This window comes from Citrobacter sp. Igbk 14 (assembly GCF_028069825.1).
Taxonomy (GTDB): domain Bacteria; phylum Pseudomonadota; class Gammaproteobacteria; order Enterobacterales; family Enterobacteriaceae; genus Citrobacter.
This window is the reverse complement of record NZ_JANEWM010000028.1, coordinates 1-56,313: the sequence shown is the minus strand read 5'-3', so window position 1 is coordinate 56,313 and position 56,313 is coordinate 1. Positions and strand designations below refer to the sequence as shown.

Below are 56,313 nucleotides of genomic sequence, written 5' to 3'. Positions count from 1 at the left end.
GACAAATAATGAACAAAAAATAAATCTGATTCGGCTGAATCGAGTAAGGAAAATAGAATTTATAAAAGGAGTCAATAATTTCCAAATTCTATGGCGCACAAAACAACAAATATTATTTTTATCAACTGCTGTTTATTTAGCCGTTATAATTACGCAAGGTGATTACAACGGCCAAATTAATGTGAAAAATTACATCAGACGTGTTTTCCGTAGTGCAAGATAGTCCAGTAAGCCACCAAATACGACGCCACAGATGGCGACCGCGACTGAGACTTCAAGCAGCCCAGCCAGGAAAGAGAAGTTGGTGTAATCCAGTGCGTTCATGGTAAGCAGCAACAGCCAAACAGCCAGCAAACAGCAGCCCGTCACTAACGTCATCAAAGCCAGATTGTACGCCCCACGGAACTCTGTGCGTGGAATAAAACTCTCATTTTGCCAGCTATGTTCCAGCGTCTGGCGACAAACCAGCAGCAGCAGGAGTCCAGGGATCGCGGCAAACACGGAAAACAGATAAAACGTTGGCCAACCGTGAGCCTCGACGAACCAACCTGCCACTGGGCCCACATAGACGCGACCAACAGCCGAAAGGGCTGAGAGTAGGGCAAACTGGGTTGCGGAGAACGATTTATTACACAGCGTCATTAATAAGGCGACAAACGCCGCAGTACCCATCCCGCCGCACAGGTTTTCGAAGAAGACCGCTGCTGCCATACTGAACATGTGCTTGTCGGTAATAGAAAGCAGCCAGTATCCGGCGTTCGATACGGCCTGCAGAATGCCGAAAATGAGTAACGCGCGAAACAGCGAAAGACGCTGCATCAGGATCCCACCGTACAGCGCACCGACTATTGTCGCCAGCAGCCCCAGCGTTTTATTGACGACGCCGACTTCACCGGCATCAAATCCGACGCCGCGGATTAAAAACGTTGTGGTCAGGCTCATGGCGAAGGCATCCCCGAGCTTATACAGCACAATAAGCAGCAGGATCAGCCAGGCGTTGTTACGACCAAAAAAGTCACGCAGTGGCGCAGCAACCGCTTGTTCCAGTGTTTTAGGCACCGGAATGGTGTCAGTGGGTTCGGGCGCCAACAGGGTGGCGATAATACAGGGAATCAGTAGTGCCGCCATCAGCCAGTACATACCTTGCCAGCCGAGCCAGCGGTCAGCCATCCACAGCGCCAGACCACCGGAAACCAGCATCCCCAGGCGGTAACCCAGTACGCTGATTGCTGCACCGGTACCACGTTCTTCTGCCGGTAAAACGTCTGTTTTCCAGGCGTCAAAAACAATATCCTGCGACGCCGAACAAAATGCGATCACCACTGCGAGTGCCGCCATCCAGCGTAACTGCGTTCCAGGTTCCAGAAAACCCATCGCGGCGATGGAAATAAGAAGCAACACCTGGGTCGTCAACAGCCAACCGCGACGACGACCTAAAAACGGTGGGGTGTAGCGGTCCATCACCGGGGACCAGAGAAACTTAAATACGTAGGCCTGGCCGACCAGAGAAAAGAAACCGATAGTTTTCAGATCGATATTTTCGACCGTCATCCACGCCTGAAGCGTACCGGAGGTCAGGGCGAGCGGTAAACCGGAAGCAAAACCTAACATCAGCAGAATCGCTGATTTTGGTTGCTGAAAAATACGTAAATAGTGATTGGACATGGGCATTAAAAGCTGACCCGGCGAAATACCGGGTCAGGGGGCTTAAATTAGCGAGCGTTCTGCTTGATGAAATCGTGAACGCTGGTGTCCTGGGACATATCAGCGATGGTGTCGGTCAAGACGCTGTTAACGGCATCAGCAATATTTTTGTTAGAGGCCTGGAATGCGCCTTCAACAGAGTAGCTTGCACGGTAGTTTTTGGTCATCTTGTTGCCGTTGGCAGCCGTTGCAATAATGGCGATATCTGCTTTGGTTGCGATGTTATAGCGCACGCTACCTTGCGACACATCAGCGTACAGCTGGCTTACGATGATTTGCAGGTTAACTGCACCGTTTGGACCCACCATATAACCGCGTGCAGTCATCTGCTTTTCCAGCACTTCTTGCAGCAGGAAGCGCAGATCGCGAGACGCAGTCAGAGTAACCAGTTGATTGTCGCGGGTCACTTTTGCCAGCGCCTGATCCTGACGCTGGTCGGCGCCATTGATACTGACAGTCACTCCCATCAGACTCGGATCCTGCTGTGGCAGGGTAATTTTTGGCGATACGTTGATGGTAGTGGGCGGAGTTGCGCAGCCAGCCAACATAAACAGCGCGACTAAAGGGAAGAGGATTTTTTTAAACATGCCAGGGCTCTCAGCGAATCTAAATTGTATGGTTAGAGAAAATTCCCGCCATCATAACATCGCCAACGATGAGGGGAAGTGGGTAACGCATGTAAATTCATCATGTTGTCCGTTTGATGATGTTGTAGAGACCATAAATGGCCTTTTTGCAATAACGCGAACACAAGAATCAGTGAACTTCATTCGTTTGGGTGAGAAAATCAGACAAGCGCTAATTTTTTGTTGCTAAGGTGTAATGAAAACGGTAAAAGCGGCTAGTATTTAAAGGGATGGGTGACATCTCAGCGTTGTCGGAGGAAAAATTTCATGATGATTCGTGAGCAAATAGAAGAAAAATTAAGGGCAGCGTTCCAACCCGTGTTCCTCGAAGTTGTGGATGAAAGCTATCGTCACAATGTCCCGGCAGGTTCTGAAAGCCACTTTAAGGTTGTGCTGGTCAGCGATCGCTTTACAGGTGAACGTTTTCTTAATCGTCATCGGATGATTTACAGCACGTTAACGGCGGAGCTTTCCACAACCGTACATGCTCTTGCCCTGCATACCTACACCATTAAGGAGTGGGAAGCGTTGCAGGACACCATTTTTGCATCGCCTCCGTGTCGTGGGGCGGGAAGCATCGCCTAAAAAACGGATTTGCAACAACCGGCGCTTTTCCAGTATGTTGCTACAGATTATGTGAAAACGGCCTGCGGGCCGTTTTGTTTTGTCTGAATTCTGAGTAGGTCGTCCAGTATTCAGACAAAAATTAGCCGGGAATTGTGAAAAAAGCCGCAGCAACGCGCGATAACCGTTCTCGACTCATAAAAGTGATGCCGCTATAATGCGCGTCTTATTTTTCGGAATGTCTTCGGGATGATTCTGACGACAGGGAATGTGATTGATTATGAGAACATCCCAGTTCCGCGAAGCCAACAACCTGTGCTTGCGGAGAAGAGTTGACCGAGCACTGTGATTTTTTGAGGTAACAAGATGCAAGTTTCAGTTGAAACCACTCAAGGCCTTGGCCGCCGTGTAACGATTACTATCGCTGCTGACAGCATCGAGACCGCTGTGAAAAGCGAGCTGGTCAACGTAGCGAAGAAAGTGCGTATTGACGGTTTCCGCAAAGGAAAAGTACCGATGAATGTCGTTGCTCAGCGTTATGGCGCTTCTGTTCGCCAGGACGTTCTGGGTGACCTGATGAGCCGTAACTTCGTTGATGCCATCATCAAAGAAAAAATTAATCCGGCTGGCGCACCGAACTACGTTCCGGGCGAATACAAACTGGGTGAAGATTTCACTTACGCGGTAGAGTTCGAAGTTTACCCGGAAGTTGAACTGACCGGTCTGGACGCAATCGAAGTTGAAAAACCGGTTGTTGAAGTTACCGATGCTGACGTTGACGTTATGCTGGATACCCTGCGTAAGCAGCAGGCTACCTGGAAAGACAAAGACGGCGCTGCTGATGCAGAAGACCGTGTAACCATCGACTTTACCGGTTCTGTAGACGGCGAAGAGTTCGAAGGCGGCAAAGCGTCTGACTTCGTACTGGCGATGGGCCAGGGTCGTATGATCCCAGGCTTTGAAGAAGGCGTTAAAGGCCACAAAGCTGGCGAAGAGTTCACCATCGACGTGACCTTCCCGGAAGAGTACCACGCTGAAAACCTGAAAGGTAAAGCCGCTAAATTCGTTATCAACCTGAAGAAAGTTGAAGAACGTGAACTGCCGGAACTGACCGAAGAATTCATCAAACGTTTTGGCGTTGAAGATGGTTCCGTAGCGGGTCTGCGCGCTGAAGTGCGTAAAAACATGGAACGTGAGCTGAAAGGCGCTGTACGTAACCGCGTTAAGTCTCAGGCGATCGAAGGTCTGGTTAAAGCCAACGACATCGACGTTCCTGCAGCACTGATCGACAGCGAAATCGACGTTCTGCGTCGTCAGGCTGCACAGCGTTTCGGTGGCAACGAGAAGCAAGCTCTGGAACTGCCGCGTGAACTGTTCGAAGAACAGGCTAAGCGTCGCGTAGTTGTTGGTCTGCTGCTGGGCGAAGTGATTCGTACCAACGAACTGAAAGCTGATGAAGATCGCGTAAAAGGCCTGATCGAAGAAATGGCTTCTGCTTACGAAGATCCGAAAGAAGTTGTTGAGTTCTACAGCAAAAACAAAGAGCTGATGGACAACATGCGTAACGTCGCTCTGGAAGAACAGGCTGTTGAAGCGGTTCTGGCGAAAGCTAAAGTGACTGAAAAAGCCACTACTTTCAACGAACTGATGAACCAGCAGGCGTAATTCGTTGCTTTTATAGCACGAAATTCGCACATAAACCCGTCACCTTCTGGTGGCGGGTTTTTTTTTGTCACGCATTTTGCATGGGAAGGGTGCGAAAACAGCGTTTCAGTGTTAGCGTTACAACAAAAGATTGTTATGCTTGAATTATGGCGATGTCGTACCCATTACAGAGGGACTAGCTGATAATCCGTCCATAAGGTTACAATCAGCACAGCAGGTTTTTTCAAATTTTATCCAGGAGACGGAAATGTCATACAGCGGCGAACGAGATAACTTTGCACCCCATATGGCGCTGGTGCCGATGGTCATTGAACAGACCTCGCGTGGTGAGCGCTCTTTTGATATCTATTCTCGTCTACTTAAGGAACGCGTCATTTTTCTGACCGGCCAGGTCGAAGACCATATGGCTAACCTGATTGTGGCGCAGATGCTGTTCCTGGAAGCAGAAAACCCGGAAAAAGATATCTACCTGTATATTAACTCCCCTGGTGGCGTGATTACTGCAGGGATGTCTATCTATGACACCATGCAGTTTATTAAGCCGGACGTTAGCACCATTTGTATGGGCCAGGCGGCCTCAATGGGCGCGTTTCTGCTAACTGCCGGGGCGAAAGGTAAACGTTTTTGCCTGCCTAATTCTCGCGTCATGATCCACCAGCCTCTGGGCGGTTACCAGGGTCAGGCAACGGATATTGAAATTCATGCCCGTGAAATCTTGAAGGTAAAAGGGCGCATGAACGAACTTATGGCGCATCATACGGGTCAATCTCTTGAGCAGATTGAACGTGATACCGAGCGCGATCGCTTCCTCTCCGCTTCTGAAGCGGTGGAGTACGGTCTGGTCGACTCGATTTTGACCCATCGTAATTAATGCCCAGGGCGCAGGTGTGCCGCTATAATTACCTGGAGCGGCACAACGCTGACTAGCGTCTTGCGCCTGAGAATGGCATTTGCGTCGTCGTGTGCGGCACAAAGAACAAAGAAGAGGTTTTGACCCATGACAGATAAACGCAAAGATGGCTCGGGCAAATTGTTGTACTGCTCTTTTTGCGGCAAAAGCCAGCATGAAGTGCGTAAGCTGATTGCCGGACCATCCGTGTATATCTGCGACGAATGTGTTGATTTATGTAACGACATCATTCGCGAAGAGATTAAGGAAGTAGCACCGCACCGTGAACGCAGTGCGCTGCCGACGCCACATGAAATTCGCAACCACCTGGACGATTACGTTATTGGCCAGGAACAGGCGAAGAAAGTGCTGGCGGTCGCGGTATACAACCATTACAAACGTCTGCGCAACGGCGACACCAGCAATGGCGTCGAGTTGGGCAAAAGTAACATCCTGCTGATTGGTCCTACGGGTTCTGGTAAAACGCTGTTGGCTGAAACGCTGGCGCGTCTGCTGGACGTTCCGTTCACAATGGCCGATGCCACCACCCTGACCGAAGCCGGTTATGTGGGTGAAGATGTTGAAAATATTATTCAGAAGCTGTTGCAGAAGTGCGATTACGACGTGCAGAAAGCGCAGCGCGGTATTGTCTATATCGATGAGATCGACAAGATTTCGCGTAAATCAGACAATCCGTCTATTACCCGTGACGTTTCCGGTGAAGGCGTGCAGCAGGCGCTGTTGAAATTGATCGAAGGAACAGTTGCCGCTGTTCCGCCACAGGGTGGACGCAAACATCCGCAGCAGGAGTTCTTGCAGGTTGATACCTCCAAGATTCTGTTTATCTGTGGTGGTGCGTTTGCCGGTCTGGATAAGGTGATTGCTAACCGTGTTGAAACCGGCTCCGGCATTGGTTTTGGCGCGACGGTAAAAGCCCAGTCCGATAAGGCCAGCGAAGGTGAATTGTTGTCGCAGGTTGAACCAGAAGATCTGATCAAATTTGGTCTGATCCCTGAGTTCATCGGCCGTCTGCCCGTTGTGGCAACGCTGAGCGAACTGAGTGAAGAAGCGCTGATCCAGATCCTAAAAGAACCGAAAAACGCCCTGACTAAGCAGTATCAGGCGCTGTTCAATCTTGAAGGTGTGGATCTGGAATTCCGCGAGGAAGCGCTGGATGCTATCGCCAAGAAAGCGATGATTCGTAAAACCGGTGCGCGTGGTCTGCGTTCTATCGTGGAAGCCGCGTTGCTCGACACCATGTACGATCTTCCTTCTATGGAAGACGTTGAAAAAGTGGTGATCGACGAGTCTGTGATTGGCGGTCAGAGCAAGCCGTTGCTGATTTACGGTAAGCCGGAAGCGCAGCAGGCATCTGGCGAATAATTCATCAATTCATACAGACGTTTAACCAAAAAGGGGGGATTTTATCTCCCCTTTTATTTTTCCGTAAACATGGCGTTGAATGTGTGGGAAACATCCCCATATACTGACATACATGTTAAAGGTGGTGTGAAGCACAGTCGTACCACCTGATTACCTGGCGGAAACTAAACTAAGAGAGAGCTCTATGAATCCTGAGCGTTCTGAACGCATTGAAATCCCCGTATTGCCGTTGCGCGATGTGGTGGTTTATCCGCACATGGTCATACCCTTATTTGTAGGGCGGGAAAAATCTATCCGTTGTCTTGAAGCGGCTATGGACCATGATAAAAAAATCATGCTGGTCGCGCAGAAAGAAGCTTCAACGGATGAGCCGGGTGTAAACGATCTTTTCACCGTCGGGACCGTGGCCTCTATTTTGCAGATGCTGAAACTGCCTGACGGCACCGTAAAAGTGCTGGTCGAGGGGTTACAGCGCGCGCGTATTTCTGCGTTGTCAGACAACGGCGAGCATTTCTCTGCGAAAGCGGAGTACCTTGATTCGCCTGCTATTGATGAGCGCGAACAGGAAGTGCTGGTACGTACAGCTATCAGCCAGTTCGAAGGCTATATCAAGCTAAACAAAAAAATCCCACCAGAGGTGCTGACGTCGCTTAACAGCATTGACGATCCCGCGCGTCTGGCGGACACCATCGCTGCCCATATGCCGCTGAAGCTGGCGGATAAGCAGTCCGTGCTGGAGATGTCCGACGTGAATGAACGTCTGGAATATCTGATGGCAATGATGGAATCCGAAATCGATCTGCTGCAGGTTGAAAAACGTATTCGCAACCGCGTGAAAAAGCAGATGGAGAAGTCTCAGCGTGAGTACTATCTGAACGAGCAAATGAAAGCGATTCAGAAAGAGCTCGGCGAGATGGACGATGCGCCGGATGAAAACGAAGCGCTGAAACGCAAGATCGACGCGGCGAAGATGCCGAAAGAGGCAAAAGAGAAAGCGGAAGCAGAGCTGCAGAAGCTGAAAATGATGTCTCCGATGTCGGCGGAAGCAACGGTCGTGCGTGGCTACATCGACTGGATGGTACAGGTTCCGTGGAATGCGCGTAGCAAGGTCAAAAAAGACCTGCGTCAGGCGCAGGAAATCCTCGATACCGACCATTATGGTCTGGAGCGTGTGAAAGATCGTATTCTTGAGTATCTTGCGGTCCAGAGCCGTGTGAACAAAATCAAGGGACCGATCCTGTGTCTGGTTGGACCGCCGGGGGTGGGTAAAACCTCTCTGGGTCAGTCCATCGCGAAGGCGACAGGGCGTAAATACATCCGTATGGCGCTTGGCGGCGTGCGTGATGAGGCTGAAATTCGTGGTCACCGCCGAACCTATATCGGTTCGATGCCGGGCAAACTGATCCAGAAAATGGCCAAAGTGGGCGTGAAAAACCCGCTGTTCCTGCTTGATGAGATCGACAAAATGTCTTCTGACATGCGTGGCGATCCGGCATCAGCACTGCTTGAGGTGCTGGATCCAGAGCAGAACGTGGCGTTCAGCGATCACTACCTGGAAGTGGACTACGACCTCAGCGACGTCATGTTCGTTGCGACGTCGAACTCCATGAACATTCCGGCACCGTTGCTGGATCGTATGGAAGTGATTCGTCTGTCTGGCTATACCGAAGACGAGAAGCTTAATATAGCTAAGCGTCATCTGTTGCCAAAACAGATTGAGCGTAATGCGCTGAAAAAAGGCGAGCTGACGGTTGATGATAGCGCCATTGTGGGCATCATTCGTTACTACACCCGTGAAGCGGGCGTGCGTAGTCTGGAGCGTGAAATCTCCAAACTGTGCCGTAAAGCGGTTAAGCAATTGTTGCTCGATAAGTCACTGAAACACATCGAGATCAATGGTGATAACCTGCATGACTACCTGGGTGTGCAGCGCTTTGACTATGGCCGTGCGGATAACGAAAACCGCGTTGGTCAGGTCACGGGGCTGGCATGGACAGAAGTGGGCGGCGATCTGCTGACCATTGAAACCGCCTGTGTTCCTGGTAAAGGCAAGCTGACTTACACCGGATCGCTCGGCGAAGTGATGCAGGAATCCATTCAGGCCGCACTGACCGTGGTGCGTGCGCGTGCGGAAAAACTGGGTATTAACCCGGACTTTTACGAAAAACGCGACATCCACGTTCACGTACCTGAAGGCGCGACGCCGAAAGATGGTCCAAGCGCGGGTATTGCCATGTGCACTGCGCTGGTCTCATGCCTGACCGGTAACCCGGTTCGTGCCGATGTGGCGATGACTGGCGAGATCACCCTGCGTGGTCAGGTTCTGCCTATCGGTGGCTTGAAAGAAAAACTGTTGGCGGCGCACCGTGGTGGCATTAAGACGGTCTTAATTCCAGACGAAAACAAACGTGACCTGGAAGAGATTCCGGACAACGTTATTGCCGATCTTAATATTCATCCGGTGAAACGTATTGAGGAAGTTCTGACTCTTGCGTTGCAAAATGAACCCTCTGGAATGCAGGTTGTGACGGCAAAATAGTGACCTCGCGCAAAGAGCATTAATAAAAACAGGGCTGGCAGGCCATTTCGGGCTTGCCAGCCTTTTTTTGTATAGCTAATTTAGATAACGGATTGGGCTTGCCATCATTATCGGGTGTTGTAAGGGCATGGCAGGCCTGATATAACTGCTGCGCGGTCGCACTTTGAAGGATTCAGGTGCGATATATATTATAAAGAGGAAGAGAAGAGTGAATAAATCTCAACTGATCGACAAAATTGCTGCAGGGGCTGATATCTCTAAAGCTGCGGCTGGACGTGCGTTAGATGCAATTATTGCTTCTGTTACCGAATCCCTGAAAGAAGGTGATGACGTAGCACTGGTAGGTTTTGGTACTTTTGCCGTTAAAGAGCGTGCTGCCCGTACTGGTCGCAACCCGCAAACAGGTAAAGAGATCACCATCGCCGCGGCTAAAGTACCGGGCTTCCGTGCAGGTAAAGCACTGAAAGACGCGGTAAACTAAGTGATTTCCCCTTTGGGGATGTGACTAAGTACAAGGGCGCATCAACCGATGTGCCTTTTTTATTTCTGATTCCGGTACTTTCTACGCGTTGTGGGCTGACAATTGCCCCAGTTTCTTGTCACAATAGGCCTTTGTGCGCAGCGTTCAGGAAACGCTATGCTGCGTGAAGCATATATACTCAAAATCCTTGCCGCCGTCGTTGTAACTAACGCGGAGGCGGCCTGAAGGATACGCGTATAGTCATCTACAGCGGAGTGTGGTTACACCATGATGGACAGCTTACGCACGGCTGCTAACAGTCTCGTGCTCAAGATTATTTTCGGTATCATTATCGTGTCGTTCATTTTGACCGGCGTGAGTGGTTACCTGATTGGCGGGGGCAATAACTACGCCGCTAAAGTGAATGGCCAGGAGATCAGCCGCGGGCAGTTCGAGAATGCGTTCAACAGCGAACGTAACCGCATGCAGCAACAGCTGGGCGATCAATATTCTGAGCTGGCGGCGAACGAAGGTTATATGAAAACGCTGCGTCAGCAGGTGCTGAATCGTCTTGTGGACGAAGCGCTGCTGGATCAGTATTCCCGTGAGCTTAAGCTCAACATTAGCGACGATCAGATTAAGCAGGCTATTTTCGCCACCCCGGCTTTCCAGGTTGACGGAAAATTTGATAACAACCGCTACAATGCGATTGTGAATCAGATGGGAATGACTGCAGATCAGTATGCTCAGGCATTGCGTAACCAGCTCACCACGCAACAGTTGATCAACGGCGTTGCCGGGACTGACTTCATGCTGAAGGGTGAAACGGACGAACTGGCTGCACTGGTTGCACAGCAACGTATCGTACGTGAAGCGACGATTGATGTTAATGCTCTTGCCGCGAAGCAGTCGGTTACCGACGAAGAAGTGGCCAGTTACTACGAGCAGAATAAAAATCGCTTTATGACGCCGGAACAGTTCCGTGTGAGCTATATCAAGCTGGATGCTGCAGCAATGCAGGAAACCGCCAGCGATGCTGATATTCAGTCTTACTATGACCAGCATCAGGATCAATTCACTCAGCCGCAGCGTAATCGCTACAGCATCATACAGACCAAAACAGAAGATGAAGCAAAAGCGGTGCTTGATGCGCTGAACAAAGGGGGTGATTTTGCGACCCTGGCGAAAGAAAAATCTGCCGATATCATTTCTGCCCGTAACGGCGGTGATATGGGTTGGCTGGAAGACGCCACCACCCCAGATGAACTGAAAAATGCCGGTCTGAAAGAAAAAGGCCAACTGTCAGGCGTGATTAAGTCTTCTGTTGGTTTCCTCGTTGCGCGTCTTGACGACGTACAGCCTGCGCAGGTTAAACCGCTGAGCGAAGCCCGTGACGAGATTGCGGCAAAAGTGAAGCAGGAAAAAGCGCTGGATGCGTACTATGCACTGCAGCAGAAAGTCAGCGACGCGGCCAGTAACGATAACGAATCTCTGGCGGGTGCAGAGCAGGCAGCAGGTATGAAAGCGGTTGAAACGGGCTGGTTTAGCCGTGACAGCTTGCCGGAAGAACTGAATTTCAAACCTGTTGCTGACATCATTTTCAATGGTGGTCTGATAGGCGAGAACGGTACACCGGGCAGCAACTCTGACATCATCACCGTGGATGGCGATCGTGCGTTTGTGCTGCGTATTAGCGAACACAAAGCAGAAGCAGTTAAGCCGTTAGCGGAAGTGAAAGAGCAGGTTACCGCGCTCGTTAAGCACAATAAAGCTGAGCAGCAGGCGAAACTGGATGCAGATAAACTGCTGGCCGATCTGAAAGCTGGTAAAGGCGATGAAGCGCTGAAAGCGGCGGGTCTGAGCTTTGGCGAAGCGAAAACGCTGAGCCGTACGGGTCAGGATCCGCTGAGTCAGGCGGCCTTTGGCCTGAGCCTGCCTGCGAAAGACAAGCCGAGCTACGGTGTTGCGAACGACATGCAGGGTAACGTTGTACTGTTGGCGCTGGACGAAGTAAAAGCAGGCTCTATGCCAGAAGCACAGAAAAAAGCGATGGTTCAGGGGATTACTCAGAACAACGCTCAGATTGTCTTCGAAGCACTGATGAGCAACCTGCGTAAAGCGGCAAAAATTAAAGTCGGTGACGCGCTGGAACAGCAGCAATAACCGAGGCTTCTCGCAAATAATTGCAAAAAGTTGTATATACCAAAGGCCGCTTTCGCGGCCTTTTCCATTTCTGAAAATTGCCATTTGTCTGCCGTTTATCCCCCCGCTATCGTGGCTCCACTGTTAACCAACAAGGAGCAAAACAGTATGAAACATGGAATTAAAGCCCTGCTTATTACCTTTTCATTGACCTGTGCCGGTATGGTGCAAACTGCACTTGCAGCGGAACCTGTCGCCAAAAGTCAGGCGGTTCAGACCAAAGCGGATGCCTCAGGAAGCACACACAGCAAAGCCACGCCAGCGACAAAGCCGAGTGATGATGAAGGTACCAGGGTAAGCATCAACAGCGCCTCAGCGGAGGATTTAGCGCGAGTGATGAATGGGGTTGGATTGAAGAAAGCACAGGCCATTGTCAGCTATCGTGAGGAGTACGGACCATTTAAAACGGTCGATGATTTAAAGCAGGTACCGGGGATGGGAAGTTCGCTGGTGGAACGTAATCTGGCATTTTTAACACTTTAATAACTTGCAGAGCGTTGAAAGTTTGCCAGACTGTAGAGGTCATACCAGTTATGACCTCTTTACCCTGAAGTCTGTTCCTATAAAAACAACGTAAGGTTTCTGCGCTATGCAAACACAAATCAAAGTTCGTGGTTTTCATCTTGATGTCTATCAGCACGTTAACAATGCCCGCTATCTTGAGTTTCTGGAAGAAGCCCGCTGGGATGGCCTGGAAAACAGTGACAGTTTTCAATGGATGACTGCACACCACATTGCGTTTGTGGTTGTTAACATCAATATCAACTACCGCCGTCCTGCCGTGCTGAGCGATCTGTTGACCATAACCAGTCAGGTACAACAGCTAAATGGCAAAAGCGGCGTATTAAACCAGACCATCACTCTGGAGCCAGAAGGGCAGGTAGTGGCTGATGCGTTGATTACTTTCGTCTGTATTGATTTGAAAACGCAGAAAGCGCTGCCGTTGGAAGGAGAGTTACGCGAGAAATTGGAACAAATGGTGAAGTGACGGAAAGTTGCCTGATGGCGCTTCGCTTATCAGGCCTACAAAACGAGAAGTAGATGTAGGCCGGATAAGGTGCATGCACCGCCATCCGGCACTACTCAGCAGATTACTGTAACCCGGTTTTCTGCTTCATCGCCGCCATCACCGCCGGCTTATCCGCCAGATAATGGTTCAGACCGTTGGCACGCAGATTACAGGCAGCACAATGGCCGCAACCGTTGCCCTTGATCCCGTTATAGCAGGTCAGCGTCTCTTCACGCACCAGCTCTAACTTGCCCCAGTAGTCGGCTAACGCCCAGGTTTCGGCTTTATCAATCCACATCAACGGGGTTTCGAAACGGATGTCTTTTGCCATTCCCAGGCTCACGGCATGATTCAGGGCTTTGACAAACTCGTCACGACAGTCCGGATAACCAGAGAAATCGGTCTCGCAAACGCCGGTAATGACCGCCTCTGCCTGTACCTGGTAAGCGTAAATTGCCGCCAGTGTTAAGAACAGAATGTTACGTCCAGGCACAAAAGTATTCGGGATCCCGTCCGCGTCCGGTTCATAATCGGGTACCGGGATATTGTCGCGGGTCAGGCTGCTGACAGCCAGTTCGCTGAGCAGCGTCACGTCGAGAACTTTGTGTGCACGGGCACCGAGTTTTAAGGCCAGATCACGTGCGACGTCAATTTCAGCGCGATGGCGCTGACCATAATCAAAGGTCACGCAGTGCACTTCATCATACTGATGTAGCGCTTGCACCAGACAGGTCGTGGAGTCCTGGCCTCCACTAAATACAACAACGGCACGTTTCATGGCTTTTCCTGACAAATAACGAAAGCGCTTATGGTAGCGTCTGGGCGTGTCGCCGACCAGCTTCTTCACGCTGAAGGGGGCGGTAACCAGGCCTCGGTGAACTCAAACCAGCCACGCGGATTCAAACGTACGCCATTTACGCCCGGCGGAGCGCTAATTCGATAGTGATAATTGAACAGCGGCGTAAGCGTGGCGTCATGCATTAACGTGGCGAAAACCTGCTGTAAAGCCGCATGACGATCGCCCTCATCGGCCTGAATTTGCAAAGCATCCAGCGTGGTTTGCAGATGAGTATATGTGGATGCATTCAGAACATGTGACCATAGCTGATCGCAACGTAACCACTGTTCGAGGGTATACTCGGGGGCTTCGCCAATCAGCCTGTCTCCCATCATCAGATCGGCCTGGGCTAAAGGATGATCGCCATCCCAGTTTTTAGCATTATGAAAAATAAGCGTTAATTCACAACCCAGTTTTGCCAGCGCCTGGCGCAGCTGTTCCGCCATCGTATGCAGTTCGACCGGTAAGTGGTAGGCCAGCGTCAGTTTTTCCGGCAACGCCACCTCGTCCAGCGCATCCCATTGTGGGATCGTCCATCCTGGCAGCAGGGCATTGCTGGGGGTAATGAGGTTTTCATCCACCTCCAGCGTCTGTAGCAGCGAAGAGCGGTGGATAATATTGACCAGTCGACGGGCTTGCTGTGTATTCAGTCGCACACTTTTTCTGAGTGTGAGATAGCAAAAACCGAGGCTGATTCCGCTACTCACCTGGCTTAGCATGGGCAGTTCCTCTGGTTTACCAATCGCAATTTGCACCGGGTGGCGGCAGCTGGTGCCCAGATCCTGGGAAAAGAGTTGCGGGGTTATCCAGTATTCAATAGCTTTCAGCAGCGGATGGCCAAGATGGTAGTTATCGTGGCTCTCGATGCGAACCAGTTCTGGTGTAAACAGCGTTAGTCGGAACGGGCCAGTCCCGACAAAGGGCTGTTCTGGGTGAGCGAGATGGCTACTGTAACTTGCCAGACGGTGTGCCAGCCAAAAGTCAGGACGATGCAAAATAAAAGTCAGACATTGAGGGTGCGTCACCTCTATGCGTTTAACGCTGATAAACAATCTGGCCAGTGCGGGCAGTTCAAGCAACATCAACAGCCGTTGGTGTAACTGAGCACTGTTGACAACATCACCGTTATGCCAGTGCAGTGTTGAGCGAATATAGAAATCCCAACGCAGCCCGTCGGCAGAGATATTCCAGTGGTGAGCTAAATCGCCGCAGGGGCGTTGCGTTTGACTGTCAAAACGTGTCAGGCCAGAGAACACCTGCCCGGCAAGATGCTGTTCTGCACGACCGGGCAGGAATCCAGGATGCAAAGGTTCAAGCTGGCGATAATAGGGGATACGCAGGGTTGGCGTATCATTTTGCCATTGTCCGCCCATAAACGGCTGCAGCAGGGTTCTTAATTCCCCGGGGGCCAGTTGAGCCAGTTCCAGTACGCTGAGCTGTTCACCCTTTTGCAGTGCCTGCTCCATCATCGTGTTGCGCAGAGAGTCCGGAGTGACCAAAAAACGTAATGTTCCGCGTTTCCCGCGTCCGGACTGAGCTTGCCATACCAGCCAACCGGCATCCTGCGCTTGCCTGAGCAGGGTACGGACATGGCGCTCGCTGCAAAAGCAACGTTCAGCCAGTTCCCCGACGGTGACTGACTGCGGCTCTCCGTTTGAAGGTTGCCACAGACGTTGGTACTGATTCAGACGATTAAGCAAACGCATTGATACATCATCCTTCAAGATGCCCACGAGCGGTTTTACGTAGAAAAAAACCGGAACAATTTTCTTTATCTATTCACTATTACTTCCGTATATCTCAGGAGATACTGAATCACAAGTTAACCGCGTCACAGTGTGGAGAAAGAAATGGCTCGTCTGGCTGCATTTGATATGGATGGCACCCTTTTGATGCCGAATCACCATTTAGGTGATGAAACCCTTTCGACGCTGGCACGCCTGCGTGAACGAGATATCACGCTGACGTTTGCGACCGGTCGTCATGTGCTGGAGATGCGTCATATTTTGGGCTCGATCTCGCTGGACGCCTTTTTAATCACCGGTAACGGGACGCGTATTCACTCGCTGGAAGGTGATGTATTGCATCGTCAGGATCTGGCTCCCTCGGTTGCCGATATCGTATTGCACCAACGGTGGGAAACGCAGGCCAGCATGCATGTTTTTAATGACAACGGCTGGTTCACCGGGCAAGAGATTCCGTCACTGTTGCAAGCGCATGTGTACAGCGGATTTCGTTATCAGATAGTGGATGTGAAGCGTATTCCTGCTCATCAGGTCACAAAAATCTGCTTCTGTGGCGATCATGACGATTTGGTTCGCCTGCGTATTCAGTTGAATGACGCGCTGGGCGAGCAGGCAAATCTCTGTTTTTCTGCGGTTGATTGCCTTGAAGTGCTGCCGCTGGGCTGTAACAAAGGCTCTGCACTGGCAGTGCTGAGCGAGCACCTGGGTTATTCCATGGCTGACTGCATGGCGTTTGGCGACGCCATGAACGATCGTGAAATGTTGGGCCGGGTTGGGCGTGGTCTGATTATGGGGAACGCGATGCCGCAACTGATTGCTGCGCTGCCTCATTTATCGGTGATTGGGCATTGCCGCAATCAGGCGGTATCACACTTTTTGACGCATTGGCTGGACAATCCAAATCTACCTTATTCCCCCGAATGAGAGATCCCTTCCAGCAAGCCAGACCTTAGCGTCTGGCTTTTTTTTGACCGATTAATGGGTGTTCAGCAGGCGGGCAAGTTCTGCTTTCGATGGCGTTAAATCACCGATGTGTGCCTCGACCCATTGCGGGTTGTAATAGGTTTCCAGATAGCGTTCGCCGCTGTCGCACAGCAACGTAACCAGCGACCCCGTTTCTCCTGCATCGCGCATACGGGCGGCAAGTTGTAACGCTCCCCACATGTTGGTTCCGGTTGAGGCACCCACTTTACGGCCCAGCTGCGTTTCCAGCCAGTGTGCGGTGGCAACGCTTGCGGCATCCGGAACGCGCAACATTTCATCAACCACATCAGGAATGAAAGAAGGCTCTACGCGTGGGCGGCCAATGCCTTCAATTTTGCTGCCGACCGGGCTGCGTAACGACGCATCGCGATCCTGCCAGTAAGGCAGAAAGACCGAGTTTTCCGGGTCAACGACCATCAGGTGTGTGTCGTAACCCTGACAGCGAATATAGCGGCCAATGGTTGCGGAGGTACCGCCGGTTCCTGCGCTCATCACGATATGGCGAGGCACGGGGTTTGGCTCACACTGCATCTGGCGGAAGATACTGTCGGCAATATTGTTGTTACCACGCCAGTCAGTAGCGCGTTCAGCGTAGGTGAACTGGTCCATATAATGTCCGTTCAGTTCATGTGCCAGCTGTTCAGACGCTGCATAGATTTCACAGGCGCTTTCCACGAAGTGGCAGCGACCGCCATAAAATTCAATCTGTTCAATTTTGCGTTTTGCCGTACAGGAAGGCATAACGGCAATAAATGGCAGTCCAAGCAGACGGGCGAAATAGGCCTCAGAGACTGCCGTTGAACCCGAAGACGATTCGATAATCGTGGTGCCTTCTTTAATCCAGCCATTACACAGTCCGTAGAGAAACAGTGAACGTGCCAGGCGATGTTTCAGGCTACCGGTTGGATGTGTGCTCTCATCTTTCAAATAGAGCTGAATACCCGGAAACGCCGGAAGCGACAGGCGAATAAGATGCGTATCGGCAGAACGCTGGTAATCCGCATTAATTTCATTGATGGCATTTTTAACCCAGGAGCTATTCATCATTAATATCCATTTGTCATTTTGTGCCCAGAATAGCGAAAAGCACGGAAAAAATTGTTGCCATTTAGCCTTTAAAATAGAATGTAAGGAGAAAATTCTTCTCTGTGGAGTGGATATGTTAGACAAAATTGACCGTAAGCTGCTTGGCCTACTGCAACAAGACTGCACCCTTTCTTTGCAGGCGTTAGCCGATGCCGTTAATCTGACAACCACCCCCTGCTGGAAACGCCTCAAGCGGCTTGAGGATGACGGCATTCTGCTGGGCAAGGTTGCCCTTCTGGATCCAGAAAAACTGGGGCTGGGCTTAACCGCGTTTGTGCTGATTAAAACCCAGCATCACAGCAGCGAGTGGTACTGCCGCTTTGTCACCGAAGTGACCGGGATGCCAGAGGTACTGGGTTTCTGGCGAATGGCTGGGGAGTATGACTACCTGATGCGGGTGCAGGTTGCTGATATGAAACGCTATGATGATTTCTATAAGCGTCTGGTGAATAGCGTACCGGGCCTGTCTGATGTTACCTCCAGTTTTGCGATGGAACAGATTAAATACACGACTGCTCTACCTATTGAATAACTCTCCCGGTGGTCATTGCCGGAAATCTTGTCAGGACATAACGCGTGCGATTATTTGCTCAATTAAGCTGGTACTTCCGCCGGGAGTGGCGTCGCTACCTCGGGGCTGTAGCCTTGCTTATCATCATCGCTATTCTTCAGCTTATCCCGCCAAAAGTGGTCGGTATCATCGTGGACGGCGTAACGACACAGCGCTTCACAACCGAGCGACTGCTGATGTGGGTCGGCACGATTGCCCTGATTGCGGTGGTGGTCTATTTGTTGCGCTATGTCTGGCGCGTACTGTTGTTTGGCGCATCCTACCAACTGGCAGTTGAACTACGCGAAGACTATTACCGCCAGTTGAGCCGCCAGCATCCCGAATTTTATCTGCGTCATCGCACAGGCGATCTGATGGCGCGTGCAACTAACGATGTTGATCGGGTGGTGTTTGCGGCTGGCGAAGGTGTATTGACGCTGGTGGACTCACTGGTCATGGGGTGCGCAGTGTTGATCGTGATGTCTACGCAAATCAGTTGGGAGCTGACGCTGATCGCGTTACTCCCAATGCCGGTGATGGCGATAATGATCAAGCGTTACGGCGATCGACTGCATAATCGCTTTAAGGTTGCGCAAGCAGCGTTCTCCAGCCTGAACGATCGTACTCAGGAAAGTCTTACCAGTATCCGCATGATTAAGGCTTTTGGTCTGGAAGACCGACAGTCGGCGCTATTTGCCGAAGATGCTAAAGATACCGGCAAGAAAAACTTGCGGGTCGCCCGCATTGACGCCCGTTTTGACCCCACGATTTATATCGCCATAGGTATGGCTAACCTGCTGGCTATCGCCGGGGGAAGTTGGATGGTGGTGCATGGTTCTCTGACCCTTGGTCAGTTAACCAGCTTTATGATGTATCTCGGTCTGATGATTTGGCCGATGCTGGCACTGGCATGGATGTTTAACATTGTTGAGCGAGGCAGCGCCGCGTATAGCCGTATTCGCGCGATGCTGGCTGAAGCCCCCGTGGTGGATGATGGGACAGAACCCGTACCAGAAGGACGTGGTGAGTTAGCGGTGGCCATTCGCGAATTTCGCTACCCACAGACGGCTCATCTGGTGCTGGAGAATGTGAATTTCCAGCTTAAGCCAGGGCAGATGCTGGGCATTTGTGGCCCAACTGGGGCTGGGAAAAGCACCGTACTATCGCTGCTCCAGCGCCACTTCGATATCACTGAAGGGGATGTGCGTTTTCATGATATTCCGTTAACGCGCTTGCAGCTTGATAGCTGGCGTAGCCGCCTGGCAGTGGTCAGCCAGACACCTTTCTTGTTCTCGGATACGGTCGCCAACAACATAGCGCTTGGACGCCCGCAGGCCACACAGGATGAAATTGAACATGTTGCACGTCTGGCCAGCGTGCATGAGGATATTTTACGTCTTCCTCAGGGGTACGACACTGAAGTGGGTGAACGCGGCGTGATGCTGTCCGGTGGACAAAAACAGCGTATTTCTATCGCTCGTGCGCTGCTGCTGAATGCTGAAATCCTGATTCTTGATGATGCGTTATCGGCGGTGGATGGTCGTACTGAACATCAAATCCTGCATAACCTGCGCCAGTGGGGAGAAGGCAGAACCGTGATAATCAGCGCTCACCGTTTATCTGCGCTGACAGAAGCTAATGAAATTATCGTGATGCAGCACGGACATATTGCTCAGCGTGGCGAACACGATGCGCTGGTGCAACAACCTGGCTGGTATCGTGATATGTACCGTTATCAGCAACTGGAAGCGGCATTGTCTGATGCGCCGGCTATCGATGAGGAGGCGGCTAATGCGTAGTTTTGGACAATTATGGCCGACCCTGAAAAGGCTGCTGGCGTACGGCTCGCCGTGGCGAAAGCAGCTGTCTATCGCTGTTGTCATGCTGTGGGTAGCGGCAGCGGCGGAAGTTAGTGGTCCGCTGCTCATCAGTTATTTTATCGACAACATGGTGGCGAAGAACAATCTGCCGCTGGCGATGGTGTCTGGGCTGGTGGCGGCCTATGTCGGTCTGCAACTGTTGGCGGCGGGCCTGCATTACGCGCAGTCATTACTCTTTAACCAGGCGGCCGTTGGTGTGGTGCAGCAGTTACGTACCGATGTGATGGATGCCGCGCTGCGTCAGCCGCTCAGTGCTTTTGATACTCAGCCTGTCGGGCAGCTTATCTCCCGGGTGACCAATGACACCGAAGTGATTCGCGACCTGTACGTGACGGTAGTCGCGACGGTACTGCGCAGTGCCGCCTTAATCGGTGCCATGCTGGTAGCGATGTTCAGCCTTGAGTGGCGGATGGCGCTGGTTGCGATGGCCATATTCCCGGCTGTGCTGGTGGTGATGGTGATTTATCAGCGCTATAGCACTCCTATTGTGCGTCGCGTTCGCGCCTATCTGGCAGATATTAATGATGGCTTTAACGAAGTTATTAATGGCATGAGCGTGATCCAGCAGTTCCGTCAGCAGGCGCGTTTTGGTGAACGAATGGGCGAAGCCAGCCGTTCGCACTATATGGCGCGCATGCAAACGCTGCGATTGGATGGCTTTTTGTTGCGCCCGTTGCTCAGCCTGTTTTCGGCCCTGATCCTCTGCGGTTTGCTGACGCTGTTTAGCTTTACGTCCGGCACGCCCATTGAAGTTGGGGTGCTGTATGCGTTTATCAGCTATCTGGGGCGTTTGAACGAGCCGTTGATTGAGCTGACGACCCAGCAATCAATGCTGCAACAGGCGGTGGTAGCGGGTGAACGTGTATTTGAACTGATGGATGGCCCACGCCAGCGTTATGGTGAGGATATCCACCCCCTGAAAAGCGGGGACATTGAGGTTGATAACGTCTCTTTTGCCTATCGCGACGACAATCTGGTGCTGCAAAACATCAGTTTGTCCGTACCTTCTCGTCGTTTTGTTGCGTTGGTTGGGCATACCGGTAGCGGCAAGAGTACGCTCGCCAGTCTGCTGATGGGGTACTACCCGTTGACGCAGGGTGATATTCGTCTGGACGGACGACCGCTGTCTTCGTTGAGCCACAGTGTGTTACGCCAGGGCGTTGCGATGGTGCAGCAGGATCCGGTGGTGATGGCGGATACCTTCCTGGCCAACGTGACGCTGGGCCGCGATATTTCTGAAGAGCGGGTATGGCAGGCGCTGGAGACGGTGCAACTGGCGGAGCTGGCACGCGGGCTGAGTGACGGTATTCATACCCGACTGGGCGAGCAGGGCAATAATTTATCAGTCGGGCAGAAACAGCTGCTGGCGCTGGCGCGTGTGCTGGTCGAAACGCCGCAGGTGCTGATTTTGGACGAAGCGACGGCCAGCATTGACTCCGGTACTGAACAGGCTATTCAGCAGGCGTTGGCAGCAGTGCGTAAGCACACCACGCTGGTGGTGATTGCGCATCGGTTATCCACCATTGTCGATGCCGACACTATTCTGGTACTGCACCGGGGGCAGGCCGTTGAGCGCGGCACGCACCAGCAACTGCTTGCCGCACAGGGCCGCTACTGGCAAATGTACCAGCTACAGTTGGCGGGTGAAGAGCTGGCGGCTAGCGTAAACGAAGATTCGGCAATCGCCTGATGGCGCTGCGTTTATCAGACCTACAGCCAGTGTGGTTTCGTAGGCCTGATGACGCGTTTTCGCCGCCATCCTGCAATCAACAATCTGGTGCAAAAATGTAACGCACTATGCACCGTTATAGTGCGTTTTTTCTTTTTCTATCCTCGCCGTACCCCGTGCGGCTGAATCATCCCGCGTTTTTCATTCCTGGCACACCCCTTGCAATGTTCAGTATGTGTATCTGCAGCCATTACTGAATTCTGACTGGAGGGGATCTATGAAGCTGGTTACCGTGGTAATCAAACCGTTCAAACTGGAAGACGTCCGTGAAGCATTGTCGTCTATTGGTATTCAGGGGCTGACCGTCACCGAAGTGAAGGGGTTTGGCCGACAAAAAGGTCATGCTGAGTTGTACCGGGGAGCGGAATACAGCGTCAACTTCTTACCCAAAGTGAAGATTGATGTGGCAATTGCTGATGACCAACTGGACGGCGTAATTGATGTCATCAGTAAGGCCGCCTACACCGGAAAAATTGGCGACGGCAAAATTTTCGTCGCCGAGCTACAACGCGTGATTCGTATTCGTACCGGCGAAGCCGACGAAGCCGCACTGTAACGTCTGGCACACAGTGATAGGAAACCAAAAGATGAAGATAGCAACGATGAAAACGGGTATTGCATCACTGGCGCTGCTGCCGGGACTGGCGATGGCGGCACCGGCGGTCGCGGATAAAGCCGATAACGCTTTTATGATGATTTGCACTGCGCTGGTGCTGTTTATGACTATTCCTGGCATTGCGTTGTTCTACGGCGGTTTAATTCGCGGTAAGAACGTGCTGTCAATGCTGACCCAGGTTACGGTGACATTCGCTCTGGTCTGTATTTTGTGGGTCGTTTATGGCTACTCGCTGACGTTCGGCGAAGGAAATAATTTTTTTGGTAACTTCAACTGGGTCATGCTGAAGAATATTGCACTGACGGCGGTGACGGGGAGTATCTATCAGTATATTCATGTTGCTTTTCAGGGGTCTTTCGCCTGTATCACTGTTGGGCTTATCGTCGGTGCGTTGGCGGAGCGCATACGGTTCTCTGCGGTGCTGATTTTTGTGGTGGTGTGGCTGACGTTGTCCTACATCCCTATTGCACACATGGTCTGGGGCGGTGGTTTGCTGGCTACTCACGGTGCGCTGGATTTTGCAGGCGGCACGGTAGTGCATATCAACGCCGCGATTGCCGGTCTGGTTGGGGCTTATCTGATTGGTAAACGGGTCGGTTTTGGCAAAGAAGCGTTTAAGCCGCATAACCTGCCAATGGTTTTTACCGGCACGGCTATTCTCTATATCGGCTGGTTTGGCTTTAACGCGGGCTCCGCGGGGATGGCGAATGAAATTGCCGCGCTGGCCTTCGTGAATACCGTTGTTGCAACCGCGGCCGCTATTCTCGGCTGGATCTTCGGTGAATGGGCGCTGCGTGGCAAACCATCATTGCTGGGAGCCTGTTCTGGTGCCATTGCGGGTCTGGTTGGTGTGACGCCTGCCTGTGGTTATATTGGTGTTGGTGGGGCGTTGATCATCGGCGTGGTTGCCGGTTTGGCAGGGCTGTGGGGAGTGACGATGCTGAAGCGCTTTCTGCGCGTTGATGACCCGTGTGATGTCTTCGGTGTTCACGGTGTCTGTGGGATTGTCGGATGTATCCTGACTGGCGTATTCGCCGCCAGCTCTTTAGGCGGAGTGGGCTTTGCCGAAGGTGTTACCATGGGGCATCAGCTTCTTGTGCAGTTGGAAAGTGTGGCGATCACCATTGTCTGGTCCGGTGTCGTGGCATTTATCGGCTATAAATTGGCGGACATGACGGTAGGTCTGCGCGTACCGGAAGAGCAGGAGCGCGAAGGGTTGGATGTGAACAGCCACGGCGAAAACGCCTACAACGCCTGATGTTTCAATTTCTCGGATAGTGCTAAACGCTTTTCCGGCCTACAACAATTTACCCTGTAGGCCGGAAAAGAAATCAATTACGATTACGCATTACCCCTTCCTGCACGGTAGAGGCGACCAGCACGCCATCCTGCGTATAGAACTCCCCGCGTACAAACCCCCGGGCACCGGAGGCCGATGTACTTTCTACGTTGTACAACAACCACTCATTGATATTAAAAGGACGATGGAACCACATAGAATGGTCGATCGTAGCGATCTGAATCCCTTTTTCCAGAAAACCAATGCCATACGGCTGTAAAGCAACGGGCAGGAAGTTCAGATCAGAGGCGTAACCGAGCAGATACTGATGTACACGAAGATCGTCCTGCAGCGTGCCGTTAGCGCGGATCCATACCTGGCGAGTCGGGTTGGCAACGTGACCTTTTAACGGATTATGAAATTCCACCGGACGGACTTCCAGCGGGCGGTCGTTGATAAATTTTTCTTTCAACAGCGGTGGCAGCAGGTGAGCTACTGAACGGGCGATCTCAGTTTCTGATTTAAGCTCTTCAGGACCAGGCGCATCCGGCATCTCTTTTTGATGCTCAAACCCATCTTCTGGTGCCTGGAAAGAGGCGGTCATATAAAAAATGGGTTTCCCATTCTGGATCGCGGCAACGCGGCGGGCACTGAAGCTGTTACCATCGCGCAGTACCTCGACATCATAGATGATGGGCTTTTGGCTGTCGCCCGGCCGTAAAAAGTAGCTGTGGAAGGAATGCACCAGACGTTCTTCCGGCACGGTCTCTTTCGCGGCGTACAACGCCTGACCGACAACCTGTCCACCAAAAACCTGACGTAACCCTAAGTCTTCACTTTGGCCCCGAAAGAGTCCTTCTTCAATTTTTTCCAGATTTAACAATGTCAGCAAATTTTTCAGTGCCAGACTCATACGTGCTCTCCAGGTAATAGCGATCTCGCAGCGAGGTAGGCAGAGTATAACGCAATTTTGAAAGTGGTCCGATGGGTGCAATTGTCTGAATTACAGGCCTATTACAAGCAGAAATTGCTAATTTGTGCCACACTTAGTCATGTTATGTTTTTGTTAACCACTCTTCTGGCGAGGAAAGTTCTCGCTGGTGCATAGATGAGAAGGAGAATTTAATGAAACTCGTGCACATGGTAAGTGGTTTAGCGGTTGCGGTCGCTCTGGCGGCCTGTGCTGGTAAAAGTGCAGATATTCAAACACCTGCGCCAAGTCCTAATACGTCAATTGCTGACACACAGTCAAAAATTCAACAGCCGAATGTGTCTGGTACGGTATGGATCCGCCAGAAAGTTGCTTTACCGCCGGATGCCGTGCTGACCGTTACACTGTCAGATGCATCGCTTGCCGATGCACCGTCAAAAGTGCTGTCGCAAAAAGTTGTGCGTACCGAGGGCAAACAAGCACCATTCAGCTTCGTGCTCCCGTTTAATCCGGCAGATATTCAGCCAAACGCGCGTATTCTGCTGAGTGCGGCGATTACGGTGAATGATAAGCTGGTCTTTATTACTGATACCGTCCAGACGGTGATTAATCAGGGGGGGACTAAAGCCGACCTGACCCTGGTCCCGGTCCAGCAGACGGCCGTTCCTGTACAGACGAGCGGTGGTGCCGCGACAACGGTACCGTCAACGTCACCCACGCAGGTGAATCCGTCTTCCGCTGTTCCTGCCCCGACACAGTACTAAGGGCATACTAACCCTCTCCGTCCGGAGGGGGTTAGTACACCCAGCGATAGCGCTGTAAATCGATTTGTCCACTCCCTGAAACCACAATACCTTCCGCCAGCAATGCCTGGCGTTGTCGTTGCAGGTCAGGACCTGTCAGTGAAATCATTCCGTGACGATTAACCACTCGATACCAGGGCAGGGTGCTACCTTCAGGCAGTCGCTTGAGTACACCGCCCACCTGGCGTGCAGCGCGCGGTGAGCCAGCAAGCCTGGCGACATCGCCATAGGTGGTGACGAATCCTTCGGGGATTGAGGCAACGATTTGCCAGACGCGTTGAGGGAAAGAGTCTTGTATATCCATCGTTTATTCCTGCGCTAATCCTCCAGCATAATCCCGAATGACGAGGTAGTGAAGCTTCATTGCACAAGAAAACAGCATCCGATGCGGGATGGGTTGCAATTACAGGGTGCAGCAGTGATAATGCGCCTGCGCGTTGGTTAACAACGCTCTCAATGGGGGCTCTGTTGGTTCTCCCGCAACGCTACTCTGTTCACCAGGTCAGGTCCGGAAGGAAGCAGCCAGGGCAGATGACGTGTGTGCCGGGATGTAGCTGGCAGGGCCCCCACCCAATTCTGCCGTCCGGCAATCTCAATTCTTCTCATCTTCTTTTCTTTGTCATCGTATTGTCATTTTATTGTCATCAAATGCTGTCAATGTGTTTCGGGGATGTTATTTGATGCTTTTGCCGTCGCCATCGCGCAGAGATATGACTCTTGCGCCCGGTGGACTTTGGCTGACCACAAGGACTTTTTACGATGTCGACCGCAGTATTGAATGTCAAAATTGATGAGGCGCTAAAAGAAAAGCTGCGTCATTACGCTGAAGTGAATAATGAGAACCTAAGTATCTCGACGGAAAAATTGCTGCTTATCGCGTTTTCCGCCATTGAAGAGGCGGGAGTCTCCGCTGACGATATTGATAGCCAGCATACGGAAGAATCCGTGGTTGAAGCACTGACTCCTAAAGAAATCAAAGCGCTGCGTAGATTACTGAAGAAGAAAAAATGAAACAACAACCGCTCTCAACCGCCTGTAATTATGGCGAAGCCTGTGAATTGCTTCGTTCCGGTTATGTGAAACATGTTCGTCTGAGCTGGAATGTCGGTAGCGATGAATTTTTCCGTATTGCTTCTGACTGGTGCGATGCCGGGGCGAAAATTAAGAAAGACGGGGAGAATTTTGTTATTTCCCTGAAAGGTTTTCCGGTTCCCCGCCAACTGTAGATATTGAGGGTTTAAGTTAGCGCATGACGAGCTTTGTGGCTCGTCGCTCATATTATTTTGCGCATTTTCCCGTGACTTGCCTGTAAACGCAGGTTGTCCCAAATGGGTTGCAATGTCCGGAAGGCCGAGCGCATTGTGTCATCGGGCAGTGCGAAGGGCATGCGTAAGAAGCGATCGAATGCGCCATCCAGGCCGAAGCGCGTCCCGGTACCCAACTGAATACCTGCACTTTCAGCGCGCGCGGCAAACAACGTCGCCAGCGTATCGGGTAATTCAACCCAGAAAGAGAGTCCCCCCTGCGGTTGAGTAAACTGCCACTCCGGGAAATGTGTCTTCATCAGGTCATGGCACCGATCGCGCCGGGTGGTGAGCAATTGCCGTCTGTCGGGAAGAAAATCGGCCGCATTGTCCAGTAACCAACCCGTGGCAAGCTGTTCAAGCACTGGTGATCCTAAATCAAATGTGTCGCGAGTCTGCACCAGCGCAGCAATGGTACGCGACGAGGCCCGAATCCATCCCAGACGCAGACCTCCCCAAAAACTTTTCCCCGCCGATCCCAGCATGATGATGGGCGCGTCATCATGGAATGCCGCCAGCGGTGGTGGTGGCGGGGCGTCATACCACAGATTGACCATGGTTTCGTCCACCACCAGTGTCGTGCGGGTTCTGGCGGAGATATCGGCGATAGCCTGGCGTGTCGCCGCATCCATACAACGTCCGGTAGGGTTGTGAAAATCAGGCATCAGGTAGGCCATTCTTGGCGCGGTTTGCGCGATAGTGGCAACAAGGCCCGATGTATCCCAACCGTGTTCGGGCAGTGACACGCCCACGGGGCGGCAGGACGCACCTTGAATGGCTGCAATGGCGAGTGGATAGGTAGGATGATCGACCAACACACGATCGCCGGGACCCGTGAGCAAACGCAGGATCAGCGCCAGGCCGCTGACTGCGCCATTCACCACCATTATTTCATCCGGCTGTGTGGGTAATCCGCGTTCGCAATAATGCCGGGCGATAGATTCTCGCAGCGTTGGTAACCCCTGGGGCAAATATCCTGAACTTAGCAAATGCTGTGGCATCGCAAGCAGGGCTTGCTGATACGCCTGATGAATTTCGGGCCCGGCGCTAAGGGCTGCTGTGGACAAATCCAGCGCGGTGCTGGTGCGGGTTCGCGTCGGTACATGACGGGTATGTTCCGGCAGGATCACGCGTGAACCACTTCCATGGCGGCTTTCCAGATACCCTTCTTCCCGCAGTTGCGCCATTGCGCTGGCAATCGTCGTGCGACTGACTTCAAGCACGGCGGCCAACTCGCGTTCGCCGGGTAAGCGGGTATCCAGCGCCAGTCGGCCATCCAGGATCAGCAGGCGCAGTGCCTCTGCCAACTGTCGCCAGATAGGTGTACGTGAGGGGGTCTCCTGCCAGTGCCCGAGCAGGCGCTGCAGGGACTGGCTTCCATAACGGCGAGATGACATAGCAGTCCACTTTCTGAAAACTGGACATTAATCATAGTGCCAATTGCGGTGAAGATGAAAGCTATCTGAGAGGTGAGGAGAAAATTATGCTGCGTCGTTTACTTCAGCTGTATATCGGACTGGCGCTGTACGGCGTTTCGACGGCGATGTTTGTACGTTCAGATTTAGGGGCTGACCCGTGGAACGTATTTCATCTGGGCGTGGCAAATCTATTATCGATGAATATCGGCCTGGTGATCATCGCCGTGGGGGTACTGGTTCTGCTGGTATGGATACCACTGCGCCAGCGCCCCGGATTTGGCACTCTCAGCAATGTCATTATGATTGGTTTGGCTGCAGATGCCGCGCTGGCGGTGATCCCGGGATTTGAATCGCTACTGACGCGCAGTGGACTGCTGGTGGCGGCGGTTATCTTGAATGCGCTAGCGACCAGTCTGTACATCGGTGCCGGTTTTGGGGCGGGCCCGCGTGACGGCTTAATGACCGGTATTCATGCGCGTACTGGTTGGCCTGTACGGACTATCCGGACTGCAATCGAGGTGTCGGTTTTGCTCAGCGGTTGGCTTCTTGGCGGAACCGTGGGTGTTGGAACGGTACTGTATGCGTTAGCTATTGGACCGTTAATTCAGATTTGCCTGCCGTGGTTTCGTCATCAGCCGCAGTCACGTATTCGTGTTCGGAATGAGCCTACGGCGTGATTGCCAGCTGACGACTAAACTTAACCTCGACTGACGCGGCCGGAATCGGCTTGCCGCGCAGTACACTTCGGAGGTTTATCTGATGAAGTATGTTGATGGTTTTGTTGTTGCCGTTCCTGCCGAAAACAAGGAGGCATATATCGCGATGGCGGCAAAGGCTGCACCGCTTTTCAAGGAATTCGGCGCACTGCGCGTTGTGGAGTGTTGGGCTGATGATGTTCCCGACGGTAAGTTGACCGATTTTCGTATGGCGGTCAAAGCGCAGGATCATGAAGAAGTGGTATTCAGCTGGATTGAATACCCTTCTAAAGAAGTCCGCGATGCGGCGAATCAGAAGATGATGTCCGATCCCCGTATGAAGGAGTTTGGTGAGTCTATGCCATTTGATGGCAAGCGAATGATCTACGGTGGATTCTCGCCCATTATGGAAGAGTGACGTGACTGGCTGTGCGGCGTGCCGCCAGCCATCTCAATACACGCCAGTGCCCTGTTAGAGTCGTTTTTCCGCCCACAGAATAAATTCCGCCTTTGGCAGTGCTTTGCTGTACAGCCAGCCTTGACCATACTGTACGCCATGTTGACGTAGCCAGCTTTCCTGGTTCTCGGTCTCGATGCCTTCTGCCACCATTTCCAGCTTCAGCGTTTTGGCTATCTCGATAATATGTGGCGTGACGTTATTGTATTCCAGCGCATTAACAAACGATTTGTCTATCTTCAGGATGTCCACATCCAGATCCTGCAAATAACTCAGGCTGGAGTAGCCTGTACCAAAATCATCAATATAAATAGGGTGGCCAGCCTGACGGTATTTAGCGATAAACGGTGCACTGTTTTTCGGGTCGGCAAATTCACGCTCAGTCAGCTCCAGGGCAATTTGTGCGGGTTTTAGTTGCCAGTGGTTAACCATGTGGCTTAACAGTGCCGGCAGCGCTTCGGACTTCAAATCGGCCGATTCAAGGTTGAGTGATATATGCTGTTGAGGATGTTGATGCAGCCATTTACCCAGATCCTCGAAGACGTTTTCAATAATCAAACGAGTGAGAGGTTCTGTCAGGCCGGTTTCTTCGGCCAGGGGAATAAAAATATCGGGTGAGAGATAGCTACCGTCAGCTTGTCGCCAGCGGGCCAGTGCTTCTGCACCCACGACCTTTCCTGTTTTGAGCGAAATAATGGGCTGGTAATGGACCTTGATAGCCCGGTTCTGAATGGCGTCTTGCAATTGGTGATGGGGGGACTGCAAGCGGCGCAAAATACGCAGAATAAAGAGGGCGGTGAGCAGGCCAATAATAATCCCTGCCGGGAGCCAGATCAGCGCCTGTCGGTGCCAGGATTTTTGCAAAGGTAATGTCGACGCCCAGCTGACGATAGTGATACCCAGTTCGGGGAAAGGGCGAGAATTATAAATATTGCCCTCTTTTTGAAAATGGCTGATAGAACTGTCTTTTTGCAGTTGATGTAACACGTCCAAGGGGAGATCGGCACTACTGGCCACCACGACGTTGCTTACTGTACCCACAATGGCGACTTCGATAGGCCATGAACCAAATGGGATAACATCAATGAACGAGCCAGGGTCGATCATCACCACATAATGCTCGCTGCCGAGCGCCGCCATAAAACGCTGTATTCCGAGGTCGTTTTGCGAGGTTAACCAGGCGCGATAGCCATCCGGTGTCATTTTCATTGGCGGTGGAAACGCAGCAGCCTGGCTCCTTTTCTCAAGGGAGGAACATTGTGGAACATTGTCTTTGAGGTACATCACTTCCTGAATATAACGGTAGCTGTAGGACAACCGGCGCATTTCCAGCAAATGTTCCTCTGAGCAGGGCACACCCTGGAAGGCTTCTATTTTGCGTAGCGCTTTTTTTGCCTGCTCGCCAACGCGTTCCGTACGCAAAGCGACCCGGCTGGAAAATGAATCAAGCTCATCTATAAATTTCGTTTCGACCTGACGATGTGCCAGCCACAGGCTTAAACACACCGGTACGAGGATGGACAGAACCAGTATTCCCGCCACCAGGCCAATCAGATGTCGTGTTGTCACAGTGATATCCTTATTAACACAGCGTAGAGAAAGTATATCCGAAAGCTAAAAAAGCAATTCGATTGGCATCATATATTTAGGGCCACTTATCACTCCGATAAATTACCCATAGCATAAATCAGGTTGAGATCTGTACGGGAGTGGTGTATTTTTATGGATATGTTATAACGTAACAAATTGAGGTTGCCATGAAACCGGATATCCATCCTTTTTATCGCCCAGTGGTGTTTCACGATACCAGTGCCAATGAATACTTTAAGGTCGGTTCGACGATCAAAACCGAACGAGAGATTGAGTTCGAGGGACAAATGTACCCGTACGTAACGCTTGATATCTCGTCTAAGTCACATCCGTACTACACCGGTAAACAAAAAACCTTCGATAACGAAGGCAGCGCGGCTCGTTTCCAGAAACGTTTCGGCCACTTCATTGGCACAAAGCGAGGTTAAGATGCAGGTACTCAATTCACTTCGCAGCGCCAAACAGCGGCACCCTGACTGCCAGATAGTCAAACGCAAAGGGCGTTTGTACGTCATCTGCAAAACGAATCCGCGGTTTAAAGCGGTACAGGGCCGTAAAAAAAGACGTTAGTCACTTTGCCAGCATTGCAGGGACTGAAGTGCGTTCCCCTCGGGGGACGCACTTTTTTTGTTTGTGACGGGGCGTGATTACTGACTGGTCTGCGCGCGGGTTAATGTGAAGACATCATAAAATGACAGTTCACCTTTCCGCGTTATCATTTTTTGCAACTGGGCCTTATGCTCACTGTCGACTTGGGGAGAGTGCAGGATAGTGTCGATGAGCGAGGGCGGCACAAAGCGCGTGTTATACCATTCACCGTTATAGCAGACTCTGAAATCCAGTACGTCAATATCTTCAAAGCGGTAACGCGGCGCAACGTCAAAAAAGAAAAAGGCGTTGAGTAAGACGAACAGTACAACCAATAGCCATACCGAATCGACCAGCGTTTCTGATTGCAGCATTACCGCCAGCGTGGCAAAAAACGCAACATACATGCCGATAAATAGCCCTGGATGTTTACGAATAAAGCTGATGCTAAAGCGCGGTTTGTTGTCGCGCTTTTCGCGAATATTTAAGTCGTCGATGGTTTCGGTAAGCAGGCGTTGTATTTCTGTCATCTCTTGCCTTCGTGAAGTCTGCAATAGTCAGGAGGGATCAGCCTATTTTAAAAGGGGATACTCTCTGAGAAAAGTAACAGATTAACCACAATTTAGCATAACAGTTACATATCAGATCACAGTGTTTTGATGATCCGTGCCGGATTGCCCCCGACGACGGTGTTTGCCGGAACGCTTTTAGTCACCACTGCACCTGACGCCACAACCACGTTGTCGCCCAGAGTTACGCCCGGATTTATCACTGCGCGCCCCCCTATCCAGACATTATTCCCGATGGTTACAGGTTTCCCTAGTTCAACTCCGCTGTTGCGTTCGTTAGCGTCCAATGGATGGGTTGCCGTATAGATATGGACTCCCGGTGCCAGCATACAGTTATCACCGATGTGGATTGGGCAGACATCAAGCATGACGCAGTCGAAGTTGGCGTAAAACGCTTTGCCGAGATAAATGTTATACCCGTAGTCACAACGAAAAGAGGGCTCAATGTAAGCGTCTTCGCTTTGACCCAATAGATCGCGCAAGATAGCCTGACGTTCACTCTGCGCATCGGGTGCGGTGGCATTGTATCGGTGGATGAGTTGGCGTGCGCGGAGACGATCGTTGCGCAACGTTTCATCTGCCGGGCGATACAATTCGCCGGCGATCATCTTTTGCTTATCTTCACTCATTACGAACTTTCCTGTTTGCTGATAGGCCGTCACAGTACAGTAAAACGCAATGCAGGGAAGGGGAACGTTCCCGTTTTCCCACCGTGATCGCAATCACGTGATTTGAATTAAATAATGGTTGCTGGTACGGGAAATGGTCAGTCAGACAAACAAATGTTTCGCGATACCTGACTTAACCTCATGAGCAATTAACGAATAAATTTCCAAACAGATGTTGGGATCTTGTCGTAGAGCTTATTCATTGTCAATTCAGCAAGACGATGATCGGCGGCTGAGTAAAATACAGCCAGTTCATTGTCAGACAATTCATATTTATTTTTCTCAATAACACGTTCAAGCGTGTCAATTGTTTGACAGCGTCGTAGGCGCATCAAATAATCTGTTTTAGTTAATGGTTTATCGGACATAACTCTTACCTATGATTGTAATAATTTTTAACAAGACAAACTGACAGGATTAGCCCTGGTGGCATTGACAAAACAGCGAAATAGTCGATTACCTGACTTCCGCCATTTCTGCAGATCCTGCGTATTAATACCATAACTGCTGAACAACATAAAAGTGTCATCCAGGTATTCATCAATCTGCGCGATCAGCTTATTGTCCTCATTGTACTTAATTTTATAATTAAGTGCGAAGGTTGCAATATGCTCTATCAGTTCATTGAGCTGCAAGCTGGTTGCAGAGGTAGGGTCATTTACCCAACCATGGTTGCTTTGTTCAAGGTTTGCAAGACAGTCATGATACAGAGTTTCGCAGAGAAATTTAAGCTGCGCGATATCATGTCTTTTCGGTGAGTATTCATCCATAACGCATCCCCTTCTTAGTGGTTTAGACTAACCGAACACCTTTCGGGATGGATACAACAAACGACCTGGAACTTGCCCGCGACTCCTGATGATTTAACTATAATCTACTCTAAAAAAGATTTCATCGTCATATCACGAAAAATTACAATTATGTAAAATTATGATGCAGTCCCATTTTTACATTTTAACAGATACATGCCGGTATTCGAAATGGAACAACTTCTTTATTCTCGGCCAATCATCAAGTTATCTTGTTTAGGTTTAGCAACGAAAGGCGACAACCGACTCCGTGAACGAAAACTAGGAATAGTCTTAATATTTATTTAAGTAAATAAGGGTTCGTGACGTTTTTTAAGAATAGCCTTTAAGCTCACAAGGATTATATCGCTTATTTAAACAAGAGAAAATAAACGAAATCGCAATAAGCGCTTTTTATGATTTTTTTCCAGAAAAAAGGCCGCTTGCGCGGCCTTATCTTTAGGAATGTATCAATGATGCTCAACTGAGTGGCTATGTTCAACATCTTCGTTCTTACGGCTAAAGCGGCGGCGGACCACCACAAAGAACACCGGAACAAAGAAGATAGCCAATACGGTTGCAGTGACCATCCCGCCCATTACGCCAGTACCGACGGCGTTCTGCGCGCCACTACCTGCACCGGAGCTGATAACCAACGGCATTACGCCGAGGATAAAGGCTAACGATGTCATCAGAATCGGACGTAAACGCATGCGAACCGCGTCCAGCGTCGCCTCTACCAGACCTTTACCTTCTTTATCCATCAAGTCTTTGGCGAATTCGACGATCAATATCGCGTTCTTCGCCGACAACCCAATGGTTGTGAGCAGGCCCACCTGGAAGTAAACGTCGTTGGTCAAACCACGGAACGTTGCCGCCAGCAGCGCACCGATAACCCCCAGCGGAACGACCAGCATAACGGAGAATGGAATTGACCAGCTCTCGTACAATGCTGCCAGACACAGGAAGACGACGATCAGTGAAATCGCATACAGGGCAGGTGCCTGGTTACCAGACAGTCGTTCCTGGTAGGACATGCCTGTCCAGTCATAGCCGATACCGGATGGCAGTTTGCTGGCAAGTTGTTCCATCATTGCCATCGCTTCACCGGTACTTTTACCCGGTGCGGCCTGGCCTAAGATTTCCATGGACGGCAGACCGTTATAGCGTTCCAGACGCGGTGAACCATATTCCCAACGCGAGGAAGAGAACGCAGAGAACGGCACCATTTGTCCATCACTACCACGGACATACCAGTTTCCAATATCTTCCGGCAACATACGGTATTTGGCTTCAGACATGACGTAAACTTTCTTCACACGACCACGGTCGATGAAGTCGTTCACGTAGCTTCCGCCCCATGCAGCGCCCAGCGTTGTATTAATGTCACTAATGGAAACACCCAGAGCCTGCGCTTTTTCCTGATCGATATCGATCTTGAATTGCGGAGTATCTTCCAGACCGTTAGGACGTACGCCCACTAACAGATCAGGATGTTTCGCGACTTCACCAAACAACTGGTTACGCGCCTGAGTCAATTTTTCATGGCCCAGACCGGCTTGGTCAATCAACTGGAAGTCGAAACCCGTCGCGGTGCCCAGTTCTACGATTGCTGGCAGGTTAAAGGCGAATACCATGGCGTCTTTAATCTGCGAGAACGCCCCCATCGCACGCTGAGTAATCGCTTCTACCTTGTTCTCTTCACCTGGACGTTCACTCCAGTCTTTCAGAGAGACGAATGCGATACCGGTGTTCTGACCACGACCAGCAAAGCCGAAGCCGTTAACCGCAAACACCGATTCAACGTTCGCTTTTTCTTTGGTCAGGTAGTAATCCGTCACTTCGTCCAGCACTTTCTGGGTACGCTCTTGCGTTGCACCTGCTGGCAGCTGAGCCATGGTCAGGAATACACCCTGGTCTTCATCTGGCAGGAAGGAGCTTGGCAGGCGAACAAACAGATAGGCCATGCCGACGACGATGATCAGATACAGCGCCAGGTAACGACCGGTGCTGCGCAGAATACCGCCTACGCTATCGGTGTAGTGGTGCGTGCTCTTATCGAACATGCGGTTGAACCAACCGAAGAAGCCCGTTTTACCTTCACCGTGATCGCCTTTAGCAATCGGTTTAAGCATTGTTGCACACAGGGCAGGGGTCAGAATCAACGCCACCAGTACAGACAACGCCATTGCGGAAACAATGGTGATGGAGAACTGACGGTAAATCGCACCGGTAGACCCCCCGAAGAAGGCCATTGGGATAAATACCGCTGACAATACCATCGCGATACCCACCAATGCGCCCTGAATCTGGCCCATTGATTTACGCGTTGCTTCTTTCGGTGGTAGCCCTTCTTCAGCCATGACACGTTCAACGTTCTCGACCACCACGATGGCGTCATCCACCAACAGGCCGATGGCGAGCACCATCCCGAACATCGTTAGCGTGTTTATCGAGAAGCCGAAAATCGCCAGCACAGCAAAAGTACCCAACAACACGACCGGGACGGCGATGGTCGGAATCAGCGTCGCGCGGAAGTTCTGCAGGAACAGATACATAACCAGGAACACGAGGATGATTGCTTCCGCCAGCGTCTTCACAACTTCGTGAATAGAGATTTTCACGAACGGTGTTGTGTCATACGGATAAACAATTTTCAGGCCTGATGGGAAGAACGGTTCCATCTTCACCAGTTCAGCGCGGATAGCCGCTGCGGTATCCAGGGCGTTCGCACCGGTAGCCAGTTTGATACCCAGACCAGACGCAGGCTTGCCGTTGAACTTCGCAATGATGTCGTAGTTTTCACCACCCAGCTCAATCTTCGCTACATCGCGCAGACGAACCTGGGAGCCATCCTGGTTCACTTTCAGCAGAATTTTGCCGAATTCGTCGGTGGAGGTCAGACGCGTCTGAGCAATGATAGAGGCGTTCAGTTGCTGGCCTTTCACGGGTGGCGTACCACCAAGCTGACCGGCTGCAACCTGGGCGTTCTGCGCTTTAATCGCGGAAATTACATCAACCGGCGTAAGCTGGTATTTGTTCAGTTCGGTTGGGTCCATCCAGATACGCATCGCGTACTGTGAACCGAATAGCTGCACGTCACCGACGCCTGAAGTACGGCTGATGGTGTCTTTCATGTTAGCGGCGACGTAATCCGAGATATCTTCCTGCGTCATTGTGCCATCGGTGTTGATAACACCAACAACCATCAGGAAGCTACTGGATGATTTCTCAACGCTAACCCCTTGCTGCTGTACTTCCTGAGGCAGTAACGGCATGGCCAGCTGCAGTTTGTTCTGCACCTGTACCTGCGCGATATCCGCATCAGTACCGGACTGGAAGGTTAAGGTGATCTGCACGGTACCCGTGGAGTCACTGTTTGAGGACATGTACATCAGGTTATCGATACCGTTCATATTCTGTTCGATAACCTGCGTAACAGTATCCTGTACTGTTTTGGCATCAGCGCCAGGGTAGGTCGCGGAGATCGTCACTGCCGGAGGTGCAATAGTCGGATATTGCGCTACCGGCAATTTGAGGATCGCGAGCCCCCCTGCCAACATGATGATAATGGCGATCACCCACGCAAATATGGGGCGATCGATAAAGAAATTAGGCATGTCTTAACGGCTCCTGTTTAAGTTAAGACTTGGACTGTTCAGGCTGGCTACCGCTTGCGGCTGGCTGGTTATTATCCGCGGTGACTTCCTGCGCTTTAACCTGAGCGCCAGGACGAACTTTCTGCAGCCCACTTACAATCACACGGTCGCCCGGCTTAAGTCCTTCAGTGACTAACCATTTGTCGCCAATTGCTTGTGCTGCCACAATTTGACGCGTTTCAACTTTGTCATCAGCACCGATAACCAATGCACTGGCATCACCACGCGGTGTGCGAGTAACGCCTTGCTGTGGAACCAGTAACGCCGTTGGGTTTGTCCCTTCTTCCAGACGCGCACGGACGAACATACCCGGCAGTAAGGTGTGATCCGGGTTCGGGAAGATTGCGCGTAACGTAATTGATCCAGTGGTTTGATCAACCGTCACATCCGAAAACTCCAGCGTACCGGACTGCGGGAATTTAATACCGTCGCTGGTGACCAGTTCAACTTTCGCTTTACCGTTCTCTTGCTTCAGCGTGCCATTGGCCAGCTCTTGTTTCAGGCGCAGGAAATCGTTACTTGACTGCGTCACATCGACATAGATGGGATCCAGTTGCTGAACGGTCGCCAGTGCGGTCGCCTGACCGTTTTGCACCAGTGCGCCTTCAGTAACGGATGACTTACCAATGCGGCCGCTGATTGGCGACGTGACTTTGGTATAGGCCAGATTGATACGAGCGGTTTCTACCGCGGCTTTCGCAGCGACAACAGCAGCGTTCGCCTGTTGTGCATCTGCCTGCGCGCTATCGTAGTCCTGTTGACTGATGTACTTCGTACCCAACAGTTTCTGATAACGTTTAACCGTCAGCTGAGCGATATTTGCCGCTGCTTGTGCTTTGGCCAGATCGCCTTTCGCACTTTCGTACGCGGCCTGGTAAGTAGCAGGATCAATCTGATAGAGAGACACACCCGCTTCAATGTCGCCGCCTTCGGTAAAGTTACGCTTCAGGATAATACCGCTGACCTGAGGGCGAACTTCCGCAATGCGAAAAGCACTGGTGCGACCTGGGAGTTCAGTTGTGATCTGTAGAGGTTCAGTTTTGAGCGTCACAACTCCAACTTCTGGCATCTGCTGGCCCCCTTGTTGGGCCTGTTTGTCGTCACATCCTGTTAGCGCTAAGCTGCCTGAGAGCATCAGAACGACTGCCAGAGGCGTTAACCCTCTGTTTTTGTTCATATGTAAACCTCGAGTGTCCGATTTCAAATTGATCAATGGCTTAAAGCCCATAAACCCATTGCTGCGTTTATATTATCGTCGTGCTATGGTACATACATTCACAAATGTATGTAAATCTAACGCCTGTAAATTCACTGACATATGGCACGAAAAACCAAACAACAAGCACAGGAAACACGGCAGCACATTCTGGATGTTGCTCTGCGTTTGTTTTCGCAGCAAGGGGTATCATCCACCTCGCTTGCGGAGATCGCAAAAGCCGCTGGTGTAACTCGCGGTGCTATCTATTGGCATTTCAAAAACAAGTCGGATTTATTCAGTGAAATCTGGGAGCTAGCAAAACCTAACATTGATGAGTTAGAAACTGAGTATCAGGCAAAATTCCCCGACGATCCACTATCAGTATTAAGAGAAATATTAGTTTACGTTCTTGAAGCGACCGTGACTGAAGAACGCCGACGTTTATTGATGGAGATTATATTCCACAAATGCGAATTTGTCGGGGAAATAGCAACAGTTCAACTGGTTCAACGCAGCCTGTGTCTTGAAAACTATGACCGGATCGAACAAACGCTGCGACACTGTATGGCTGCAAACATGTTGCCGGAGAATCTGAATACGCGCCGTGTGGCAGTACTACTGCGTAGTTATATCTCCGGGATCATTGAGAACTGGTTATTCGCGCCCGAATCGTTTGATTTGCGAAAAGAGGCGCGCGACTACGTTGCAGTGCTACTGGAGATGTGTCTGCTTTGTCCGACACTGCGTGTGAAGGTCGCAGAGACGAGCTAACTGTCAGACCCAATACCAGGAATTCTCCTGGAGGGTTTCCCTCCTGCTATTCTGTCCGCCACAGCCGTGATATTCTTGCCGCTTGACTATTTTCGGTCACTTTCCCGGTTCAGAAACGTTCATTCTCATGACTATGTTGCAGCTCTATAAACGTTCACAGCATCTTATTGCTATAAGCATTCTTTTCTTCATTCTATTGCTGTCCAGCCAGTCATCAGCATTTGCGCGAGCGCAACAGAATGGTGAACTGCCGACAAAAGTGGATATTCAGAGCCAGTTGGATGCGCTGAATAAACAAAAAGATCTTTCCGCGCAGGACAAACTGGTTCAGCAGGATCTTATCGATACTATCGCCACGCTGGATAAAATAGATCGCGTAAAAGATGAGACCGTACAGCTTCGTCAGAAAGTGGCTCAGGCGCCGGAGAAAATGCGCCAGGCAACGGATGCGTTGAATTCACTCAGCGATGTCGATAATGACGATGAAACGCGGAAAACGCTCAGTACGCTCTCTCTGCGCCAGCTTGAATCTCGTGTCGCCCAGGTGCTGGACGATCTGCAAAGCGCGCAAAACGACCTTGCAGCCTACAACAGTCAGTTGGTTTCGCTGCAAACGCAGCCAGAGCGTGTGCAAAATGCGATGTACACCGCATCACAGCAAATGCAGCAAATCCGCAATCGCCTGGATGGGACTAATGTGGGTGAGGCGGCATTACGCCCCAGCCAACAGGTGTTGCTGCAGGCGCAGCAAGCGTTGCTGAGCGCGCAGATCGATCAACAGCGTAAGAGTCTGGAAGGCAATACGGTTTTGCAGGATACCTTGCAGAAACAGCGTGATTATGTAACGGCGAACACGAATCGTCTCGAACATCAGCTTCAGTTGCTGCAAGAAGCGGTGAACAGCAAACGTCTGACGCTAACCGAAAAGACGGCGCAGGAAGCGGTAACACCAGACGAAGCGGCCCGTATCCAGACCAACCCGCTAGTTAAACAAGAACTTGATATTAACCATCAGCTCAGTCAGCGTCTGATATCTGCCACCGAAAACGGCAACACGCTGATGCAGCAAAACATTAAAGTCAAAAACTGGCTTGATCGTGCGTTGCAATCTGAACGCAATATTAAAGAACAAATCGCCGTGCTGAAAGGCAGCCTGCTGTTGTCACGCATTCTGTACCAGCAACAGCAAACGCTGCCGTCGGCAGATGAACTTGCCGACATGACCAACCGTATTGCCGACTTACGTCTGGAACAATTCGAGGTCAACCAGCAGCGTGATGCGCTATTCCAGAATGATGCGTTTGTCGCCAAGCTAGAAGAAGGGCACAGCAATGAGGTGAATGGCGAAGTCCATGATGCCCTGCTGCAGGTTGTGGATATGCGTCGTGAACTGTTGGACCAACTGAATAAGCAGTTGGGTAACCAATTGATGATGGCCATTAACCTGCAAATTAATCAACAGCAGTTAATGAGCGTATCGAAAAATCTGAAAGGGATCCTCACGCAGCAAATCTTCTGGGTAAACAGTAACCGCCCGATGGACTGGGACTGGATCAAGGCGTTCCCGCAAACGCTTAAAGACCAGTTTAAGTCGATGAAAATTACCGTGAACTGGGAAAAAGCCTGGCCGGCGGTATTCATTGCGTTCCTGGCCGGTCTGCCGTTGCTGCTTATTGCCGGGCTCATCCGCTGGCGTCTGAAATGGCTGAAAGAGTATCAGGCAAAACTCGCCGCGGCGGTGGGGAACTTGCGTAATGACAGCCAGCTCAATACGCCAAAAGCGATACTGATTGATTTGATCAGAGCCTTACCCGCATGTCTGATTATTCTCGCTGTAGGCTTGATTCTGCTGACGATGCAATTAAACGTCAGCGATCTGCTGTGGGCATTCAGTAAGAAGATGACCGTTTTCTGGCTGGTGTTCGGTCTGTGCTGGAAGGTACTGGAAAAAGATGGCGTGGCGATACGTCATTTTGGCATGCCAGCGAAACAGACCAGCCACTGGCGTCGCCAGATTGTGCGTATTAGCCTTGCGCTGTTGCCGCTTAACTTCTGGTCGGTTATTGCTGAACTGTCGCCGCTGAATCTGATGGATGATGTGTTAGGGCAAGTCGTTATTTTCCTTAACCTGCTGCTGATCGCCTTCCTGGTGTGGCCAATGTGCCGTGAAAGCTGGCGTGACAAAGAGTCGCACGGTCTGCGTCTGGTCACTATTACCGTGCTGTCTATTATCCCGGTTGCGTTGATGGTGCTGACGGCGACCGGTTATTTCTACACCACGCTGCGCCTGGCCGGTCGTTGGATTGAAACGGTTTATCTGGTTATTGTCTGGAACCTGCTATACCAGACGGTGCTGCGTGGGTTGAGCGTGGCGGCACGCCGCATCGCCTGGCGTCGCGCGTTAGCGCGTCGTCAGAATCTGGTGAAAGAAGGGGCCGAAGGCGCAGAGCCGCAGGAAGAACCGACCATAGCGCTGGAACAGGTAAACCAGCAAACGCTGCGTATTACGATGCTGTTGATGGTGGCTCTGTTTGGTGTTCTGTTCTGGGCAATTTGGTCCGATCTGATCACTGTGTTTAGTTATCTCGACAGCATTACGCTTTGGCATTACAACGGTACTGAAGCGGGAGCTGCAGTGGTGAAAGATGTCACCATGGGCAGTTTGTTGTTTGCCATTATTGCCTCGATGGTGGCGTGGGCGTTGATCCGCAACTTACCGGGTCTGCTCGAAGTGCTGGTGCTGTCGCGACTCAAAATGCGCCAGGGCGCATCGTATGCCATCACCACGATCCTCAATTACGCGATTATCGCTATCGGAGCAATGACCGTCTTCGGATCGCTTGGCGTATCGTGGGACAAACTCCAGTGGCTGGCAGCGGCCTTGTCGGTTGGTCTGGGTTTTGGCTTACAGGAAATCTTCGGTAACTTCGTCTCGGGCCTGATTATTCTGTTTGAACGTCCGGTACGTATTGGCGATACGGTTACCATTGGTACGTTCTCCGGTACGGTCAGCAAGATCCGTATTCGTGCCACAACGATTACCGACTTCGATCGTAAAGAGGTCATTATCCCGAATAAGGCGTTTGTGACGGAACGTCTGATCAACTGGTCATTGTCTGATACCACCACACGTTTGGTTATTCGTATTGGTGTGGCTTATGGTTCAGATCTGGATAAAGTGAAGAAAGTGCTGTTACAGGCGGCAACAGAACATCCGAAAGTGATGCACGATCCGGAGCCGGCAGTGTTCTTTACTGCTTTCGGTGCCAGCACGCTGGATCATGAACTGCGTTTATATGTTCGCGAACTGCGGGATCGCAGCCACACGGTCGATGAACTGAACCGCGCGGTTGATCGTTTATGTCGTGAAAACAATATTGATATCGCCTTTAACCAACTCGAAGTGCACCTGCATAATGCCAAAGGTGACACAGTGACAGAGGTTAAGCGTGACATCATCAAAGGCGACGATCCGACGCCTTCTGTAGGTTAAGTTGCAATCAGGGCGGCAAATAGCCGCCCTGATTGCATTTAGTGCGACAGCGCGACCAGTTCTTCCTGCGTCAGGCCCGTAAGGTGCGTAATCAAATCCAGTTCCAGACCGCGGGTGAGCATTTTTTGTGCGATATTACGTGATTCAACCTGCCGAAAGACCGCATCGTGGGGAGTCGTTCCATGATCGGTCCGTTATTGTCGTGATGTTGCGACGACTCTGGCACCGAAGCCAATGGCAGACCAGAGAGCAATTAATCAGTTTGCGAGGCGTCTTCCGCAGTTTTAAGTTTGTTTTCATAATCACGCATAACGATCTCCAGCGCGCGTAGCACCGTGCGCGCTGGTAGCTGATTCTCTTCAAGCAAAACAATCAAATCGACGGCCAATTTGACCTCGTCCGGGGCGTTTTCAAGGGACATACATTCTCCGGTGATTAGCGGGTTAAACGCGCCAGCACGTTTTCAATCCTTGCCAGCGCATGACGGCAGCGTGCCAGTCGTGCTTCGAACGCCTCGACTTCTCGGTGCAGCTTTTGCTGCTCCTCAAACCCCGAGGCCTGAGCCAATTGCTCTTTACGTTTGCGTGTCATCTCAACCAGACGCCGTTCAAATTCCTGATGCTGAACGCGTTTACGTTGCCAGCGGGCAAGACCCGGCGAGGCGCTGTCCCACTCTCTCAGTGACCAGGTGGCAGATTCGCGTGAAATCGCTTCTAACTGTGAGGCGAGATGTTCCGCAAGCCAGGCAATTTGCGGCAATTGTTGCTGCTCAACGGCACGACGCAGGGCGGCAAGATTATCGCCAGCTTCATCCAGACAAGCCTGCAACAGCGTGCTGCGAGTACGAAAAAGATGACGATCGAAACGGGCGCTGAGCGTTGCGTGATGCGCCAGGGGGGCGCATTGCTGGCGCAGGCTGTTGAGTTGACTTTCGAGCTTCTGTAGTAGCATGACGGTTTTCACGACAACACTCCGATGAAAATGAGAACTGTTATGCTAAAGTAGCGATTCTCTGTGTTAAGTACTCATATTATGCAACGCATTATTCTAATCATCATTGGCTGGATAGCGGTAGTGTTAGGCACGCTGGGCATTGTATTGCCACTGTTGCCTACCACGCCATTTATCCTGCTGGCCGCCTGGTGTTTTGCGCGTTCATCGCCTCGCTTTCACGCCTGGCTGCTTTATCGTTCGTGGTTTGGCGGTTATTTGCGCCACTGGCAAAAACACCGCGCGATGCCGCCGGGAGCCAAACCTCGCGCTATTTTGTTGATCGTGCTGACCTTTAGCGTTTCGTTGTGGTTCGTTAATATGTTGTGGGTTCGCGTGCTGCTGCTGGTGATTCTCACCTGTTTGCTGATTTTTATGTGGCGAATCCCGGTGGTTGATGAAAAGCAACAAAAGCACTGAAGCACAATAATCGCTGTTGCAATTGTCTCTCACAGCCAGTAAATTCAACCGTTTTCGAGCACAGGCGCAGGTGGTCAAAGGTTAAGCAAATGTAACCCTGGCCCTTAATATAGACACAAAATCATTCAAGATACGTCGAGGCGGCAACTGAATGAATCCCCGGAGCTTACATCAGTAAGTGACTGGGATGAATGAAGGCAGCCAACAAAGAGGTAGCTTGAAGGATGAAGTGTATAGTGCGCCGTGAAGTAATACTGTATTAATCAGGCACAAACTTATGACCGCGACTGCACAGCAGCTTGAGTTTCTCAAAAATAGCATCAAAAGCATCCACGACTACCCGAAGCCGGGCATTCTTTTCCGTGATGTCACCAGTTTGCTGGAAGACCCGAAAGCGTACGCGCTCAGCATCGAATTGCTGGTTGAACGTTACAAAAATGCCGGTATTACCAAAGTGGTCGGTACTGAAGCGCGTGGCTTCCTGTTTGGCGCACCGGTCGCGTTGGGCCTGGGCGTCGGGTTTGTTCCCGTGCGTAAACCGCGTAAGCTTCCGCGTGAAGTCATTGCTGAGAGCTACGAGCTGGAATACGGCACCGATCAGCTGGAAATCCATGTTGATGCCATCAAACCAGGCGATAAAGTTCTGGTCGTCGACGACCTGCTGGCAACCGGTGGCACGATTGAAGCGACCGTGAAGCTGATCCGTCGTCTGGGCGGCGAAGTGACCGATGCTGCTTTTATCATTAATCTGTTCGATCTGGGCGGCGAACAACGCCTGGAAAAACAGGGGCTGACTTGTTACAGCCTGGTCCCATTCCCGGGCCACTAAGTTCGGACTCTCTTTTTTGCCATTTTGGCTCCGGTCAGTGCTCAACATCCTCACGTACTGCGTGTACGTTCCGGTTTCTGCGCGCTGCCCGAAACCAAACTGGCTGTAACGATAGCGCCCGAATATAACGTGTCAACCTCGCCGTCGGTGCGAGGTTGTGTTAGCATTACCCCCTTGTGAATCCACCCTCCAGCCTTTCAGAGCCTGCCAATGAGTTATCAGGTCTTAGCCCGAAAATGGCGCCCACAAACCTTTGCTGACGTCGTCGGCCAGGAACATGTGCTGACGGCACTGGCGAACGGCTTGTCGTTAGGGCGTATTCATCATGCATATCTTTTTTCCGGCACTCGTGGCGTCGGAAAAACCTCTATCGCCCGTTTGTTGGCGAAGGGACTGAACTGTGAAACCGGCATCACGGCTACGCCTTGTGGTGTATGTGATAACTGCCGCGAAATCGAGCAGGGGCGTTTTGTCGATCTGATTGAGATCGATGCTGCGTCGCGAACCAAAGTTGAAGACACCCGCGATCTGCTGGATAACGTCCAGTATGCGCCAGCGCGTGGTCGCTTTAAGGTCTATCTGATCGACGAAGTGCACATGCTGTCGCGCCACAGTTTTAACGCTTTACTGAAAACGCTCGAAGAGCCGCCTGCGCACGTCAAATTCCTGCTGGCGACTACCGATCCGCAAAAACTGCCTGTGACTATCCTGTCACGTTGTTTGCAATTCCACCTTAAGGCGTTGGATGTTGAGCAGATTCGTCATCAGCTTGAACATATCCTCAATGAAGAGCATATCGTTCATGAGCCTCGTGCGCTGCAGTTGCTGGCCCGTGCAGCGGATGGCAGCCTGCGTGATGCGCTGAGTCTGACCGATCAGGCGATTGCCAGCGGCGATGGACAGGTCTCTACCCAGGCGGTGAGCATTATGCTCGGTACGCTGGATGACGATCAGGCGCTGTCGCTCGTTGAGGCGGTTGTTGCTGCGGATGGTGAGCGCGTCATGACGCTGCTGCATGATGCCGCCGCGCGCGGCATTGAATGGGAAGCGTTGTTGGTTGAGATGTCGGCCTTGCTGCATCGTATTGCGATGGTACAGCTTTCACCCGCCGCGCTTGGCAGTGATATGGCCGCAATTGAGCAGCGTTTACGCGAACTGGCGCGGACTGTACCACCGACCGATGTGCAGCTTTACTACCAGACGTTGTTAATTGGGCGCAAAGAATTACCGTATGCGCCAGACCGACGTATGGGGGTAGAAATGACGCTGCTGCGTGCACTGGCTTTTCATCCGCGCCAGCCGCTTCCGGAGCCTGAAGTACCGCGACAGTCGTTTGCCCCGGCAGCACCCACCGCGGTGCTGACCCCGACGCAGGTCCCACCGCAACAGTCTGCACCGGTGCATCATGATGTGCCGTTATCTGACGCCACCAGCCAGGTACTGGCGGCACGTAGTCAGCTGCAGCGCGCTCAGGGAGCGACCAAACCAAAAAAGAGTGAACCGGCAGCCGCTTCCCGCGCGCGGCCGGTGAATAATGCTGCGCTGGAAAGACTGGCTTCGGTGTCTGAACGTGTTCAGGCTCGCCCTGCGGTCTCTGCGCTGGAAAACGCGCCGGCGAAAAAAGAAGCCTATCGCTGGAAAGCGACCAATCCAGTTGCAGAAGTCAAAGAAGTCGTCGCCACGCCGAAAGCGCTGAAAAAAGCGCTGGAACACGAAAAAACGCCAGAGCTGGCCGCAAAGCTTGCGGCTGAAGCCATTGAGCGAGATCCCTGGGCTGCGCAGGTGAGCCAGCTTTCGTTGCCCAAACTGGTGGAGCAGGTAGCGCTGAATGCCTGGAAAGAAGAAAATGGCAATGTGGTTTGCCTGCATCTGCGTTCTACGCAGCGCCATCTTAATTCCAGCGGCGCGCAGCAAAAACTGGCTGAAGCATTGAGTACCTTAACGGGGTCAACAGTTGAATTGACCATCGTTGAAGATGATAATCCTGCGGTGCGTACGCCGCTGGAATGGCGTCAGGCCATTTACGAAGAGAAACTCGCGCAGGCGCGTGAGTCGATTATTGCGGATAATAACATTCAGACGCTGCGCCGTTTTTTCGACGCGGACCTGGACGAAGAGAGTATTCGCCCCATTTGATCGTGAGCCTAATGGTTTGACGGTCGTCATCCCTTAACGTGATTGAGAGAGAAGCCTATGTTTGGTAAAGGCGGTCTGGGTAACCTGATGAAACAGGCCCAGCAGATGCAAGAAAAAATGCAGCAGATGCAAGAAGAAGTCGCCAAGCTGGAAGTCACCGGAGAATCTGGCGCAGGTCTGGTAAAAGTGACCATCAACGGTGCGCATAACTGCCGTCGCGTGGAAATCGATCCAAGCCTGCTGGAAGACGACAAAGAGATGCTGGAAGATCTGGTTGCTGCAGCATTCAACGATGCGGCACGTCGCATTGAAGAAACGCAGAAAGAGAAAATGGCCTCCGTTTCCTCCGGTATGCAGTTGCCACCTGGCTTTAAGATGCCGTTCTGATGCAAACCAGCCCGCTGTTAACTCAGCTGATGGAAGCATTGCGCTGTCTGCCGGGTGTTGGCCCGAAGTCGGCGCAGCGCATGGCGTTCACGCTCCTGCAGCGCGATCGCAGCGGCGGGATGCGTCTGGCGCAGGCGTTAACGAAAGCGATGTCGGAAATCGGCCACTGTGCCGATTGCCGCACCTTCACGGAGCAAGACGTCTGCAACATCTGTTCAAACCCGCGTCGCCAGGAAAATGGTCAGATTTGTGTGGTGGAGAGTCCGGCGGACATCTACGCCATTGAGCAAACCGGGCAGTTTTCCGGACGTTACTTTGTGCTGATGGGACACCTGTCGCCGCTGGATGGCATCGGGCCTGATGATATCGGGCTCGATCGTCTGGAGCAGCGACTGGCGTCTGAACACATCAACGAACTGATCCTGGCGACCAATCCCACGGTCGAAGGAGAGGCAACCGCCAACTATATTGCTGAGCTTTGTATGCAATATGGCGTTGAAGCCAGCCGTATCGCTCATGGCGTACCGGTAGGCGGCGAGCTGGAAATGGTCGACGGTACGACACTGTCGCACTCTCTGGCAGGACGACACAAGATTAAATTCTGAACAAACGGAGGCCGCGACGGCGGCTTCCGCTTGAAATCCTTCCCGCTTGTCCCCATTTCACCCTCAACGTGTTTTTACCATTAAAAATGGCATTGTTGAGGTAGATCTACATGAAAGGACAAGAAACTCGTGGTTTTCAGTCAGAAGTAAAACAGCTTCTGCACCTGATGATCCATTCTCTGTATTCCAATAAAGAAATCTTCCTGCGTGAGCTTATCTCTAACGCCTCGGATGCGGCAGACAAGCTGCGTTTCCGCGCCCTGTCTAATCCGGACCTGTATGAAGGTGATGGTGAGCTGCGTGTGCGTGTTTCCTTCGATAAAGATAAGCGTACGTTGACCATTGCTGATAACGGCGTGGGGATGAACCGTGATGACGTTATCGATCATCTGGGGACCATTGCGAAATCCGGTACCAAATCTTTCCTCGAATCCATGGGCTCCGATCAGGCAAAAGACAGCCAGTTGATCGGCCAGTTCGGGGTAGGCTTCTATTCCGCGTTTATTGTGGCGAATAAAGTCACTGTGCGTACCCGTGCTGCGGGTGATAAGCCTGAAAACGGTGTGTTCTGGGAATCTGCGGGCGAAGGTGAATACACCGTTGCCGACATCACCAAAGAAGACCGCGGTACCGAAATCACTCTGCACCTGCGTGAAGGGGAAGACGAGTTCCTGGATGACTGGCGCGTGCGTTCCATCATCAGCAAATATTCCGATCATATCGCGCTGCCGGTAGAGATTGAAAAACAGGAAGAAAAAGACGGTGAAACCGTTGTTTCCTGGGAGAAAATCAACAAGGCACAGGCGCTGTGGACGCGTAACAAGTCAGAAATCAAAGACGACGAATACAACGAATTCTACAAGCATATCGCGCATGACTTCACCGATCCGCTGACCTGGAGCCACAACCGTGTGGAAGGTAAGCAGGAATACACCAGCCTGCTGTACATTCCGTCGCAGGCCCCGTGGGATATGTGGAACCGCGATCACAAGCATGGTCTGAAACTGTACGTTCAACGTGTATTCATCATGGATGACGCTGAGCAGTTCATGCCGAACTATCTGCGCTTTGTGCGCGGTCTGATAGATTCCAACGATCTGCCGCTGAACGTGTCTCGTGAGATCCTGCAGGACAGCACCGTCACCCGTAATCTGCGTAGCGCACTGACCAAACGTGTATTGCAGATGCTGGAAAAACTGGCAAAAGATGACGCTGAAAAATACCAGACCTTCTGGAAACAGTTTGGCCTGGTACTGAAAGAAGGGCCGGCGGAAGATCACGCTAACCAGGAAACCATCGCTAAGCTGATGCGCTTCGCATCCACACACACAGATTCTTCCGCACAGACCGTGTCGCTGGAAGACTATGTCTCACGGATGAAAGAAGGGCAGGAGAAGATCTACTACATTACTGCAGACAGCTATGCGGCGGCGAAGAGCAGCCCGCACCTCGAACTGCTGCGTAAGAAAGGCATCGAAGTCCTGCTGCTTTCTGACCGCATCGATGAGTGGATGATGAACTACCTGACTGAATTCGACGGTAAGGCGTTCCAGTCTGTCGCTAAAGCTGACGAGTCTATCGACAAGCTGGCAGACGAAGTTGATGAATCGGCAAAAGAAGCGGAAAAAGCGCTGACGCCGTTTGTTGAACGCGTGAAAACCCTGCTGGGCGACCGTGTGAAAGAAGTGCGTCTGACGCACCGTCTAACCGATACGCCAGCGATTGTCACCACTGACGCAGACGAAATGAGTACCCAGATGGCGAAGCTGTTTGCCGCTGCGGGCCAGGCTGTGCCGGAAGTGAAATATATCTTTGAACTGAACCCAGACCACGTGTTGGTAAAACGCACGGCGGATACTCAGGACGAAGCGCAGTTTAAAGAGTGGGTCGAATTGCTGCTGGATCAGGCGTTGTTTGCTGAGCGCGGTACGCTGGAAGACCCTAACCAGTTCATCCGTCGAATGAACCAGTTGCTGGTATCCTGATAGCGGTTGCGTTACGTGATGCCGGATGGCGCTAACGCTTATCCGGCTACAAAATCTCGTATACCGTAGGCCGGATAAGCTGTTTACACCGCTATCCGGCATTTTCTCTTCTTATTTTCAATTTTCCCGCCGTTAACCGTTTCAGCGTCAGGCGTCTTTCTTGAGCCAATTGCGTGATGGTGGTATCGTTTAGCGCTTTTTAAAAAATATCGACAACCTTTAAGGGGATTTTCGTAATGCGTATCATTCTGCTTGGCGCTCCGGGCGCGGGTAAAGGAACTCAGGCTCAGTTCATCATGGAGAAATATGGTATTCCGCAAATCTCCACCGGTGATATGCTGCGTGCCGCCGTGAAATCTGGCTCCGAGCTGGGCAAACAAGCGAAAGACATCATGGACGCCGGCAAGCTGGTGACTGATGAGCTGGTGATCGCGCTGGTAAAAGAGCGTATTGCTCAGGAAGACTGCCGCAATGGTTTCCTGCTGGACGGCTTCCCGCGTACTATCCCGCAGGCTGATGCCATGAAAGAAGCGGGCATCAACGTGGACTACGTTCTGGAGTTTGACGTTCCGGATGAGCTGATCGTTGATCGTATCGTTGGTCGTCGCGTACACGCTGCTTCTGGCCGCGTTTACCACATCAAATTCAATCCGCCTAAGGTTGAAGGTAAAGACGACGTGACCGGCGAAGAGCTGACCACCCGTAAAGACGATCAGGAAGAGACCGTACGTAAGCGTCTGGTGGAATACCATCAGATGACTGCTCCGCTGATCGGTTACTACTCTAAAGAAGCGCAGGCGGGTAACACCAAATACGCGAAAGTTGACGGCACTCAGGCCGTGGCTGACGTTCGCGCAGCGCTGGAAAAAATCCTCGGTTAATTTTTTCGCGCTTAATGCCGGATGGCGGTGTATACACCTTATCCGGCCTACGATTTTTTGTAGGCCTGATAAGCGCAGCGCCATCAGGCAAATTCTCGTCTTACCTCTCACAGCAATTAGTTCTTCTTCTCCGCTTTTCCGCTACAATTATCAACAATTTGAATCGATAAGAGGCGGTAATGCGTCAGACGAAAACCGGTATCCTGCTGGCTAATCTCGGCACTCCCGATGCCCCAACCCCTGAAGCTGTTAAACGTTACCTGCGCCAGTTTTTAAGCGATACCCGCGTAGTTGATACATCCCGTCTACTGTGGTGGCCGTTGCTGCGTGGTGTGATTTTACCGTTGCGTGCGCCGCGTGTGGCAAAGCTGTACCAGTCAATCTGGATGGAGGAGGGTTCTCCACTGATGGTTTACAGTCGTGCGCAGCAGCAGGCACTGGCGGAGCGTTTACCCGATACGCCCGTCGCACTGGGAATGAGCTACGGTTCACCTTCGCTGGAAAGTGCGGTTGATGAATTGCTGGCAAGCGGCGTTGACCACATTGTGGTGTTAACGCTGTACCCGCAATACTCCTGTTCGACGGTAGCGGCAGTCTGGGATGAGCTGGCGCGTATCCTGGCGCGTAAGCGCGGTATTCCTGGGGTTTCCTTTATCCGTGATTACGCAGACGACAACAGCTATATTGATGCGCTGGCTAAAAGTGCCCGCGATTCGTTTGCACAGCACGGTGAACCCGATTTACTGCTGCTTTCCTATCACGGTATTCCACAACGCTATGCGGATGAAGGCGATGATTACCCGCAGCGCTGCCGTGATACCACTCGTGAACTGGTCTCTGCGCTTGGCCTGGCCCCGGAAAAAGTGATGATGACCTTTCAGTCACGCTTTGGCCGTGAGCCTTGGCTGACGCCATATACTGACGAAACGTTAAAAATGCTGGCGGAGAAAGGGACCGGGCATATCCAGGTGATGTGCCCAGGCTTTGCGGCAGATTGCCTCGAAACACTGGAAGAGATTGCGGTGCAAAACCGGGAGATTTTCCTCGAGGCTGGCGGTAAGAAATATGAGTATATTCCGGCGCTGAATGCCGCGCCGGAGCATATTGAAATGATGGTTAAACTGACCGAAGCCTACCGCTAAAGCTGTTGCTGAAAGAAACGCGCACCATCCTGCAGAGCCTCATCGGCGGTTTTCATCATCCGCGAATAATGCAGGAAGGCGTGCAACATGCCGGGGTACATTTGATACTGACAGGTCTGCTGATGCGCATGCAGCGTCTGGAAAAGTAACCGGCTGTCATCAATCAACGGATCGAACTCGGCGCTGGCGATAAAGCAGGGCGGCACGTCGTGCGTAAGATCGTTATTAAACAGGCAATAATACGGCGACTCACGATCGTCGACGCTACGCAGATAGGCATTTTCGTACATCTGCAGATCCTCACGTCCTAAACCATCCCATGCTCCGCCCATCAGTCGGCGGCTAAGCGAATCCTGCAGACCGTAAAGCCCGTACCACAACAATACGCCAATGACCTTACCGCAGGGGATCTGTTTATCACGTAACCACAACGCACTGGCGAGTGCCAGCATGGCACCTGCGGAATCGCCGGCAAAACCAATATGTTTCACATTGAGAGAATAATCGTCGGCGTGGTGATGGAAATATTGGCAGGCGGCGACAATCTCTTCGATGGCCTGCGGGAAGCGCGCTTCTGGCGACAGTGAGTAGTCGATGCCAATGACTGTGCACTGCGTGTAGTGCGCCAGTAGACGCATAATGCGATCGTGCGTATCCAGATTACCGAGAATAAAGCCGCCGCCGTGTAAATAATAGAGCGTGGCCTGGCTGTGAGGCTGCGGTGAATAAATACGTGTGTTAACAGAGCCATAGCGGGTGGAAACCGCACACTCTTGGGTACTCATTTGCGGTGCATCAGCATTCCAGAATTGCCGTTCATGTATGTAGTACTTTCGTTGGGCCACGATATCATCGGCAGCGGGCCAGGGTGGCAGGTCATCGCGATGAAAATTCACCACGACGTTCATTTCATCTGAAATTCTGTCGAGTACGGGGATCTTGTTATCCGGCTTCATAAAACGCTCCTTGTGGACGATGATTTATTGTAGAAACTGAGACCGGATAAACTGCGATCCCGCCGTCCGATATTGAAACTTAGCGCCGCATCGCATGCATATCAGGTAATGTGCTACCATGCATCGCTCAGTTAACCACCCATATAATCGACCATGAAATTTCCCGGTAAACGTAAATCCAAACACTATTTCCCCGTCAGCGCGCGCGATCCGTTGCTGCAACAAATTCAGCCTGAAAATGAGACCAGCGCGGCCTGGGTAGTCGGTATCGACCAAACGCTGGTGGATATTGAAGCCAAAGTGGATGATGATTTTGTAAAACGTTATGGATTAAGCGCCGGGCACTCTCTGGTGATTGAAGATGATGTTGCGGAAGCACTCTACCAGGAGCTGGTACGCGAAAACCTGATCACCCATCAGTTTGCAGGTGGCACCATCGGTAACACCATGCATAACTACTCCGTGCTGGCAGACGACCGCTCGGTGCTGTTGGGTGTGATGTGCAGCAATATCGAAATTGGTAGCTACGCGTATCGCTATTTATGCAACACCTCCAGCCGCACCGATTTGAACTATCTGCAGGGTGTAGATGGCCCGATTGGCCGCTGCTTTACACTGATTGGTGAATCCGGCGAGCGCACATTTGCCATCAGCCCCGGTCACATGAACCAGTTGCGCGCGGAGAGCATCCCTGAATCGGTGATTGCCGGGGCTTCCGCGCTGGTGTTGACCTCCTATCTGGTACGCTGTAAGCCGGGCGAACCGATGCCTGAAGCGACCATGAAGGCGATTGAATTTGCCAAAAAGCACAACGTTCCGGTGGTACTGACATTGGGGACCAAATTCGTTATTGCGGATAACCCACAGTGGTGGCAGGAATTTCTGAAAGAGAATGTCTCTATTCTGGCGATGAACGAAGAAGAAGCTGAAGCGCTGACCGGTGAAAACGATCCGCTGCTGGCGTCAGATAAAGCACTGGATTGGGTAGATTTAGTCTTGTGTACTGCCGGGCCGGTGGGACTGTATATGGCCGGCTTTACTGAAGAAGAGGCGAAACGCAAAACTCAGCATCCGCTGCTGCCAGGCGCTATTGCTGAATTCAACCAGTACGAATTTAGCCGCGCAATGCGCCATAAAGATTGTACGAATCCGCTGCGTGTGTATTCACATATCGCACCATATATGGGCGGGCCTGAAAAAATCATGAACACCAACGGTGCTGGCGACGGTGCATTGGCTGCATTGCTGCATGATATTACCGCGAACAGCTATCACCGCGGCAATGTACCCAACTCCAGCAAGCACAAATATACCTGGCTGACATATTCATCTTTAGCCCAGGTGTGTAAATATGCCAACCGCGTGAGTTATCAGGTGCTGAACCAGCATTCACCGCGTCTGACGCGCGGTTTGCCGGAACGTGAAGACAGTCTCGAAGAGTCGTACTGGGACCGCTGAGTTCTTGCCCGATAGCGCTGCGCTTATCGGGCTTACACCAGTGTGGGAATACGTAGGCCGGATAAGCGTAAGCGCCATCCGGCACGTAACATTAACTGGCCGTAGCAACGTCACCGGCAGGCGGTGTTTCAATCAGTTCCAGCATAGTGCGGGCGATTTCACGCTCGCCCATGACGACCTGATTAGCCCCACGCTCGGTGATATATTCCACTTCATCGTCATAATGCGCGCGGGCGATAATCTCAATCGACGGGCACTTCTGACGCGCACAAGCGACAATCTCACCCGCTTCGTAACCATTTGGAATGGTCAGCAGCAGCCAGCGTGCGCAATCCAGATGCGCCAGATTCATAATTTCTTCGTTAGCCGCGTTACCGAGTACTGCGCGGATCCCACGTTCACGCAGTTCATCCACGCGGGTACGCGATGTTTCAATAACGACCAGCGGGATACCCGCCGCCATCAGCTTTTCACCTAACAGGCTACCGACACGACCAAAACCGACCAGCAGTGCATGATTACAAATATCAACCGGGATCTGCTTCTCTTCTTCGATAGCCTCTTCCAGTGTCTGCTCTTCCAGTGTTTCGGTTTTGGCGAGATATTTCTCTAATACAGCAAACAGCACCGGGTTGAGCATAATGGAGAGAATTGCACCTGCCAGCACCAGGTTTTGTCCGGCTTGTGGTAACAGGTTCAGTGCCATACCAAGGCCCGCCAGGATAAAGGCAAATTCACCAATCTGCGCCAGGCTGGTAGCAATGGTGAGCGCTGTACGCTGAGAGTGACCAAACAGGCGTACCAGGAAGTAGGCAGCGACGGATTTACCGAAGATAATAATCGCCAGCGTGCCCAGCACGGCCAGTGGCTGCTGGATCAGGACTAACGGATCAAACAGCATACCGACGGAAACAAAGAACAGTACGGCGAAAGCATCGCGTAGCGGTAGGGTATCGTGCGCCGCTCGGTGGCTCAATTCTGACTCGTTCAGCACCATACCGGCAAAGAACGCACCCAGTGCAAAGGAAACATCGAACAGCTCCACCGCGCCAAAGGCGATACCCAGCGCTAACGTCAGCACCGACAGGGTAAACAGTTCGCGGGAACCTGTTGCGGCGCTGCGGGCCATAATCCACGGTACCAGCCGGCGACCAACCAGCATCATAATGGCGATAAATGCCACGACCTTACCGATGGTAATGCCCATATCCACGGCCAGCGAAGTAAAGCCGACGTTTTCTTTTTCCAGCATTCCGGCGACAGCAGGCAGGAGAACCAGCGTCAGCACCATCATCAAATCTTCGACAATCAGCCAGCCAATCGCGATTTGCCCGCGCTGGCTATCAATGAGCTGCCGTTCTTCAAGCGCACGTAACAGCACCACGGTACTGGCGGTTGAAAGACACAGCCCAAAGACGATACCGACCATCAGCGACCAGCCCATTATTGCTGAAAGCGCCATACCCAGTAGCGTCGCCACGGCAATTTGGGCGATAGCGCCGGGAATGGCGATGGACTTTACCGCCATTAAATCCTTCAAGGAGAAGTGCAGCCCCACGCCGAACATCAGTAGGATAACGCCAAGCTCCGCCAGTTCAGGTGCAAGCTTAGTATCAGCAACAAAACCAGGTGTAAATGGACCGGCCAGAACGCCCGCTAACAGATATCCCACCAGAGGAGAAATACGTAGTTTATTGGCAATCATGCCTAATATAAAAGCGAGCACAAGGCCGCCGACAATGGTGGTGATAAGCGGGGTGGCGTGATGCATTCCGTCTCCTTTGGTTGCTGTGTTGATCCTGAAAACCCAAATTCCGAGTAATAGTTTATGACAATTTTAATGT

The 56,313-nt window shown here is 51.7% G+C and carries 53 protein-coding genes, 1 other RNA gene, 1 pseudogene and 1 other annotated feature; of the genes and pseudogenes, 35 read left to right on the top strand and 20 right to left on the bottom strand.

What is annotated here, in order from left to right:
- Positions 1-223, top strand: a 223-nt coding sequence (locus tag NNN64_RS12865) for a hypothetical protein (protein ID WP_271441620.1), incomplete at its 5' end; no start/stop codon positions are given.
- Here NNN64_RS12865 and ampG read toward each other — a convergent pair.
- Complete coding sequence (ampG, locus tag NNN64_RS12860) at positions 190-1,665, bottom strand: muropeptide MFS transporter AmpG (protein ID WP_271441621.1); 1,476 nt, start codon at positions 1,663-1,665, stop codon at positions 190-192. The genes NNN64_RS12865 and ampG overlap by 34 nt on opposite strands.
- A gap of 47 nt (positions 1,666-1,712) precedes the next feature.
- Positions 1,713-2,291, bottom strand: coding sequence for a lipoprotein (locus NNN64_RS12855; RefSeq protein WP_005125164.1), 579 nt, complete (start codon positions 2,289-2,291; stop codon positions 1,713-1,715).
- Between the two features lie 306 nt (positions 2,292-2,597).
- Here NNN64_RS12855 and bolA point away from each other — a divergent pair, with 306 nt between their 5' ends.
- From bolA to fadM, 9 genes are all read left to right on the top strand, one after another.
- Positions 2,598-2,915 (top strand): transcriptional regulator BolA, encoded by a 318-nt coding sequence (gene bolA / locus NNN64_RS12850; protein ID WP_040232707.1) that lies wholly within the window; start codon positions 2,598-2,600, stop codon positions 2,913-2,915.
- A 345-nt stretch (positions 2,916-3,260) separates the two neighbouring features.
- Positions 3,261-4,559 (top strand): trigger factor, encoded by a 1,299-nt coding sequence (gene tig / locus NNN64_RS12845; RefSeq protein ID WP_137384629.1) that lies wholly within the window; start codon positions 3,261-3,263, stop codon positions 4,557-4,559.
- A 247-nt stretch (positions 4,560-4,806) separates the two neighbouring features.
- Positions 4,807-5,430 (top strand): ATP-dependent Clp endopeptidase proteolytic subunit ClpP, encoded by a 624-nt coding sequence (gene clpP, locus NNN64_RS12840; protein WP_003021624.1) that lies wholly within the window; start codon positions 4,807-4,809, stop codon positions 5,428-5,430.
- Between the two features lie 126 nt (positions 5,431-5,556).
- Entirely contained in the window at positions 5,557-6,831 is a 1,275-nt protein-coding gene (clpX, locus tag NNN64_RS12835) for an ATP-dependent protease ATP-binding subunit ClpX (RefSeq protein WP_271441619.1), read from the top strand.
- 184 nt (positions 6,832-7,015) lie between these two features.
- Positions 7,016-9,370, top strand: coding sequence for an endopeptidase La (gene lon, locus NNN64_RS12830; RefSeq protein ID WP_003831014.1), 2,355 nt, complete (start codon positions 7,016-7,018; stop codon positions 9,368-9,370).
- Positions 9,371-9,560: 190 nt separating this feature from the next.
- A complete protein-coding gene (gene hupB / locus NNN64_RS12825; protein ID WP_219352570.1) occupies positions 9,561-9,851 on the top strand; it encodes a nucleoid-associated protein HU-beta in 291 nt (96 codons plus the stop codon).
- Between the two features lie 267 nt (positions 9,852-10,118).
- Entirely contained in the window at positions 10,119-11,993 is a 1,875-nt protein-coding gene (ppiD, locus tag NNN64_RS12820; RefSeq protein WP_271441618.1) for a peptidylprolyl isomerase, read from the top strand.
- Between the two features lie 147 nt (positions 11,994-12,140).
- Entirely contained in the window at positions 12,141-12,515 is a 375-nt protein-coding gene (locus tag NNN64_RS12815) for a helix-hairpin-helix domain-containing protein (RefSeq protein ID WP_271441617.1), read from the top strand.
- Positions 12,516-12,621: 106 nt separating this feature from the next.
- Entirely contained in the window at positions 12,622-13,020 is a 399-nt protein-coding gene (fadM, locus tag NNN64_RS12810) for a long-chain acyl-CoA thioesterase FadM (protein ID WP_271441616.1), read from the top strand.
- Positions 13,021-13,123: 103 nt separating this feature from the next.
- Here the strand turns inward: fadM and queC are convergent, their stop codons facing one another.
- Entirely contained in the window at positions 13,124-13,819 is a 696-nt protein-coding gene (gene queC / locus NNN64_RS12805) for a 7-cyano-7-deazaguanine synthase QueC (protein WP_271441615.1), read from the bottom strand.
- Between the two features lie 65 nt (positions 13,820-13,884).
- Entirely contained in the window at positions 13,885-15,585 is a 1,701-nt protein-coding gene (locus tag NNN64_RS12800; protein ID WP_271441614.1) for an SgrR family transcriptional regulator, read from the bottom strand.
- Between the two features lie 144 nt (positions 15,586-15,729).
- Between NNN64_RS12800 and cof the strand changes: the two genes are divergently transcribed.
- Complete coding sequence (gene cof, locus NNN64_RS12795; RefSeq protein ID WP_271441613.1) at positions 15,730-16,548, top strand: HMP-PP phosphatase; 819 nt, start codon at positions 15,730-15,732, stop codon at positions 16,546-16,548.
- Positions 16,549-16,599: 51 nt separating this feature from the next.
- On the opposite strand, the gene NNN64_RS12790 is transcribed toward cof, so the two are convergent.
- Positions 16,600-17,655, bottom strand: a complete 1,056-nt coding sequence (locus NNN64_RS12790) for a PLP-dependent cysteine synthase family protein (protein WP_271441612.1) — start codon at positions 17,653-17,655, stop codon at positions 16,600-16,602.
- A 112-nt stretch (positions 17,656-17,767) separates the two neighbouring features.
- Here NNN64_RS12790 and decR point away from each other — a divergent pair, with 112 nt between their 5' ends.
- The 5 genes from decR (at position 17,768) to amtB (ending at position 23,727) form a co-directional block, all read left to right on the top strand.
- Entirely contained in the window at positions 17,768-18,226 is a 459-nt protein-coding gene (gene decR, locus NNN64_RS12785; protein ID WP_005125175.1) for a DNA-binding transcriptional regulator DecR, read from the top strand.
- 44 nt (positions 18,227-18,270) lie between these two features.
- On the top strand, positions 18,271-20,043 hold the full coding sequence (locus NNN64_RS12780; protein ID WP_271441611.1) for a SmdA family multidrug ABC transporter permease/ATP-binding protein: 1,773 nt from the start codon (positions 18,271-18,273) through the stop codon (positions 20,041-20,043).
- Positions 20,036-21,814 (top strand): SmdB family multidrug efflux ABC transporter permease/ATP-binding protein, encoded by a 1,779-nt coding sequence (locus tag NNN64_RS12775; protein WP_271441610.1) that lies wholly within the window; start codon positions 20,036-20,038, stop codon positions 21,812-21,814. Before NNN64_RS12780 ends, NNN64_RS12775 begins: the two co-directional genes overlap by 8 nt.
- Before the next feature lie 256 nt (positions 21,815-22,070).
- The gene (gene glnK, locus NNN64_RS12770) at positions 22,071-22,409 is read left to right on the top strand and encodes a P-II family nitrogen regulator (protein ID WP_003021657.1); all 339 of its coding nucleotides are present in this window, start codon (positions 22,071-22,073) and stop codon (positions 22,407-22,409) included.
- A gap of 31 nt (positions 22,410-22,440) precedes the next feature.
- Positions 22,441-23,727, top strand: coding sequence for an ammonium transporter AmtB (gene amtB, locus NNN64_RS12765; RefSeq protein ID WP_271441609.1), 1,287 nt, complete (start codon positions 22,441-22,443; stop codon positions 23,725-23,727).
- Between the two features lie 73 nt (positions 23,728-23,800).
- Here amtB and tesB read toward each other — a convergent pair whose 3' ends face one another.
- Complete coding sequence (tesB, locus tag NNN64_RS12760) at positions 23,801-24,661, bottom strand: acyl-CoA thioesterase II (protein WP_271441608.1); 861 nt, start codon at positions 24,659-24,661, stop codon at positions 23,801-23,803.
- A gap of 212 nt (positions 24,662-24,873) precedes the next feature.
- Here tesB and NNN64_RS12755 point away from each other — a divergent pair, with 212 nt between their 5' ends.
- Positions 24,874-25,443: a YbaY family lipoprotein gene (locus tag NNN64_RS12755; RefSeq protein WP_271441607.1), complete on the top strand. Its 570-nt coding sequence runs from the start codon at positions 24,874-24,876 to the stop codon at positions 25,441-25,443.
- A 31-nt stretch (positions 25,444-25,474) separates the two neighbouring features.
- On the opposite strand, the gene NNN64_RS12750 is transcribed toward NNN64_RS12755, so the two are convergent.
- Entirely contained in the window at positions 25,475-25,786 is a 312-nt protein-coding gene (locus NNN64_RS12750) for an MGMT family protein (protein WP_137384616.1), read from the bottom strand.
- A 162-nt stretch (positions 25,787-25,948) separates the two neighbouring features.
- On the opposite strand from NNN64_RS12750, the gene ffs reads away from it, so the two are divergent.
- The 3 genes from ffs (at position 25,949) to NNN64_RS12735 (ending at position 26,708) form a co-directional block, all read left to right on the top strand.
- Positions 25,949-26,045: signal recognition particle sRNA small type (ffs, locus tag NNN64_RS12745), an RNA gene on the top strand.
- A gap of 196 nt (positions 26,046-26,241) precedes the next feature.
- The gene (locus NNN64_RS12740) at positions 26,242-26,493 is read left to right on the top strand and encodes a hypothetical protein (protein ID WP_048212417.1); all 252 of its coding nucleotides are present in this window, start codon (positions 26,242-26,244) and stop codon (positions 26,491-26,493) included.
- Complete coding sequence (locus NNN64_RS12735; protein ID WP_271441606.1) at positions 26,490-26,708, top strand: hypothetical protein; 219 nt, start codon at positions 26,490-26,492, stop codon at positions 26,706-26,708. Before NNN64_RS12740 ends, NNN64_RS12735 begins: the two co-directional genes overlap by 4 nt.
- 47 nt (positions 26,709-26,755) lie before the next feature.
- On the opposite strand, the gene yczR is transcribed toward NNN64_RS12735, so the two are convergent.
- Positions 26,756-28,183, bottom strand: coding sequence for a MocR-like transcription factor YczR (yczR, locus tag NNN64_RS12730; protein ID WP_271441605.1), 1,428 nt, complete (start codon positions 28,181-28,183; stop codon positions 26,756-26,758).
- Between the two features lie 86 nt (positions 28,184-28,269).
- Between yczR and yczE the strand changes: the two genes are divergently transcribed.
- Positions 28,270-28,881 (top strand): membrane protein YczE, encoded by a 612-nt coding sequence (yczE, locus tag NNN64_RS12725; protein ID WP_271441604.1) that lies wholly within the window; start codon positions 28,270-28,272, stop codon positions 28,879-28,881.
- 82 nt (positions 28,882-28,963) lie between these two features.
- Positions 28,964-29,317 (top strand): DUF1428 domain-containing protein, encoded by a 354-nt coding sequence (locus NNN64_RS12720; RefSeq protein WP_061067436.1) that lies wholly within the window; start codon positions 28,964-28,966, stop codon positions 29,315-29,317.
- A 54-nt stretch (positions 29,318-29,371) separates the two neighbouring features.
- Here NNN64_RS12720 and NNN64_RS12715 read toward each other — a convergent pair whose 3' ends face one another.
- Entirely contained in the window at positions 29,372-30,925 is a 1,554-nt protein-coding gene (locus NNN64_RS12715) for an EAL domain-containing protein (protein WP_271441603.1), read from the bottom strand.
- A gap of 188 nt (positions 30,926-31,113) precedes the next feature.
- Between NNN64_RS12715 and NNN64_RS12710 the strand changes: the two genes are divergently transcribed.
- A complete protein-coding gene (locus NNN64_RS12710) occupies positions 31,114-31,374 on the top strand; it encodes a type B 50S ribosomal protein L31 (RefSeq protein ID WP_005125189.1) in 261 nt (86 codons plus the stop codon).
- 1 nt (position 31,375) lies between these two features.
- The gene (ykgO, locus tag NNN64_RS12705; protein WP_005125190.1) at positions 31,376-31,516 is read left to right on the top strand and encodes a type B 50S ribosomal protein L36; all 141 of its coding nucleotides are present in this window, start codon (positions 31,376-31,378) and stop codon (positions 31,514-31,516) included.
- A gap of 77 nt (positions 31,517-31,593) precedes the next feature.
- Here the strand turns inward: ykgO and NNN64_RS12700 are convergent, their stop codons facing one another.
- The 6 genes from NNN64_RS12700 to acrA form a co-directional block, all read right to left on the bottom strand.
- Complete coding sequence (locus NNN64_RS12700; protein WP_271441602.1) at positions 31,594-32,064, bottom strand: YlaC family protein; 471 nt, start codon at positions 32,062-32,064, stop codon at positions 31,594-31,596.
- Between the two features lie 116 nt (positions 32,065-32,180).
- Positions 32,181-32,732 carry a maltose O-acetyltransferase gene (maa, locus tag NNN64_RS12695; protein ID WP_271441601.1) on the bottom strand — a complete coding sequence of 184 codons (552 nt, stop codon included), beginning with the start codon at positions 32,730-32,732 and terminating at the stop codon, positions 32,181-32,183.
- A gap of 188 nt (positions 32,733-32,920) precedes the next feature.
- On the bottom strand, positions 32,921-33,139 hold the full coding sequence (locus NNN64_RS12690) for an HHA domain-containing protein (RefSeq protein WP_002892050.1): 219 nt from the start codon (positions 33,137-33,139) through the stop codon (positions 32,921-32,923).
- Between the two features lie 27 nt (positions 33,140-33,166).
- A complete protein-coding gene (tomB, locus tag NNN64_RS12685; RefSeq protein WP_003021733.1) occupies positions 33,167-33,541 on the bottom strand; it encodes an Hha toxicity modulator TomB in 375 nt (124 codons plus the stop codon).
- 488 nt (positions 33,542-34,029) lie between these two features.
- A complete protein-coding gene (acrB, locus tag NNN64_RS12680; protein ID WP_137384610.1) occupies positions 34,030-37,179 on the bottom strand; it encodes an efflux RND transporter permease AcrB in 3,150 nt (1,049 codons plus the stop codon).
- Positions 37,180-37,201: 22 nt separating this feature from the next.
- Positions 37,202-38,395: a multidrug efflux RND transporter periplasmic adaptor subunit AcrA gene (acrA, locus tag NNN64_RS12675; protein WP_048212410.1), complete on the bottom strand. Its 1,194-nt coding sequence runs from the start codon at positions 38,393-38,395 to the stop codon at positions 37,202-37,204.
- Between the two features lie 141 nt (positions 38,396-38,536).
- On the opposite strand from acrA, the gene acrR reads away from it, so the two are divergent.
- The gene (gene acrR / locus NNN64_RS12670) at positions 38,537-39,187 is read left to right on the top strand and encodes a multidrug efflux transporter transcriptional repressor AcrR (RefSeq protein ID WP_271441600.1); all 651 of its coding nucleotides are present in this window, start codon (positions 38,537-38,539) and stop codon (positions 39,185-39,187) included.
- A gap of 127 nt (positions 39,188-39,314) precedes the next feature.
- The gene (gene mscK / locus NNN64_RS12665; RefSeq protein ID WP_271441599.1) at positions 39,315-42,680 is read left to right on the top strand and encodes a mechanosensitive channel MscK; all 3,366 of its coding nucleotides are present in this window, start codon (positions 39,315-39,317) and stop codon (positions 42,678-42,680) included.
- Positions 42,681-42,933: 253 nt separating this feature from the next.
- Here the strand turns inward: mscK and rsmS are convergent, their stop codons facing one another.
- Positions 42,934-43,101, bottom strand: a complete 168-nt coding sequence (gene rsmS, locus NNN64_RS12660) for a pleiotropic regulatory protein RsmS (RefSeq protein WP_096758034.1) — start codon at positions 43,099-43,101, stop codon at positions 42,934-42,936.
- 14 nt (positions 43,102-43,115) lie between these two features.
- Entirely contained in the window at positions 43,116-43,643 is a 528-nt protein-coding gene (gene priC, locus NNN64_RS12655; RefSeq protein WP_271441598.1) for a primosomal replication protein N'', read from the bottom strand.
- Between the two features lie 69 nt (positions 43,644-43,712).
- Between priC and NNN64_RS12650 the strand changes: the two genes are divergently transcribed.
- From NNN64_RS12650 to adk, 7 genes are all read left to right on the top strand, one after another.
- Complete coding sequence (locus NNN64_RS12650; RefSeq protein ID WP_271441597.1) at positions 43,713-44,090, top strand: DUF454 family protein; 378 nt, start codon at positions 43,713-43,715, stop codon at positions 44,088-44,090.
- A gap of 277 nt (positions 44,091-44,367) precedes the next feature.
- Positions 44,368-44,919, top strand: coding sequence for an adenine phosphoribosyltransferase (apt, locus tag NNN64_RS12645; protein WP_006685676.1), 552 nt, complete (start codon positions 44,368-44,370; stop codon positions 44,917-44,919).
- A 210-nt stretch (positions 44,920-45,129) separates the two neighbouring features.
- Positions 45,130-47,055, top strand: a complete 1,926-nt coding sequence (gene dnaX, locus NNN64_RS12640; RefSeq protein ID WP_271441596.1) for a DNA polymerase III subunit gamma/tau — start codon at positions 45,130-45,132, stop codon at positions 47,053-47,055.
- Positions 46,388-46,452 (top strand) — a sequence feature (DnaX frameshifting element). (Overlaps the previous gene by 65 nt.)
- 57 nt (positions 47,056-47,112) lie before the next feature.
- A complete protein-coding gene (locus NNN64_RS12635; protein WP_003021764.1) occupies positions 47,113-47,442 on the top strand; it encodes a YbaB/EbfC family nucleoid-associated protein in 330 nt (109 codons plus the stop codon).
- On the top strand, positions 47,442-48,047 hold the full coding sequence (gene recR / locus NNN64_RS12630; protein ID WP_079938353.1) for a recombination mediator RecR: 606 nt from the start codon (positions 47,442-47,444) through the stop codon (positions 48,045-48,047). The genes NNN64_RS12635 and recR overlap by 1 nt, the downstream gene beginning before the upstream one ends.
- A 110-nt stretch (positions 48,048-48,157) precedes the next feature.
- The gene (htpG, locus tag NNN64_RS12625; protein ID WP_271441595.1) at positions 48,158-50,032 is read left to right on the top strand and encodes a molecular chaperone HtpG; all 1,875 of its coding nucleotides are present in this window, start codon (positions 48,158-48,160) and stop codon (positions 50,030-50,032) included.
- A gap of 236 nt (positions 50,033-50,268) precedes the next feature.
- The gene (gene adk, locus NNN64_RS12620; RefSeq protein ID WP_003021773.1) at positions 50,269-50,913 is read left to right on the top strand and encodes an adenylate kinase; all 645 of its coding nucleotides are present in this window, start codon (positions 50,269-50,271) and stop codon (positions 50,911-50,913) included.
- Between the two features lie 16 nt (positions 50,914-50,929).
- Here adk and NNN64_RS23360 read toward each other — a convergent pair.
- Positions 50,930-51,010, bottom strand: a pseudogene (locus NNN64_RS23360) (hypothetical protein); the annotation flags it as partial.
- Between the two features lie 82 nt (positions 51,011-51,092).
- On the opposite strand from NNN64_RS23360, the gene hemH reads away from it, so the two are divergent.
- Positions 51,093-52,055 (top strand): ferrochelatase, encoded by a 963-nt coding sequence (gene hemH, locus NNN64_RS12615; RefSeq protein ID WP_271441594.1) that lies wholly within the window; start codon positions 51,093-51,095, stop codon positions 52,053-52,055.
- Here hemH and aes read toward each other — a convergent pair.
- Positions 52,052-53,011, bottom strand: a complete 960-nt coding sequence (aes, locus tag NNN64_RS12610; RefSeq protein ID WP_271441593.1) for an acetyl esterase — start codon at positions 53,009-53,011, stop codon at positions 52,052-52,054. The two genes, hemH and aes, sit on opposite strands and share 4 nt — an antisense overlap.
- 153 nt (positions 53,012-53,164) lie before the next feature.
- On the opposite strand from aes, the gene gsk reads away from it, so the two are divergent.
- Entirely contained in the window at positions 53,165-54,469 is a 1,305-nt protein-coding gene (gene gsk, locus NNN64_RS12605) for an inosine/guanosine kinase (RefSeq protein WP_137384601.1), read from the top strand.
- Between the two features lie 91 nt (positions 54,470-54,560).
- Here the strand turns inward: gsk and ybaL are convergent, their stop codons facing one another.
- Complete coding sequence (gene ybaL, locus NNN64_RS12600) at positions 54,561-56,240, bottom strand: YbaL family putative K(+) efflux transporter (RefSeq protein ID WP_271441592.1); 1,680 nt, start codon at positions 56,238-56,240, stop codon at positions 54,561-54,563.
- Positions 56,241-56,313 lie beyond the last annotated feature (73 nt).

Excerpts from the sequence above, each read along its gene's own strand:
- hemH (WP_271441594.1), top strand. The coding sequence starts at position 51,093 with ATGCGTCAGACGAAAACCGGTATCCTGCTGGCTAATCTCGGCACTCCC.
- decR (WP_005125175.1), top strand. The coding sequence starts at position 17,768 with ATGTTAGACAAAATTGACCGTAAGCTGCTTGGCCTACTGCAACAAGAC.
- yczR (WP_271441605.1), bottom strand. The coding sequence starts at position 28,183 with ATGTCATCTCGCCGTTATGGAAGCCAGTCCCTGCAGCGCCTGCTCGGG.
- yczE (WP_271441604.1), top strand. The coding sequence starts at position 28,270 with ATGCTGCGTCGTTTACTTCAGCTGTATATCGGACTGGCGCTGTACGGC.
- acrA (WP_048212410.1), bottom strand. The coding sequence starts at position 38,395 with ATGAACAAAAACAGAGGGTTAACGCCTCTGGCAGTCGTTCTGATGCTC.
- tomB (WP_003021733.1), bottom strand. The coding sequence starts at position 33,541 with ATGGATGAATACTCACCGAAAAGACATGATATCGCGCAGCTTAAATTT.
- ampG (WP_271441621.1), bottom strand. The coding sequence starts at position 1,665 with ATGTCCAATCACTATTTACGTATTTTTCAGCAACCAAAATCAGCGATT.
- htpG (WP_271441595.1), top strand. The coding sequence starts at position 48,158 with ATGAAAGGACAAGAAACTCGTGGTTTTCAGTCAGAAGTAAAACAGCTT.
- queC (WP_271441615.1), bottom strand. The coding sequence starts at position 13,819 with ATGAAACGTGCCGTTGTTGTATTTAGTGGAGGCCAGGACTCCACGACC.
- amtB (WP_271441609.1), top strand. The coding sequence starts at position 22,441 with ATGAAGATAGCAACGATGAAAACGGGTATTGCATCACTGGCGCTGCTG.
- glnK (WP_003021657.1), top strand. The coding sequence starts at position 22,071 with ATGAAGCTGGTTACCGTGGTAATCAAACCGTTCAAACTGGAAGACGTC.
- ykgO (WP_005125190.1), top strand. The coding sequence starts at position 31,376 with ATGCAGGTACTCAATTCACTTCGCAGCGCCAAACAGCGGCACCCTGAC.
- lon (WP_003831014.1), top strand. The coding sequence starts at position 7,016 with ATGAATCCTGAGCGTTCTGAACGCATTGAAATCCCCGTATTGCCGTTG.
- NNN64_RS12635 (WP_003021764.1), top strand. The coding sequence starts at position 47,113 with ATGTTTGGTAAAGGCGGTCTGGGTAACCTGATGAAACAGGCCCAGCAG.
- ppiD (WP_271441618.1), top strand. The coding sequence starts at position 10,119 with ATGATGGACAGCTTACGCACGGCTGCTAACAGTCTCGTGCTCAAGATT.
- NNN64_RS12740 (WP_048212417.1), top strand. The coding sequence starts at position 26,242 with ATGTCGACCGCAGTATTGAATGTCAAAATTGATGAGGCGCTAAAAGAA.
- rsmS (WP_096758034.1), bottom strand. The coding sequence starts at position 43,101 with ATGTCCCTTGAAAACGCCCCGGACGAGGTCAAATTGGCCGTCGATTTG.
- dnaX (WP_271441596.1), top strand. The coding sequence starts at position 45,130 with ATGAGTTATCAGGTCTTAGCCCGAAAATGGCGCCCACAAACCTTTGCT.
- adk (WP_003021773.1), top strand. The coding sequence starts at position 50,269 with ATGCGTATCATTCTGCTTGGCGCTCCGGGCGCGGGTAAAGGAACTCAG.
- NNN64_RS12710 (WP_005125189.1), top strand. The coding sequence starts at position 31,114 with ATGAAACCGGATATCCATCCTTTTTATCGCCCAGTGGTGTTTCACGAT.
- cof (WP_271441613.1), top strand. The coding sequence starts at position 15,730 with ATGGCTCGTCTGGCTGCATTTGATATGGATGGCACCCTTTTGATGCCG.
- NNN64_RS12700 (WP_271441602.1), bottom strand. The coding sequence starts at position 32,064 with ATGACAGAAATACAACGCCTGCTTACCGAAACCATCGACGACTTAAAT.
- NNN64_RS12815 (WP_271441617.1), top strand. The coding sequence starts at position 12,141 with ATGAAACATGGAATTAAAGCCCTGCTTATTACCTTTTCATTGACCTGT.
- ybaL (WP_271441592.1), bottom strand. The coding sequence starts at position 56,240 with ATGCATCACGCCACCCCGCTTATCACCACCATTGTCGGCGGCCTTGTG.
- NNN64_RS12775 (WP_271441610.1), top strand. The coding sequence starts at position 20,036 with ATGCGTAGTTTTGGACAATTATGGCCGACCCTGAAAAGGCTGCTGGCG.
- maa (WP_271441601.1), bottom strand. The coding sequence starts at position 32,732 with ATGAGTGAAGATAAGCAAAAGATGATCGCCGGCGAATTGTATCGCCCG.
- acrR (WP_271441600.1), top strand. The coding sequence starts at position 38,537 with ATGGCACGAAAAACCAAACAACAAGCACAGGAAACACGGCAGCACATT.
- NNN64_RS12690 (WP_002892050.1), bottom strand. The coding sequence starts at position 33,139 with ATGTCCGATAAACCATTAACTAAAACAGATTATTTGATGCGCCTACGA.
- NNN64_RS12720 (WP_061067436.1), top strand. The coding sequence starts at position 28,964 with ATGAAGTATGTTGATGGTTTTGTTGTTGCCGTTCCTGCCGAAAACAAG.
- recR (WP_079938353.1), top strand. The coding sequence starts at position 47,442 with ATGCAAACCAGCCCGCTGTTAACTCAGCTGATGGAAGCATTGCGCTGT.
- clpX (WP_271441619.1), top strand. The coding sequence starts at position 5,557 with ATGACAGATAAACGCAAAGATGGCTCGGGCAAATTGTTGTACTGCTCT.
- aes (WP_271441593.1), bottom strand. The coding sequence starts at position 53,011 with ATGAAGCCGGATAACAAGATCCCCGTACTCGACAGAATTTCAGATGAA.
- NNN64_RS12800 (WP_271441614.1), bottom strand. The coding sequence starts at position 15,585 with ATGCGTTTGCTTAATCGTCTGAATCAGTACCAACGTCTGTGGCAACCT.
- fadM (WP_271441616.1), top strand. The coding sequence starts at position 12,622 with ATGCAAACACAAATCAAAGTTCGTGGTTTTCATCTTGATGTCTATCAG.
- mscK (WP_271441599.1), top strand. The coding sequence starts at position 39,315 with ATGACTATGTTGCAGCTCTATAAACGTTCACAGCATCTTATTGCTATA.
- NNN64_RS12735 (WP_271441606.1), top strand. The coding sequence starts at position 26,490 with ATGAAACAACAACCGCTCTCAACCGCCTGTAATTATGGCGAAGCCTGT.
- gsk (WP_137384601.1), top strand. The coding sequence starts at position 53,165 with ATGAAATTTCCCGGTAAACGTAAATCCAAACACTATTTCCCCGTCAGC.
- NNN64_RS12755 (WP_271441607.1), top strand. The coding sequence starts at position 24,874 with ATGAAACTCGTGCACATGGTAAGTGGTTTAGCGGTTGCGGTCGCTCTG.
- acrB (WP_137384610.1), bottom strand. The coding sequence starts at position 37,179 with ATGCCTAATTTCTTTATCGATCGCCCCATATTTGCGTGGGTGATCGCC.
- NNN64_RS12855 (WP_005125164.1), bottom strand. The coding sequence starts at position 2,291 with ATGTTTAAAAAAATCCTCTTCCCTTTAGTCGCGCTGTTTATGTTGGCT.
- tig (WP_137384629.1), top strand. The coding sequence starts at position 3,261 with ATGCAAGTTTCAGTTGAAACCACTCAAGGCCTTGGCCGCCGTGTAACG.
- tesB (WP_271441608.1), bottom strand. The coding sequence starts at position 24,661 with ATGAGTCTGGCACTGAAAAATTTGCTGACATTGTTAAATCTGGAAAAA.
- NNN64_RS12750 (WP_137384616.1), bottom strand. The coding sequence starts at position 25,786 with ATGGATATACAAGACTCTTTCCCTCAACGCGTCTGGCAAATCGTTGCC.
- apt (WP_006685676.1), top strand. The coding sequence starts at position 44,368 with ATGACCGCGACTGCACAGCAGCTTGAGTTTCTCAAAAATAGCATCAAA.
- clpP (WP_003021624.1), top strand. The coding sequence starts at position 4,807 with ATGTCATACAGCGGCGAACGAGATAACTTTGCACCCCATATGGCGCTG.
- NNN64_RS12650 (WP_271441597.1), top strand. The coding sequence starts at position 43,713 with ATGCAACGCATTATTCTAATCATCATTGGCTGGATAGCGGTAGTGTTA.
- bolA (WP_040232707.1), top strand. The coding sequence starts at position 2,598 with ATGATGATTCGTGAGCAAATAGAAGAAAAATTAAGGGCAGCGTTCCAA.
- NNN64_RS12790 (WP_271441612.1), bottom strand. The coding sequence starts at position 17,655 with ATGATGAATAGCTCCTGGGTTAAAAATGCCATCAATGAAATTAATGCG.